General features: G+C 73.8%; 46 protein-coding genes and 1 pseudogene. 18 read left to right on the top strand and 29 right to left on the bottom strand.

Features of this window, described 5'->3' with window-relative positions; genetic code table 11:
* Positions 1–7: 7 nt before the first annotated feature.
* Both ABQ292_RS10430 and ABQ292_RS10425 read left to right on the top strand, forming a co-directional pair.
* Positions 8–127, top strand: coding sequence for an SDR family oxidoreductase (locus ABQ292_RS10430; RefSeq protein ID WP_369205967.1), 120 nt, complete (start codon positions 8–10; stop codon positions 125–127).
* 191 nt (positions 128–318) lie between these two features.
* The gene (locus ABQ292_RS10425) at positions 319–3,693 is read left to right on the top strand and encodes a pyruvate carboxylase (RefSeq protein ID WP_369205965.1); all 3,375 of its coding nucleotides are present in this window, start codon (positions 319–321) and stop codon (positions 3,691–3,693) included.
* A 151-nt stretch (positions 3,694–3,844) separates the two neighbouring features.
* On the opposite strand, the gene ABQ292_RS10420 is transcribed toward ABQ292_RS10425, so the two are convergent.
* The 6 genes from ABQ292_RS10420 to ABQ292_RS10395 form a co-directional block, all read right to left on the bottom strand.
* Complete coding sequence (locus ABQ292_RS10420) at positions 3,845–4,294, bottom strand: aldo/keto reductase (protein WP_369205963.1); 450 nt, start codon at positions 4,292–4,294, stop codon at positions 3,845–3,847.
* 430 nt (positions 4,295–4,724) lie between these two features.
* Entirely contained in the window at positions 4,725–4,907 is a 183-nt protein-coding gene (locus tag ABQ292_RS10415) for a hypothetical protein (RefSeq protein WP_369205961.1), read from the bottom strand.
* A 319-nt stretch (positions 4,908–5,226) separates the two neighbouring features.
* Positions 5,227–6,051 carry an alpha/beta fold hydrolase gene (locus tag ABQ292_RS10410; RefSeq protein WP_369205959.1) on the bottom strand — a complete coding sequence of 275 codons (825 nt, stop codon included), beginning with the start codon at positions 6,049–6,051 and terminating at the stop codon, positions 5,227–5,229.
* 143 nt (positions 6,052–6,194) lie between these two features.
* Positions 6,195–7,478 carry a M23 family metallopeptidase gene (locus ABQ292_RS10405; protein WP_369205957.1) on the bottom strand — a complete coding sequence of 428 codons (1,284 nt, stop codon included), beginning with the start codon at positions 7,476–7,478 and terminating at the stop codon, positions 6,195–6,197.
* Positions 7,479–9,188: 1,710 nt separating this feature from the next.
* Complete coding sequence (locus ABQ292_RS10400; protein ID WP_369205955.1) at positions 9,189–10,160, bottom strand: ferritin-like domain-containing protein; 972 nt, start codon at positions 10,158–10,160, stop codon at positions 9,189–9,191.
* 156 nt (positions 10,161–10,316) lie between these two features.
* Positions 10,317–11,372, bottom strand: coding sequence for a class I SAM-dependent methyltransferase (locus tag ABQ292_RS10395; RefSeq protein ID WP_369205953.1), 1,056 nt, complete (start codon positions 11,370–11,372; stop codon positions 10,317–10,319).
* Positions 11,373–12,215: 843 nt separating this feature from the next.
* Between ABQ292_RS10395 and mobF the strand changes: the two genes are divergently transcribed.
* The 3 genes from mobF (at position 12,216) to ABQ292_RS10380 (ending at position 17,335) form a co-directional block, all read left to right on the top strand.
* On the top strand, positions 12,216–15,872 hold the full coding sequence (gene mobF, locus ABQ292_RS10390; protein ID WP_369205951.1) for a MobF family relaxase: 3,657 nt from the start codon (positions 12,216–12,218) through the stop codon (positions 15,870–15,872).
* Positions 15,873–16,106: 234 nt separating this feature from the next.
* Positions 16,107–16,322 (top strand): helix-turn-helix domain-containing protein, encoded by a 216-nt coding sequence (locus ABQ292_RS10385; protein ID WP_369205949.1) that lies wholly within the window; start codon positions 16,107–16,109, stop codon positions 16,320–16,322.
* Positions 16,323–16,741: 419 nt separating this feature from the next.
* Positions 16,742–17,335: a hypothetical protein gene (locus tag ABQ292_RS10380; protein WP_369205947.1), complete on the top strand. Its 594-nt coding sequence runs from the start codon at positions 16,742–16,744 to the stop codon at positions 17,333–17,335.
* Between the two features lie 1,059 nt (positions 17,336–18,394).
* Here ABQ292_RS10380 and ABQ292_RS10375 read toward each other — a convergent pair.
* The 8 genes from ABQ292_RS10375 to ABQ292_RS10340 all read right to left on the bottom strand — a co-directional run bounded on the left by ABQ292_RS10375 (position 18,395) and on the right by ABQ292_RS10340 (position 25,167).
* On the bottom strand, positions 18,395–18,760 hold the full coding sequence (locus ABQ292_RS10375; RefSeq protein ID WP_369205945.1) for a DUF5955 family protein: 366 nt from the start codon (positions 18,758–18,760) through the stop codon (positions 18,395–18,397).
* Positions 18,757–20,226, bottom strand: coding sequence for an AbeC-like domain-containing protein (locus ABQ292_RS10370; protein ID WP_369205943.1), 1,470 nt, complete (start codon positions 20,224–20,226; stop codon positions 18,757–18,759). Before ABQ292_RS10370 ends, ABQ292_RS10375 begins: the two co-directional genes overlap by 4 nt.
* 5 nt (positions 20,227–20,231) lie before the next feature.
* Positions 20,232–20,981 (bottom strand): NADase-type glycan-binding domain-containing protein, encoded by a 750-nt coding sequence (locus ABQ292_RS10365; RefSeq protein ID WP_369205941.1) that lies wholly within the window; start codon positions 20,979–20,981, stop codon positions 20,232–20,234.
* A 551-nt stretch (positions 20,982–21,532) separates the two neighbouring features.
* Complete coding sequence (locus ABQ292_RS10360) at positions 21,533–21,943, bottom strand: VOC family protein (RefSeq protein ID WP_369205939.1); 411 nt, start codon at positions 21,941–21,943, stop codon at positions 21,533–21,535.
* Positions 21,944–21,948: 5 nt separating this feature from the next.
* Positions 21,949–22,398, bottom strand: coding sequence for a helix-turn-helix transcriptional regulator (locus ABQ292_RS10355; RefSeq protein WP_369205937.1), 450 nt, complete (start codon positions 22,396–22,398; stop codon positions 21,949–21,951).
* A gap of 13 nt (positions 22,399–22,411) precedes the next feature.
* Positions 22,412–23,143 (bottom strand): uridine kinase family protein, encoded by a 732-nt coding sequence (locus ABQ292_RS10350; protein ID WP_369205935.1) that lies wholly within the window; start codon positions 23,141–23,143, stop codon positions 22,412–22,414.
* Positions 23,144–23,177: 34 nt separating this feature from the next.
* Positions 23,178–24,467: an MFS transporter gene (locus ABQ292_RS10345; protein WP_369205933.1), complete on the bottom strand. Its 1,290-nt coding sequence runs from the start codon at positions 24,465–24,467 to the stop codon at positions 23,178–23,180.
* 202 nt (positions 24,468–24,669) lie between these two features.
* Positions 24,670–25,167 (bottom strand): VOC family protein, encoded by a 498-nt coding sequence (locus ABQ292_RS10340; RefSeq protein WP_369205931.1) that lies wholly within the window; start codon positions 25,165–25,167, stop codon positions 24,670–24,672.
* 136 nt (positions 25,168–25,303) lie between these two features.
* Between ABQ292_RS10340 and ABQ292_RS10335 the strand changes: the two genes are divergently transcribed.
* The 3 genes from ABQ292_RS10335 to ABQ292_RS10325 are packed head-to-tail and all read left to right on the top strand — an operon-like array spanning position 25,304 to position 27,209.
* Entirely contained in the window at positions 25,304–25,783 is a 480-nt protein-coding gene (locus ABQ292_RS10335) for a DUF2975 domain-containing protein (protein ID WP_369205929.1), read from the top strand.
* Positions 25,783–26,028, top strand: a complete 246-nt coding sequence (locus ABQ292_RS10330) for a helix-turn-helix domain-containing protein (protein WP_369205927.1) — start codon at positions 25,783–25,785, stop codon at positions 26,026–26,028. The genes ABQ292_RS10335 and ABQ292_RS10330 overlap by 1 nt, the downstream gene beginning before the upstream one ends.
* On the top strand, positions 26,025–27,209 hold the full coding sequence (locus ABQ292_RS10325; RefSeq protein ID WP_369205925.1) for an NAD(P)/FAD-dependent oxidoreductase: 1,185 nt from the start codon (positions 26,025–26,027) through the stop codon (positions 27,207–27,209). The genes ABQ292_RS10330 and ABQ292_RS10325 overlap by 4 nt, the downstream gene beginning before the upstream one ends.
* A 25-nt stretch (positions 27,210–27,234) precedes the next feature.
* Here ABQ292_RS10325 and ABQ292_RS10320 read toward each other — a convergent pair whose 3' ends face one another.
* Genes ABQ292_RS10320 through ABQ292_RS10310 form a run of 3 tightly spaced genes read right to left on the bottom strand, consistent with a single transcriptional unit; the run spans position 27,235 to position 28,939 of the window.
* Positions 27,235–27,663 carry an arsenate reductase ArsC gene (locus tag ABQ292_RS10320; RefSeq protein ID WP_369205923.1) on the bottom strand — a complete coding sequence of 143 codons (429 nt, stop codon included), beginning with the start codon at positions 27,661–27,663 and terminating at the stop codon, positions 27,235–27,237.
* The gene (locus ABQ292_RS10315) at positions 27,660–28,592 is read right to left on the bottom strand and encodes an arsenic resistance protein (RefSeq protein ID WP_438940580.1); all 933 of its coding nucleotides are present in this window, start codon (positions 28,590–28,592) and stop codon (positions 27,660–27,662) included. The genes ABQ292_RS10320 and ABQ292_RS10315 overlap by 4 nt, the downstream gene beginning before the upstream one ends.
* Entirely contained in the window at positions 28,589–28,939 is a 351-nt protein-coding gene (locus ABQ292_RS10310; protein WP_369205921.1) for a metalloregulator ArsR/SmtB family transcription factor, read from the bottom strand. The genes ABQ292_RS10315 and ABQ292_RS10310 overlap by 4 nt, the downstream gene beginning before the upstream one ends.
* A gap of 387 nt (positions 28,940–29,326) precedes the next feature.
* Here ABQ292_RS10310 and ABQ292_RS10305 point away from each other — a divergent pair, with 387 nt between their 5' ends.
* The 5 genes from ABQ292_RS10305 to ABQ292_RS10285 all read left to right on the top strand — a co-directional run bounded on the left by ABQ292_RS10305 (position 29,327) and on the right by ABQ292_RS10285 (position 35,414).
* Positions 29,327–29,956 (top strand): hypothetical protein, encoded by a 630-nt coding sequence (locus tag ABQ292_RS10305; protein ID WP_369205919.1) that lies wholly within the window; start codon positions 29,327–29,329, stop codon positions 29,954–29,956.
* Between the two features lie 26 nt (positions 29,957–29,982).
* The gene (locus ABQ292_RS10300; protein WP_369205917.1) at positions 29,983–30,195 is read left to right on the top strand and encodes a hypothetical protein; all 213 of its coding nucleotides are present in this window, start codon (positions 29,983–29,985) and stop codon (positions 30,193–30,195) included.
* A complete protein-coding gene (locus ABQ292_RS10295) occupies positions 30,192–31,133 on the top strand; it encodes a hypothetical protein (RefSeq protein ID WP_369205915.1) in 942 nt (313 codons plus the stop codon). Before ABQ292_RS10300 ends, ABQ292_RS10295 begins: the two co-directional genes overlap by 4 nt.
* A gap of 130 nt (positions 31,134–31,263) precedes the next feature.
* A complete protein-coding gene (locus ABQ292_RS10290; protein WP_369205913.1) occupies positions 31,264–33,927 on the top strand; it encodes a putative bifunctional diguanylate cyclase/phosphodiesterase in 2,664 nt (887 codons plus the stop codon).
* A gap of 104 nt (positions 33,928–34,031) precedes the next feature.
* The gene (locus ABQ292_RS10285) at positions 34,032–35,414 is read left to right on the top strand and encodes a neutral zinc metallopeptidase (protein WP_369205911.1); all 1,383 of its coding nucleotides are present in this window, start codon (positions 34,032–34,034) and stop codon (positions 35,412–35,414) included.
* 6 nt (positions 35,415–35,420) lie between these two features.
* On the opposite strand, the gene phaZ is transcribed toward ABQ292_RS10285, so the two are convergent.
* From phaZ to ABQ292_RS10250, 7 genes are all read right to left on the bottom strand, one after another.
* Positions 35,421–36,209 carry a poly(3-hydroxyalkanoate) depolymerase gene (phaZ, locus tag ABQ292_RS10280; RefSeq protein WP_369205909.1) on the bottom strand — a complete coding sequence of 263 codons (789 nt, stop codon included), beginning with the start codon at positions 36,207–36,209 and terminating at the stop codon, positions 35,421–35,423.
* Between the two features lie 85 nt (positions 36,210–36,294).
* Positions 36,295–38,052, bottom strand: a complete 1,758-nt coding sequence (locus tag ABQ292_RS10275; protein ID WP_369205907.1) for a PHA/PHB synthase family protein — start codon at positions 38,050–38,052, stop codon at positions 36,295–36,297.
* Between the two features lie 169 nt (positions 38,053–38,221).
* Complete coding sequence (locus tag ABQ292_RS10270) at positions 38,222–38,872, bottom strand: phosphatase PAP2 family protein (protein WP_369205905.1); 651 nt, start codon at positions 38,870–38,872, stop codon at positions 38,222–38,224.
* Complete coding sequence (locus ABQ292_RS10265; RefSeq protein ID WP_369205903.1) at positions 38,872–39,495, bottom strand: phosphatase PAP2 family protein; 624 nt, start codon at positions 39,493–39,495, stop codon at positions 38,872–38,874. Before ABQ292_RS10265 ends, ABQ292_RS10270 begins: the two co-directional genes overlap by 1 nt.
* Positions 39,492–40,595 (bottom strand): lysylphosphatidylglycerol synthase transmembrane domain-containing protein, encoded by a 1,104-nt coding sequence (locus tag ABQ292_RS10260; protein ID WP_369205901.1) that lies wholly within the window; start codon positions 40,593–40,595, stop codon positions 39,492–39,494. Before ABQ292_RS10260 ends, ABQ292_RS10265 begins: the two co-directional genes overlap by 4 nt.
* On the bottom strand, positions 40,592–41,191 hold the full coding sequence (locus ABQ292_RS10255; RefSeq protein ID WP_369205899.1) for a hypothetical protein: 600 nt from the start codon (positions 41,189–41,191) through the stop codon (positions 40,592–40,594). Before ABQ292_RS10255 ends, ABQ292_RS10260 begins: the two co-directional genes overlap by 4 nt.
* Complete coding sequence (locus ABQ292_RS10250) at positions 41,188–42,936, bottom strand: phosphatase PAP2 family protein (RefSeq protein WP_369205897.1); 1,749 nt, start codon at positions 42,934–42,936, stop codon at positions 41,188–41,190. Before ABQ292_RS10250 ends, ABQ292_RS10255 begins: the two co-directional genes overlap by 4 nt.
* Before the next feature lie 118 nt (positions 42,937–43,054).
* On the opposite strand from ABQ292_RS10250, the gene ABQ292_RS10245 reads away from it, so the two are divergent.
* Positions 43,055–43,954 (top strand): ABC transporter substrate-binding protein, encoded by a 900-nt coding sequence (locus ABQ292_RS10245; protein ID WP_369205895.1) that lies wholly within the window; start codon positions 43,055–43,057, stop codon positions 43,952–43,954.
* A gap of 61 nt (positions 43,955–44,015) precedes the next feature.
* Here the strand turns inward: ABQ292_RS10245 and ABQ292_RS10240 are convergent, their stop codons facing one another.
* Positions 44,016–45,197: an acyl-CoA dehydrogenase family protein gene (locus ABQ292_RS10240; RefSeq protein WP_369205893.1), complete on the bottom strand. Its 1,182-nt coding sequence runs from the start codon at positions 45,195–45,197 to the stop codon at positions 44,016–44,018.
* 148 nt (positions 45,198–45,345) lie between these two features.
* On the opposite strand from ABQ292_RS10240, the gene ABQ292_RS10235 reads away from it, so the two are divergent.
* Complete coding sequence (locus ABQ292_RS10235; protein ID WP_369205891.1) at positions 45,346–46,053, top strand: hemerythrin domain-containing protein; 708 nt, start codon at positions 45,346–45,348, stop codon at positions 46,051–46,053.
* Positions 46,054–46,134: 81 nt separating this feature from the next.
* Here ABQ292_RS10235 and ABQ292_RS10230 read toward each other — a convergent pair whose 3' ends face one another.
* Both ABQ292_RS10230 and ABQ292_RS10225 read right to left on the bottom strand, forming a co-directional pair.
* The gene (locus ABQ292_RS10230) at positions 46,135–47,175 is read right to left on the bottom strand and encodes a YihY/virulence factor BrkB family protein (protein ID WP_369205889.1); all 1,041 of its coding nucleotides are present in this window, start codon (positions 47,173–47,175) and stop codon (positions 46,135–46,137) included.
* A gap of 102 nt (positions 47,176–47,277) precedes the next feature.
* Positions 47,278–48,759 (bottom strand): MFS transporter, encoded by a 1,482-nt coding sequence (locus tag ABQ292_RS10225; protein ID WP_369205887.1) that lies wholly within the window; start codon positions 48,757–48,759, stop codon positions 47,278–47,280.
* 237 nt (positions 48,760–48,996) lie between these two features.
* On the opposite strand from ABQ292_RS10225, the gene ABQ292_RS10220 reads away from it, so the two are divergent.
* Positions 48,997–49,161, top strand: coding sequence for a hypothetical protein (locus tag ABQ292_RS10220; protein WP_369205885.1), 165 nt, complete (start codon positions 48,997–48,999; stop codon positions 49,159–49,161).
* Between the two features lie 183 nt (positions 49,162–49,344).
* On the opposite strand, the gene ABQ292_RS10215 is transcribed toward ABQ292_RS10220, so the two are convergent.
* Positions 49,345–51,138: an acyl-CoA dehydrogenase gene (locus ABQ292_RS10215; RefSeq protein WP_369205883.1), complete on the bottom strand. Its 1,794-nt coding sequence runs from the start codon at positions 51,136–51,138 to the stop codon at positions 49,345–49,347.
* Between the two features lie 154 nt (positions 51,139–51,292).
* On the opposite strand from ABQ292_RS10215, the gene ABQ292_RS10210 reads away from it, so the two are divergent.
* Positions 51,293–51,769 (top strand): hypothetical protein, encoded by a 477-nt coding sequence (locus ABQ292_RS10210; RefSeq protein ID WP_369205881.1) that lies wholly within the window; start codon positions 51,293–51,295, stop codon positions 51,767–51,769.
* The gene (locus ABQ292_RS10205) at positions 51,766–52,935 is read left to right on the top strand and encodes a zinc-dependent alcohol dehydrogenase (protein WP_369205879.1); all 1,170 of its coding nucleotides are present in this window, start codon (positions 51,766–51,768) and stop codon (positions 52,933–52,935) included. The genes ABQ292_RS10210 and ABQ292_RS10205 overlap by 4 nt, the downstream gene beginning before the upstream one ends.
* Positions 52,936–53,017: 82 nt before the next feature.
* Here ABQ292_RS10205 and ABQ292_RS10200 read toward each other — a convergent pair.
* Positions 53,018–53,306 (bottom strand): annotated as a pseudogene (locus ABQ292_RS10200) (hypothetical protein); the annotation flags it as partial.

Below are 53,306 nucleotides of genomic sequence, written 5' to 3'. Positions count from 1 at the left end.
GATCCCCGTGGGGCGCAACGGCAACGTCAACGACGTCGCCGACCTGATCACCTACCTGTGCCGGGAGGAGACCGGCTACGTCACCGGCGTCACCTACGACGTCAACGGCGGCTCGCACATCCACTGACCCGCCGCGGCTCGGGCCGCTCTCCCGCCCCCGCGGGGTAGCGGCCCGAGCTCGCCGACCGTGCCTCGGAAGGGGACCTCCTGAGGTGACCGTCGGCCGTCTCTCGTCGGCACACCAGCTTGATTCAGCACTGTCCCGTCGTCGCACCGTAGCGGCGCGACGACGAACGACGACAACTGTGGGGGTTAGACATGTTCGCCAAGGTCCTGGTGGCCAACCGGGGTGAGATCGCGGTGCGGGCGTTCCGCGCGGCGTACGAGCTGGGGGCTCAGACGGTGGCCGTCTTCCCGTGGGAGGACCGCAACTCGGTGCACCGGCTCAAGGCCGACGAGAGCTACCAGATCGGCGAGGTGGGCCATCCGGTCCGGGCCTACCTGTCGGTGGATGAGGTGGTCGGCGCGGCCCGGCGGGCGGGGGCAGATGCGGTGTATCCCGGGTACGGGTTCCTGTCGGAGAACCCGGACCTCGCAGCGGCCTGCGAGCGAGAGGGGATCACCTTCGTGGGCCCGCCGGCGTCGGTGCTGGAGCTGACCGGCAACAAGGCGCGGGCGATCGCCGCGGCGCGGGACGCCGGCCTGCCGGTGCTCGCTTCGACCGCCCCGAGCGACGACCTGGACACCGTCCTGGCCTCCACCGCCGACATGCCGTTCCCGGTGTTCGTCAAGGCCGTCGCCGGTGGCGGCGGGCGCGGCATGCGGCGGGTGGCGGACCCCGCGGAGCTGCCCGCCGCGGTGCAGGCGGCGATGCGCGAGGCGGAGGCCGCGTTCGGCGACGCGACCGTCTTCGTCGAGCAGGCCGTGGTGGAGCCGCAGCACATCGAGGTGCAGATCCTGGCCGACGGCGCCGGGAACGTCGTGCACCTCTTCGAGCGGGACTGCTCGGTGCAGCGCCGCCACCAGAAGGTGGTGGAGCTGGCCCCGGCGCCGAACCTGAACCCGGCGCTGCGGGAGCGGATCTGCGCCGACGCGGTCGCCTTCGCCAAGGCCATCGGCTACGTCAACGCCGGCACGGTGGAGTTCCTGCTCGACCGCGAGGGCCGGCACGTGTTCATCGAGATGAACCCGCGCATCCAGGTCGAGCACACGGTCACCGAGGAGGTCACCGACGTCGACCTGGTGCAGTCGCAGCTGCGGATCGCGGCGGGCGAGACCTTCGAGGACCTCGGCCTGTCCCAGGAGTCGATCGTGCTGCGGGGGGCGGCGCTGCAGTGCCGGATCACCACCGAGGACCCGGCCAACGGCTTCCGTCCCGACACCGGCCGGATCACCGCCTACCGCTCGCCCGGCGGCGCCGGCATTCGGCTGGACGGCGGCGCCTCGCTGGGTGCCGAGGTGGAGGCGCACTTCGACTCGCTGCTGGTGAAGCTGACCTGCCGGGGGCGCACCTTCGACATCGCGGTGGCCCGGGCGCGGCGCGCGGTGGCGGAGTTCCGGATCCGCGGGGTGGCCACCAACATCCCGTTCCTGGCCGCGGTGCTCGACGATCCGGACTTCGCCGCCGGGCGGGTCACCACGTCCTTCATCGAGGAACGGCCCGAGCTGCTCACGGCGCGCTCGTCGGCCGACCGAGGCACCCGGCTGCTCACCTACCTGGCCGACGTGACGGTGAACCGGCCGCACGGGGAGCGGCCGCACCTGGTCGACCCGGTCAGCAAGCTGCCGGCCGTCGACCTCACCGTCCCCCCGCCGGCGGGCTCCCGGGACCGGCTTCAGGAGCTGGGGCCCGAGCGGTTCGCCGCCCAGCTGCGGGCGCAGGCGGCGCTGGCGGTCACCGACACCACCTTCCGCGACGCGCACCAGTCGCTGCTGGCCACCCGGGTCCGCACCCGCGACCTGCTCGCCGTCGCTCCCGCCCTGGCGCGGACGGTCTCGCAGCTGTTCAGCCTCGAGTGCTGGGGCGGGGCCACCTACGACGTCGCGCTGCGCTTCCTGCACGAGGACCCCTGGGACCGGCTGGCCGCGCTGCGCGAGGCGGTGCCCAACCTCTGCCTGCAGATGCTCCTGCGGGGGCGCAACACCGTCGGTTACACCCCCTACCCCGCGCAGGTCACGACGACGTTCGTCGAGGAGGCCGCGCGCACTGGCATCGACGTGTTCCGGGTGTTTGACGCGCTCAACGACGTCACCCAGATGCGCCCGGCCATCGACGCCGTCCGGGAGACCGGGACGGCGCTGGCCGAGGTGGCGCTGTGCTACACCGGCGACCTGTCCGACCCCGGGGAGACGCTCTACACCCTCGACTACTACCTCCGCCTCGCCGAGCAGATCGCCGACGCCGGCGCCCACATCCTGGCGATCAAGGACATGGCCGGCCTGCTCCGCCCGCCCGCGGCCGCCCGGCTGGTGACCGCGCTGCGCGAGCGCTTCGACCTCCCCGTGCACCTGCACACCCACGACACCGCCGGCGGCCAGCTGGCCACCCTGCTGGCGGCCTGGTCGGCCGGCGTGGACGCCGTCGACGGCGCGGTCGCCTCCATGGCCGGCACCACCAGCCAGCCGCCGCTGTCGGCGATCGTGGCCGCCACCGACGCCACCGAGCGGGCCACCGGCCTGGACCTGGCCGCGGTCAACGACCTGGAGCCCTACTGGGAGGCCGTCCGGCGGGTGTACGCGCCGTTCGAGTCCGGGCTGGCCGCCCCGACCGGGCGGGTGTACCGGCACGAGATCCCCGGCGGGCAGCTGTCCAACCTGCGCCAGCAGGCGATCGCGCTGGGGCTGGGGCAGCGGTTCGAGGAGGTCGAGGACGCCTACGCCGCCGCCGACCGCCTGCTGGGCCGGCTGGTCAAGGTGACGCCGTCGTCGAAGGTGGTCGGCGACCTGGCGCTGCAGCTGGTCGGCTCCGGCGTCTCGGTCGACGACTTCGCCGCCGAGCCGAGCACGTACGACCTGCCCGACTCGGTCATCGGGTTCCTGCGCGGCGAACTCGGCGACCCGCCCGGCGGCTGGCCCGAGCCGTTCCGCAGCCGCGCGCTGGAGGGCCGGCGTCCCGCCGAGCCGCCGGCCGAGCTCTCCGACGACGACGTCCTGGGCCTCGCGCAGCAGCCGCGGGAGACGCTCAACCGGCTGCTGTTCCCCGGACCCACGCGCGAGTACGAGGCCCACGTCGACGCCTACGGCGACGTCTCGGTGCTGCCGACCAAGGAGTTCCTCTACGGCCTGCGCTCCGGTGTCGAGCACCCCGTCGATCTCGAGCCGGGCGTGCAATTGCTGATCGGCGTCGAGGCCGTGTCCGACCCCGACGAGCGGGGCATGCGCACCGTCATGTGCAGCCTCAACGGGCAGCTGCGCCCGGTGTCGGTGCGCGACCGCTCCGTCGACGCCCAGGTCAAGGCCGCCGAGAAGGCCGACCGCAGCGACCCCGGCCAGGTCGCCGCACCCTTCGCCGGCGTGGTCACCCTCCAGGTGAAGGAGGGCGACCCGGTGGAGTCCGGCCAGGCGGTCGCCACGATCGAGGCGATGAAGATGGAGGCCGCGATCACCGCCCCGGTCGCCGGCACCGTCAATCGCGCCGCCATCGGCGCGGTTCAGCAGGTCGAAGGTGGAGACCTCCTGCTGGTTGTGCGCTGATCCCGCCCGGGCACGACCTGCTGCCTGCCACTGGAGGTGAGCTCCGGACGGACCACCAGTGTGTTCGGCGTGGTGCCTGGGCCCCATGGCAGGCGTTATACGACGCGGCGATAGGACGTGTCCGGCGGATCATGGGAGCCAGATCAGGAGGTCAACGGTTGTAGGCAGGCATCGGGCCGCGCAGCGAGGTCCCGACTTCATTGCAGGCGGCGACGACGTCCACCGGGAGGGGCCCCGCTGCGGCCGCGGCGATGTTCTGCTGCAACTGCTCGACCCGCGAGCCACCGAGCAGAACCGCACCGACGTCGGGCGAGCTCAGCAGCCAGCGCAGGGACAGTTCAGGCAGGGCCACACTGGCGTCGTCGGCGATCTTGGCAAGCCGCTCGATGGCCGCGAAGAGTTCCGGGGTCCAGTAGCGGTCGCGGTACATCCGGGCGAGCTGTGAGTCGCCGAAGCGGCCGGTGCCGGCAGCGGTGAACGAGTGCTTCCCGGTGAGCAGGCCTCCACCGAGGGGGTTGTAGACCATCGTGAGGAACCCGCTGACGCGGGCGAACTCGAGGTACTCCTCCTCGATCCGGCGGGCGACGAGGTTGTGCTTCATGATTGGGCGTTGTTGGCCGACGACGACCGATGCTGGCTGAGTTGCGGACTTTCTGCGGACTCTGCGGACTGTGTGCGGACTGAGATGGCGTGACCTGCGGGCCCATCCGAGCCGTCCGGGGGGCACCGGCGGCGGTGACCGGAAGCGTTGCTCGCCGGCCGAGGATCATCGGGAGCATCTCCGGATCGACGTGCAGCTGGTAGGTGGTCAGGAGGTGGTTGGCCACCCGCACGCGCGTCTTCGGGTCCACCCCCCGCTCGACCTGCCGTGCGATGTGGTTCATCGCCAGTGCCAGGACAGCCAGCAACACCGCCGCCGCCGCTGCGGCGAGGCCGAGGAGCACCCAGAACTCCGCCCAGCTATAGGATGCTGCGGCAGTCACCCGCGCCGGGTCGTCGGCGCGGCCGGCGGACTTGTCTAGGCCCCCGGCTCACAGGAATCCGCCGAAGGCGGCCAGTGGAACCAGGCCCACCGCGGCGAAGGCGGTGTACCCGGCAACCTCGTCCAGCCGGATCCGCGCGGGCCACCGCAGGGTCGGCGGCGGCGAGGACAGCGTAGGTGGCGCTGCCGCGGCGGGTGCGGGAGCACACCGGAAGCCTTCGGTCAGGTGCATGCCCGGGACCGTCCGCGCCGGACGGCACGGCGCACGAGCTCCCGAGGATCCGGCGGAGTGGCACGGTGTCCGAGGACGGGTGCTCGCCGGACGCCAACCTTTCGGTGTCGTCCGCCGGACCGGCCATGAACTGTCGCTGGTCGGGAAAGGCGCAGGTGTTGCGGCGACACCCTCGCCGGATTTCGGGGGCGGATCGACATGTCGAACCGCTCGACCTGCTGATCGCGGTCAACCGCGGCATCCCCGGGCTGTGCAGCCTTCATGCGAACAGCGCCGATGACGCCCACTACGTCGAGAAGCGTGCTCGGCTCCGGTCCGGTCAACCGTCGGGGGTACCGGCGGCGCGCGACATGACGAGGCGAGCGGCGGAGGTGACCAGGTCGGGCTCAGTGACCTGGATGTAATGGATGCTGCCCGTGGCAATCTGGTGCGGCGTGTTGGGGAGCAGGTCCACGAGGGTCTCCTGCGCGACGGGCCAGACGGCCTCGAGGTCGGCGGTGGTCATCCCGGCGTCCGAGGGGAAGTCGGGGAACGGCGCGGTCTTCGACATCACGACCAGAGGGATGTCGGGAAGCGGCGGTGCCCCCAGGACCTGGTCCACGCTGGCGTCGATGTCGAACTTCTCGTAGTCCTCCTGCGCGCTGAGCGTCTCGCCCGGCGGATCGTTCACCACCTCGATGTAGGCCTCCCACTTGTCGGCGAGCAGGTCACGCAGGGCGGGGGCGAAGGCGTCGACGAGGACGAGGCCGGCCACCTCCTCGGGATGGGTCCGTGCGTACAGCTGGCCGATCATCCCGCCCCACGAGTGCGCGACGATGACGTACGGGCCGGGCACCTCGGCCGCCTGGAGCAGCGCGTGCAGGTCGGCCACCGAGTCGCCCGCCGTGCGCGGCATGGGCACGGGCGTCGACCGGTCGGTGATGGCTCGGGGCTCGCCGGGTACCACCGTGCCGGGACGGTCGTACCGGCAGACGCGGTTCGTCTTGGCCAGAGCCTGCATCACGGGTGGTCCGACGGCCGGCGTCAGCAACTGGCTGACAGTCCAGTACTCGCTGGAGTCGTGGATCCCGGACTCCAGGATGACCGTGGGGGCGCCCTCACCCATGCACTCGAGGAAGAGCTCTCGGCCGCCCCCGATGTCCACCGACCGGGACTGCACTTCACCGGGCCCGGCCTCATCGGCCCGGTCCTCGGACGCGTTCGCACCTGTGCAGGCCGCCAGAGCGAGTGTCGACATCGCGAGCATGGCCGCCAGGCGGGCAGGGACGCGCGGCCGAGGCTTCACGGTCACGTCGCGGGCCGCAGGTCGGTGACGTCCAGCATCAGCGGCATCTGGTCCTCCCTCTCACCCGAGGGGCCCGCGGGCGTCAGCTGCAGCGGTTCACCCTCAAGCGCGGCCTCCAGGGCGTCCTCCCCGGCGGCGGTCCCCACCAGTTTCTGGGACTCGAGGACGAAGGGCAGCCCGTTGCTCGCGAGCGGATTGTGACTGTCCATCACGTGGAAGTGCAGGTGTGGGGAGTCGGTGTTGCCCGAGTTCCCCAGCCGGCCGACCTGATCGCCGGCGTCCACCTCCTGGCCCACCTCGACGTACTCGTTGGCGCTGCCTGGCGCAAGGTGGGCGTAGAAGGCGTAGTAGGTGTGCCCGTTCTGCTCGAAGCGCTGCACGACGTGGTTGCCGCCGAACTCGGTGACCTGCAGGGTCCCGGGCGCCGGGTTGGAGCCGGGCGGCTGATCCTGGATGTGGTCCACCACCGCCACGATCGTGCCGTCAGCCACGGCGTGAACGGGTGCGTCGTAGTAGGCGTAGCTGGACATCTCGGTCGGCTCGCCGTCGAAGATCTGCATGTCCTCGTCGAGTTGGACCCAGTCGATGGCAAAGCGCTCGGCGAAGAAGTACTGCCCGTTGATGGGATTGGCGGCACCGCGATGTGGGCTGACCTCTGCGCAGCAGCCGTTGCCGGTCAACCAGTTCGACCCGTCCAGCGGCGAGGCGATGACCGGCGCCGGGGTGTCGCTGACAGGCGTCTGGGCCACGGTCTCCGTCAGCTGAGCGGGCAGCAACGGATTGGGTGCCTCGGTGAACGTCACCGCGATCTCGTGACGCAGCACTTCCGGCAGCGCTTCGCGGTTTCCCACCGTGACGTCGAGCCAGACGAAGGCAGCCTGTCCACCCCGCAGCTCGACCGTCGTCCCGGTGTCCTGCTCGCCGACGACACGGGAATGGGAGAGCAGGTCGTCGCCGGCGTACTCCTCCAGCACCTCATCGGTCTCGCCGCCGACCGCCTGGACGGAGTCGATGGTCGCCTCCGTCGTCGTGGCATTGATCAGCAGCAGCTCGTATGCCAGGTGCATCCGGCCGTCTGTGCCGGTCACGGGTGTCGGTTCGGTGCTGACCGACGCAACGATCGGCGTCAGCACCTCCTCGACCACGGCGGCTTCTTCCCCGCCGTCGACCTCCCCACCGCCGATTCCCCCGCCGTCCTGCCCTGTCCACGCCGCCAGTACTATCCCGAGTGCTCCGGCCGCTGCCGCGACACGACGCCCCGGCATCCTGACCCTGGTCGCGCTCATGGAGTACCTGCCGTCACCTCGGTCCCGCACGTCGCTGGCGCGCGACACTACTGCGGTCAGCGGCACCGCGGCCCGGTTCCGCGGCCCACTGATGCGAGGCGCACATGACTTCGACACGCGCAGGTCGAGCGCAGCCGGTCACGTCGCCCTGCTCGGGGACTCGGCGCTGGTCATCGGGGCCTGCGTCCCGGGCGAGCCGGATGCGGTGGTCCAGTTCAGGGCGCGGCCGGAACCCCCTGGTCCGCGACGCTCCTAGCCGTGGGCGGGAGGAGACGGGCGCACCGCCCGCCAGGGGCGCGGCCTGCCGGCCGGCACGACGCACGTGGTGGTCAGCGTGGGCGGCAACGACGCCCTGGGTATCGCGCACCTGCTCAGGAGCAGCGTCCGCTCGGTCGCGCGGGAGGTCGAGGGAGTTGGATCAACGGGCCCGCGAGGATGTTCTGCGCCCGGGGGGAGCTCCCCTTGGGTGCTGACCGATGCCGAGGTCACCGACCTGCTCGAGCGGATGCTGCAGTGTGGTGTGGGCGCCGTGTCGACCTGTTGACACCGTCGTGGACGCGGGGACTTAAGCGGCGTACGGCCAGGTCAACCGGGGCTTTCAGGTTGGGAAGTCCTCGTCGGACCCTGGATAAGACTCGGTCGCGGCTGCACGAGGTGATCCCCAACATAATTCGGAAGGTCTTGCTGACCTGCGCGGACTTCCGAATCTCCGACGTTGACCTGCACGAATAGCATCGGCGGTGGTTGATCACCACCGGCCGAAACGGACCTCTTGCGGACTTTGTGCGGACTGGAGGCCGGGTCGGGCAGTGGCCATGCCCGAGGCCAGCAAGAGCAAAGGCATGCCGGCCTCTGGCCGTGAGACCCTGAACGCCGCGGTGCGCGTCGACTCGATGGACACGTCCCCGCCGTCCTTCGCAACGGCGGGCGACCACTCCCCGGCCATCAGCGTGCCGGCTGCCGCGGGTCGCTGGAAGGGCGCTATCGCGTCCCTGCGGGATCCGCTTGCGGACATTACTGCCGGCTACGTCGGACGGACCGGTGTCGTGCCGGTCGCCGTGTTCTTGCGATACCAAGGGCCGACCCACGCTGCAGGCCCGGGACCGCGTCGAGGCGGTGCTCCGGGCACGCGAGTCGGGAAGGTAGGGACGGTCAGCGGACGGGGCGGGCGCCGGCCAGGTCGCAGGCTGCGGCTGCGGCGTCCAGTCGCTCGGCGATGGCCTCGTTGAAGCATCTTCTCGCAAAGTTCGGGGGATGCCGAGGGCCTCGGCGATCTGCTCGCAGCTCGCGCCGCCGCGCAGGGCCGCGCGGATGCCAATCGGCTGGCTGTCGTGCGCCTTCCAGGAGACCACCTCTCGCCCAGGGTGAGCAGCTCGAGCGCCTCGTAGGTGTCCAGCGAGGTGTCGGGGGACGATGCCCAACCGTGCTCGTCGGCACTGATCCGTGTTGAGGGCGGTGTTGCCGTTGTCGCGGCGACTGAGCAAGTCAAGCGGGTGGTGGCAGTGGAAAGCGAGACCTCCACTGCCAGGGCCTCGGGGGTGATGCTCATGGTCGAAGCCTTCCCTGCCCGAGACGCCGGGCCAAACTCTCGCACCGGTGACGCCTGCAACGAGGTCGTGACCGGGCACGGCCTACGGAACGGGCACGCGGACGCACGAAGGGCCCACACCCCGACGAGCGGGACGTGGACCCTCCGAGCGTTCTGCGGGATCAGGCGTCGACGCCCACGGCCTCCTTGGCGAGCGAGGCGAGCTGGGTCTGCGCGGCGCTGACCACGTTCGCCCGGCTCTTGTGGGTCTCCTCGTAGCGGATGATCACGCGGATGTCGTGCGACTCCTTGAGGTCCTTGATGGCCTTCACGGCGTCGCCGACCGAGAGCTGGTCGAAGTTCTTGATCGGCAGCTCGTCGGCGGAGACGTCACCGAGCTCCTCGCGGGCGGTCCGGGCGGCCTTGGCGGCGTCCTTGTTGCCCTCGCGGCGGGCGATCTGCTCGGCGCGACGCAGCGAGGCACTGCGGCCGGCGGTGAGCGTCTCGCGGACGGCGTCGGTGAGCTGCTGCGTCCGGTCGGTGACGGCGGAGACCCGGTCGGAGGTCTTCTCACCGGCGTGCTTGACGGTCTCGACGGCGTTGTTGACCCGGTTCGTCCAGAAACGGGCCGGGGCGTTGACCGCGCGGGCCACGCCTCCGGCGACCTTCTGGACGGGGGTCGCGACGAGCGCCGCGGGGCCACCGAGGGCCTCCTCGGCGAGCACGATGGTCAGCCACTCGACGGTGGCCTGGTGGGCGCCGATGAGCTTCTCAGCCAGCCGGCGCACCCGGGTCGCCTCGGCCTGCTCGGCCAGGACCTTGACGTAGGTGGCGCGGTCGAGCAGCTGGTGCTCCAGCGACAGGTCGCTCAGCAGCGCCTCCTCAAGGGGGGTCGCCTGCTCGAAGGTGGCCTTGAGGACGGCGCTGAGCCGGCCGAGGGCCGGGGTGACGACGTCGGGGACACCGCCGAGAGAACGGAGCGCCTCGGTGATCTCGATGGTGCGCGCCCCGGCGTTGTCGGCGTTCTGGGTCAGCTCGCGGCGGACGGCGTCGGTCCGGGCCTGCGAGATACGGGTCCGCGCGACCTGCTCCTCGGTCTTTGTGAGGAGCACAAGGGCGCGAAGCTGATTAACAATCTTGTTGTTGTTGGCCATGTCTGCACTATGCCCCAGAACCCCGGGTGCTAACTGTTGCAAGCAGATTGCTAGCAGTGAGTCCTGTCACGTCCACTCGGCTGACGTAGCCCCAATTCCTCCTCCGCTCCGATAAACCCATCCCCTACAGGGACACGTGCAAACCGCCATTGCTTATCAGGGGCGCGCCTCGAGCACCATGTTGAAGGGGGTCTCAGCTGCCCGCCGGACGCGGCCGAACCCGGCGTCGTGGAGCAGGTCGGTGAGCCGCGCTTCCCCGGCCTGGGCACCGAGCGCCGTCCGGGGTTCCTCGGTCATCGAGTGCGCCACGCACCCCACGGTGGAGGCCCCGTAGTACAGCCGTCCGACCGGGTTGAGGTTGTCCTCGAGCCGGTCGTTGGCGTACGGCTCGACCAGCAGGAAGGTGCCATCCTCGGCGAGGGTCTCGCGGATGTGCCGTGCCGCCGTGAGGGGGTCTGGCATGTCGTGCAGCGCGTCGAAGACCGCCACGAGGTCGTAGCCCTCGCCCGGGAAGCCCGCGGCGCTGGCCACCTCGAACGAGACCCGGTCGGCGAGCCCTCCGTCGACGGCGCGCTCGCGTGCCTGTCGCACCGACAGTTCGTGATAATCGAAGCCGACGACCTGGGACCTGGGGTAGGACGCGGCCAGCAGCAACGTCGAGGCGCCGTGGCCGCAGCCGACGTCGGCGACCCGGGCGCCCGCACGCAGCTTGTCCTCCACGCCGTCCAGCGCCGGGATCCACGAGGAGACGAGGTTCGCGACGTAGCCGGGCCGGAAGAACCGCTCCGTCCCCTCGAAGACCTGCGGGTCGTGGGCGTGCCAGGGAAAGCCCCCGCCCGTGCGGACGGCTTCGGCGATCCGGTCGATGTTGCGCCCCGCGCCGAGCGGGATGAGGAAGGCCGCGGCCGCCTGCATGCCGTCGGGGTCGGCGAGCACGAACGCCTGCTCCTCGGTGAGGGAGAACCGCTCGCTCTCCGGGTCGTAGCTGACGTAGCCGCCCGCGGCCTGCGCGGCCAGCCACTCGCGCACGTACCGCTCGTCGACGCCCGCTTCCCGGGCGACGTCGCCCGGTAGGGCCGGCATCACGGCCAGCAGAGCCCGGTAGAGCCCGAGCCGGTCCCCGAGGACCGCACCCAGTGCCTGGAAGCTCGCCCCCACATCGACGACCAACCGCCCGAGCAGGTTGTTCAGCTCGGCCTCGTCCACAGACATGGCAATCCCCTCATGGAGTCCCCCGTGGGCGGCCCACTGTCTCGTCGCCCACAGGCCGCTGCCAGGGACAGAGGTCCCGTTCACCCTCAGGCGAGGCCTTGCGCTGCTGGGTCTGCTAGCGGATCTCGAACACCCCCCTCACGGCCCGCTTACGCAGCTCGTCGCGGTACTTCTTCGGTGCTGGCGCTGCTCCACCCTTCCGTGGCTTGAAGGCCTCCATCAATCCCGGGGCGGTTCGGCCCCGCTCGAGTGCAGGCCGACGCGGCCAGTCGTCCAATCCAACGCCTTCTCGAGCACCGCGTCCTGGTCCTCTCCCACATGCGTCAGCCAGGGGCGCGAGGAGCACAGGTTCACCACACTGGCCACGGTCGTCTCGCAAGCGGAACCCCGGTCGGGAACACCGCAGGACAGAGCGGGTGCCCTCGGCCGCCGTCCCGGAAAACCCGCCCGGTGAACCTTCCCGCACGGGGAGGACAACCGGGACGCCCTGCGAGCCGGTCGCAGTCTCGTCGTCCGGCTGCCGTCCAAAGTCCACGCCACCGGGTCGCAGGAGGTCGGTGACGGGAGCCGAGGCACCCGGAGCTGATCGTCATCCGCACCTGCACCTCGTTGGAAAGTGACCTGTTCTCAGTCGACAATTGCCGCAAACAACCAACGGCATGACGCTTGAGGCGCCTTTGCGGCCGCCACCCCAGCCTTTCACAGGCAAGCTCAGGTCTTCACCGAAGAACGGCACGCATGCTACCAATAGAGGTAGTCCGAGCCCCGCTTCGCGGGGTCCATCGCCGTTTCTAGGGGTGACCTGTTGGTCATTGTTGGGTGGCGTTGGGAATGCGCGGTGGAATGAAGGTCTACGCTGGCCCGCCGGCGGCCGCCCGGGCGTATCTGGAGGCCGACCGGGGCCGGGCCGATGACTACTACCTCACCGAGGGCGCCGGGATCGCCCGCCGCTTCGTGGCCCGCGCCGGGCGCATGGAGGAGCTCGCGTCGCTCACGGGGGAGACCTACGAGGTCTGGGTGGCTGGCCGCGACCCGGAGACCGGTGACCCGAGGGGGCGGCTGCGCACTGACGAGCGCGCGGTGCGGTTCGTCGAGGTGGTGGTCAACGGCCCGAAGTCCTGGTCGCTGGCCGCCGCGGTGCACCCGGACGTCGCCGCGGCGTACGACGCCGCCCAAGACCGCGCCGCCGCCGAGATCATCGGCTGGGTCGCCGCTCATGCAACCACCCGGGTCGGGCCGCGCGGCGGGCAGATGCAGGTGCCGCTCGAGGTCCTGGAGGCGGTGACGGTGCGGCACTACACCTCCCGCGCCGGAGATCCGCACCGGCATCAGCACCTGCAGATCAGCGCGAGAGTGTTCGCCGCCGGAAAGTGGCGCGGACTGCACACCGTCGGCGTCCGCGACTTCCTCGCCGCCATTAACGGAATCGGGCACGCCGCGGTCGCCTGCGACCCCCAGTTCCGCGCCGCGCTGGCCGCCCACGGCTACACGCTCGATGAGACCGGAGAAATACTGGAGCTCGCCGAGTACGTCGGTCCGTTCAGCGCCCGGGCGGCGCAGATCGGGCGCAACCTGGACCGCTACGAACGCGACTGGACCGCCGCGCACCCCGGCGAATCCCCGGGGCCGGCGCTGCGGCGGACCTGGGACGCCCGCGCGTGGGCCGACGGCCGCCCAGACAAGGTCACCCCCCAGCCCGGTGCCGACCTCACCGCCCGCTGGGTGGGCGAGCTGGCCGCCCTCGGCTACAGCGACCCGGACACCCCGGTGCAGCTGAGCCCCACCCCTGTCGGCGCCCTGGACCGCGACCGCGCCGCCAACCAGATCCTCACCCGGCTCGCCGCCGGCCGCTCGGCCTGGAACGCCGCCGACCTCCGCGGCGAGGCCGAACGGCTCATCGCCGGAGCCGGGATCGTCGCCGGCACCGCGGTCCGTAGCGAGCTGGCCGAGGACCTCACCGCCCGCGCCCTGGCCCGCTGCCTTCCGCTACTGCAGCGCGACGGGGTACCCGAGCACGTTCGGGCCTGGACCTCTCCGGCGGTGCTCGAGGTCGAGGCTGACCTGGCCGCCCGCCTCGCCGCCCGCGGCGGCCACCGCGATGCAGATGCCGACCTCCGGCCGGAGCGGGTGGCCCACCTGGAGCTGCTGTTGGATCCCGGTCAGACCACCACCGCGGCCGCGCTCGCCGGGAACCGACCCCTTATCGTGGTGGAGGGCGCGGCCGGCGTCGGCAAGACCACCACGCTGGCCGCCATCCGCCGCCTCCTCGCGCAGCAGGGGCGCGGGCTGCTGGTGGTCACCCCGACGCTCAAGGCGGCCCGGGTCGCCACCGCCGAGGTCGGCACCGCGGCCGGGTCGGCGGCCTGGCTGGCCTTCCAGCACGGCTGGCGCTGGACCGACGACGGCGCCTGGACCAGGTTGACCCCCGGTGAGGTCGACCCGGTCACCGGCCGGCGCTACGGCGGACCCGAGGAGAACGCGCGGCTGCGGCCCGGGGACGTGCTGGTGGTGGACGAGGCCGGCATGCTCGACCAGGACACCGCCCGCGCCCTGCTGGTGGTCGCGGATGAGTGCCAGGTGCGGGTGGCGCTGCTCGGCGACCGGCGGCAGCTGGCCGCGGTCGGGCGCGGCGGCGTCCTCGACCTCGCCGCCCGCCACGTCGACCCGACCGCCCACCTGACCCTGGCCGAGGTGCACCGGTTTACCGCCACCACCGACGGGGTGCCCGTGCCGGACAGCGGCTACGCCGAGCTGACCCTGGCCATGCGCGGCGGGACCGATCCGGGTGCGGTGTTCGACGCGCTGGCCGCCCGCGGCCAGATTCGCCTGCACCCCGATCAGGCGGCCCTGTCCGAGGCGTTGGCCGCCCTCGCCGCCGAGCAGCACCGCCAGGGCGAGCAGACAGGGATCGTGGTGGACACCCGCGAGCAGGCCGCCACACTTAACGCCGCGATCCGGCACCAATTGGTCGCCGATGGCCGGGTCGACGACCGTGCCGTGGTGACGACCCGGGCGGGGGAGCGGATCGGCGCCGGGGACCGGATCGCCACCCGGCGCAACGACCGAACCCTGGGCGTGGCCAACCGCGACACCTGGACCGTCATCTCCGTCCGGACCACTGGCGACCTGGTTGTCACCCCGGCCGATGCGCCGCGGGACCACGTCACCCCCAGCCGTGTCACCCCGGGCGACCCTGGTCGCGATGGGGTCATCCCGGGCGCCGTGGGGGAGCGGGTGCTGCCGACGGACTACGTCACCGAGCACGTGGAGCTGACCAACGCCAGCACCGCGCACGGCGTGCAGGGCGACACCGTCCCGACCGCGCACGTGATCATCGGCGAGCACACCGGCGCGGCGTCTGCCTACGTCGGGATGACCCGCGGCCGCTGCGCGAACACCGCCCACCTCGTCGCGGTCGACCTCGCCGACGCCCGTGAGCAATGGATCGCGGTGTTCGCCCGCGACCGCGCCGATCTCGGTCCCGCCCACGCCGCCCAACAGGCCGCCGCCGAGGCCGCCCGCTACGCCACCCCTCGACCGCTGAACCAGGTGCTCGCCGAGCTGCGCCAGGCGTGGACGGCGGAGCAGAACTGCCTGGACCGGCTGGCCTTCTGGCAGCGCCAGCGCGACACCCTGCGACAGGTTGCGGCGCTGGAGGCCGCCCACGCCGCCGAACTCACCGGGCGCGACGCCGACGTCGGGCAGACGGCCCTCGCCGCCGAGCGGGCGACACACCGGGCGGCGGCCAGCGGCGCGGCGATCGCGGCCGAAGCCGGCCGGATCCGCCAGAGCCTGCTGGCCCGATGGGACGGCGAACGCGACGCCGCCCGCGCCGCTGCCAGGGTCGTGCTCGCCGGCCCGGGCCGCCTCGGCCTGCGGCGGACCGCGGTCGCCCGCGCCGCCGAGCAGCTGACCAGCTGGGCTGGCCGGTGGCGTCCGCCCCTGCCCGACCTGCCCACCGAAGCGACGGAGCTCGCCCAAGTCGCCGGCTGGTTCGACGACCGACCCGCGCTGTGGCGGGCGTTCGACACCGCCGCTGGCCGCAGCGCGGAACGGGACCATCCCGGGCACGCCGGGCTGCGCGCCGCCGCCGACGCCGCCGGGCACGCCCACGACGACGCGCGGCGGGCGCTGGCCGAGGCCCGGCGCCGGCGTGACGAGCGGCTCGCCTCCTGCGGACCGATCGCCTGGGCACCCGAGCCCGGAGCGCGGCTGGCCGACCTCGAGCGCGACATCGCCGCCATTGGACAGCAGTTGACCGACGCCCGGGTGCGCATCACCGGGCTCACCGCCGAGCCAGCCCTCCTCGCCCAGCCGGCCGACCGGCTCGCCCGCGAGCACGACGCCTGGCGTGCCCGCCACGACGTCGACCGCCGAGCCGCACGGACGACAGTGCCCGGGCCGCAGCCGGGACCGACCCGGGCCGTGCGCCCTCCGCGCCCAGAGGACCTGCGCGCCCTCGACCCCCAGCGCGGTCCGGACCGGAGCGTGCCGCGGTGACCGGATGGCGTTCCGGCGCCCGGCTGCCGGCCGGGGCGAGGGCCGAGGTCTGCCGGCTGGCGGGCGGTCGGTCCAGTGGGCCCAGGCCAGCACGGGCTGCAGGCACCGGAGGAGTACAGGAGGCGTACCGGAGGTCCGCCGGAGAAGTTGGCGGTGAGGTGTCACCAAACGGCCCGAAACGGCGCCTTCTCCAGGCGTATCGCCCACGACACCCGACCCGCCCAGGAGGCAGCCATGCCCGCCCCCACCGCCGACCAACCAGCCGACCTCCTCACCATCGGTGAGGCCGCGGAGCTGCTGCGCGCTCCCGTGGCCACCCTCCGGTACTGGCGGCACCTCGGCAGCGGCCCGCACAGCTTCCGCCTCGGCCGCCGCGTCCTCTACCGCCGCGACGACCTCCATGTCTGGATCGCCGCTCAGCGCGACGGCAGTGGACCCCACCGACGGTGATCCACGGACCGCTCCTCGGCGGCGGCGGAACCGGAGAGGAACTCGTTCCGGGTGACGCTCCTCCGGGCTCACGGCCCCCGAGTCCCCAACAGACCTCCGCCGGTAGCGCCGAAGTTGTGGATCAGTAGCACCGCAATCTTCCATCAGCGACGAGGGAGCCCCTGTCCAGCCTGGGGGCTTCGCCGGCGGGGTGACCGTCCACAACGTCCTGATCGACGGGTACGCCCACCACCCGGCGCTGGCCGACCTGGTCCGAGTCGCTCGGTCTCGTGTCAGTCCCCGGCGGAGCGGCCCGCCCTTCATGCCTCGAGGGGCAGCTGCCGTCTTGAGGCCCCCTCCACCCTGAGGGCGCGACGCTATCGGAACCGATCGGCAGACTGCTCCCGTGGCACATCCGGCCGGTGACACAACGTCTCCCCATGGACGGTGAGCCGTTGGCCCTGCACGCCTGGGTCGACGAGCGCATGGACGTCGATCCTGTCCAGGACAGGGGCAGCTACATCCTGGCCAGCGTCGTATCCGACCCGGACGGCTGCGGCCCGGTCCGCGACGCCTTGCGGGCACTGCTGCAGGGGCGGCAGCGGCGGCTGCACTGGCGCGACGAGACCGCTCCCCGGCGAACGAAGATCGCTGCGGCCATCAGCGCGATGGGCGTGACCGCGGTGGTCGTCGTCGGTGTGCCGATGGCCAACCGGCGGCAGGAACGGGCCCGGCGCATCTGCATGGAGACGCTGTTGCCGACCCTGGAACGGGACTACCAGGTGTCGCGGGTGCTCATGGAGGCCCGCACCCAGAACCTGATCCGCAAGGACCGGGAGCAGGTCGCGAACCTGGTCGGCAAGAAGCTGATCACCCCGGCGTTGCGGGTGGGCAGCGCCCGGCCGCTGGAGGAGCCGATGTTGTGGATCCCCGATGCGGTCGCCGGAGCGGTCGGCGCCGCCCGGCTCGGCAACCCCGAGTGGCTCGGCATCATCCGACACACGGTGACCGAAATCGAGGTCGCCCTCCGCTGAGCCGGGGCGTCCGGTCGGGACAACCCTGCCCAGACAGCGCGAACGCCGGGTCCCGTCGTCCGGCGGGGGTCCCGGCGTCACTTCCCACAACCCGTAGGAGGTGGGCTACGTCCTCAGTATGCCAGGCACGGCATCGATGGCAACCACGGCCGACTTCTGCCCCGAACGGTGACCCCGATCGGCACCTTGCCCGGCACCGGTCTCAACGCCACGACACTCGACCCTCTTCCGGCGCCGGCACTGCCGGGCCGATCCCACCGGCGCGTGGTGGTGGAGGCTGACGAGAAGCGTGGTCGTGAACGCCGCACACCTCGACCGGTGCACCGTCGGCTGTGCGGGCGCCTCTGGGGAGGTCGCTAACCGCGGATGCCCCATATCCGCTCCCCTCCCGACTCGAACGGGCACCCACCTGAAGGCCCTCCGAAGTACTCGGCGCCCACACCGCGCCCACACGGCGCCCACAGAAGGGCCGTTTTCGGCCATCGCCAGCCGATCACAGCAAACGGTATTTGCGCTGGTCGAAGGCGAGTTCGACGCAGAAGACGCTGGTCAGAAGAGTGTCTCGGGGGAACTTTTAATCCGCGGGTTGTGGGTTCGATCCCCACGGGGCCCACTCGACGGCCACTGGACGCACGGCCCGACCCGGCGCTGTCCGTGCGCGTCGGCACAACGGTGATCCCCTCGGCCTGCAGCAGGGCCGTCGTCCGCTGCGCGAGGTCGAACGTGATCTCGCGCTCCGCGCATCCGGCGTGCGTCATCGTGCCCATCGCGTCGCACGGCTCGCCGGAGCCACCGGCCGACGAGAGGCGGCTCCGATCGGTGGGTGCGGCGCGGTCGCCGCCATCCTGGCTCGGGTCGAGGACGGCGGTCGTCGCGGTCTTCGCGGGTGCGGGGCTCCTCGGCGTGGAGCAGGTGGTCGGTGGGTCCTGCTGCGCCGAGAGCTTCGCTGCGTCCACCCCGGGGAGGTCGGACACCGCTCAGCTCGGCAGCGCGACCGCCGTCAGATCCATGACAGCCGCCGATCGCGTATCACCGGGGCCACCTGGAGGCGGTGGTCCGTCAGAAGGCCCGGATCGCATCGAGGAGGGCGTTGGTCGCCTGGGTCAGGCTGGACACGGACCCCACCGAGTCACTGATGCGCGACAGGATGCGCTCGAGCCTGCCCCTGTCCGGCTGGTCCTTCGCCAGCTCTTCGGTCACTGTCTGCGCGTCGTCACGCACCTGCTCCGCTCCGGGCACCTGGTCGGCATGGGCCTCCAGCTGGCGCACCAGTTCCTCCAGGCGCCGAGCCACGTCGACCTGCCCGCGTGCCGTCAGGTCGGCCGCGACGTTGTGTGCCGTGGCCCCGCTGCCGGCGGCCATCGCGCCGGCGTTGACGGTTCCGCCACGGACGATGATCCCTTCGTTGCGTCCCTCGACCATCATCTGCTCCCTGGTGTGGATGGTGGCGCCCCCGGGGCTCCGGAGCCCGCCGATCTGAACATCTGCCCGGCCATCGCGCGGGCACCGGATCCGACGGCGAGGCTCTGGGCGTTGATCTCCCCGCCGGTGATGATGACGCCGTTGTTGAGCACCGAGTTCTGCCGCTCGCGCAGCTCGCTGGTGTCGATGCCGCGAGCGTCCAGGAAGCCGACGATGGACTCGAAGACCTGCTTCTGGATGAGCTTCTCGAACATCAGCACGTCGAGCTTCTGGAAGTAGTGCCGATAGTTCGGCGACATGCCCGCCTGGCGGATGGTGGTCTGCGCGCCGTAGTCGAACATCGGCCGGTTCCGGATCAGGCGCCGTGTCGCCCGGTCCTCCAGCCACGACATCCAGCGACCGGACAGCCGCTGCAGGACGAGGAACGGCGCCGCCACGAGCAGGAACGGTGCCGTGAGGGCGCCCAGGCCCATCTGTACGAGGACCGCCCGGACGTCCGGGACCGCGTTGACGTCGTCGACCTCGTGGTACTTCTCCTTGACCGGTGGCAGGAGGAAGTAGTTGCCCTCGCAGAAGAGGCTGCCCCCCACCTTGTTGAAGCGGAGGAAGAGGGACAGCACCAGCTCTCCCTGCCAGTCGACCAGTTGCACGGCGAGGTAGTGCCGAACGCGGTGGGTGGGCGCCTGCACGTACCGGTGCACCACGGCGGGATCCACCCACGGCAGCGGCCGGGCGAAGGCGTCCGGCAGGATCCACTCCTGGCCGCGGACGTCGCGACCGTTCATGAACAGCCGGTCCTCGGCGTGCAGTCGCGGTATGTGCAGGGAACGGACGGTCTCGAGCAGTGCCGCGTACAGCTCGTCCACCTCGAACGGGACAGGCTCCTGCGAGTCGCCCACCGGTCCCTCCTTGCCCTTGCGGACGTCGACGACGAAGGACCAGCCGCCCCGGTCGAGCCCGCAGCCCACGAACGGGGAGAAGCCGCTGTACACGGTCACGTTGGCGAGCTGGTGTCGCTCGAGCTCGCCGATCAGCCGCTCGGTGCGGGACGACGCCCGAGGAGCCGCCCGCACCCGGAAGCGGTCCCTGAGCAGGCTGCCGGCGAGGACTTCGTACCGGTCGAGGCAGCGACCGGTGAACACGACGGCCCACGCGAGCACGAGCACTCGCAGGATCGAGCCCAGCAGCGGCACCCCCCACCAGAGGAAGGCGGGCAGGACCACGATCAGCAACGCGGTCAGGACCAGGGACCGCACGACCTTGCGGCGGCGTGCCGCGATGCAGTGCCGGACGACGGCGTGGAGGTCCACCCCGTAGGAGGGTGCGACCGCCCGGTGCTGCTCGTGCAGCACCCGCTCGACGACCTCGTCGGCGAACTTCTCGTCCAGGTACGCAGCAGCGCACAGGTAGCGCGTCGACTCGGTCGCCGGACGGGGAACGGGGGGAGCCGGGAGCCCGGAGGCGGTCACGGTCATCACCCGAGCACCCAGCCGGTGACCTCGACGTCCGCGACAGCGGTGAAATCCCGCTCGCCCGAGGTCGTCGAGGTGATCTCCATGACCACCTGTTCTGTCGCCACCCGCGCGGTCACCGTCTGCCACTGCGGGGCGTCGGCGTAGGAGACCTGCAGTTCCTCGCCGCCCGAGAAGTGGAAGACCGCCGAGGAGACCCGCCGGTTCTGCCGGAAGCGGTCGGTGCCATCGGTCGGGTCGACCTTCGCATACCCCGGGACGACCGCTATGGAGTCGACGTACACCGGGACGTCGAAGGTCAGTTCCAGGTACTGACCCACACCATCGCCCGGGACCCGCCAGGTCGTCTCCGGGTCACCGTCCGCGACGTTCCACGGGACGAACGTGACGAGGTCACCGGCGCCGTCGCGGCTCGGATCGGCGGTGGCGGATGCCTGCACGTCGGCCGGGCGGAGTGCGACCGGCTCCCCGACGGGGGCGGGGCTCGGGATCGGCTCGACGGTGGGCTCGCTCCACGGCAGGACGGGACCGAGGTCCCCTCCGTCATCCCCGAGGATCTCGGCGTCGATCCCGAGGCGTGGAAGAGCAGCGGACGTCGCGACGAGCAGCAGGCCGACGACGGCCGTGACGAGTCCCGCGACCGCGTGCCCGATGCCCAGGCTGCCCCGCGTCAGTGCGATCCCGAGCGCGCCGAGAGCGAGGAGCGCCGCGCCCGCCGTCACGAGGACGGCCATGAGAGGCGGCAGTGTCATCACGCCGACCAGGGCCGCGAAGCCCGCGCCGGAGGCGAGCCACCAGGCACCTCCACGGTCCCGTGGAGCCGCTGGCGGGCGGGTGTCGACGGCGCCCTCCTGCATCGCGGGCGCGCCCGACATCGGTCGGCCCGGGGAGCCGAGCGGGGGATCACCGGGTCCCTCCGAACGGAACCCGCTCCGCACGTCCGCCATGACCGACCTCCCGGCACGACGATCCGGTCGTGCACCTAGCCGCCACCCACACCGTCGAACTCGCATGGAGTGTCGTGCGTGGGCGTCACGAGTCCGTCACGGGCGGCCTCGCCGCTGGGGCGTCACTGGTTCGAGGGGCGTGTTCTGTTCGGACGGACGGTGGGCGGCCGCGGAGGCGGGGTCCGGAGTCCTCGGACGGCAGGCAGCCGGCGGAAGTGCGGACGGTGAGCGCGGTGCCCTTCCGCCCCGGCCGTGAGGGGGCCGAGGCCGCGGACGGGGTGGTGCGCCCGAGCCCGGCTGAGCGCCCCGGCGTCCGCCGACCGCCTCGACGGCGTCCGCGCCCGGTACCGGACGGGTCAGCGCAGCTCGTTGATGCGGATCATGTTGCCGGCGGGGTCGCGGAGGGCGCAGTCGCGGATCCCGTACGGCTGCTCGGTCGGCTCCTGGACGATCTCGGCGCCGCTGGCCTGCAGGTGCTGGAAGACGCCGTCGAGGTCCTTGGTGCCCAGCAGGATGCTCGCGTAGGTGCCCTTGGCCATCATCTCGGAGATGACGCGGCGCTCGTCGTCGGTGATGCCGGGGTCGGCCCCCGGAGGGTGCAGGACGATCGAGGTGCCGGGCTGGTCGGGAGGGCCGACCGTGAGCCAGCGCATCCCCTCGTAGCCCACGTCCAGTCGGAGCTCGAACCCGAGGACGTCGCGGTAGAAGGCCAGGGCGGCGTCCGGGTCGTCGTGCGGGAGGAAGGTGGAGTGGATGGTGAGGTCCATGGCGGTCACGCTAGGGACGACCCGGCGGCCCGGGCTTCTCGATTCCTGACCGGTCTGGTCACCTGCTTGGCCACGCACGGCGGCATCCCCGCCGTCGCCCCCGCCGCGAGGCGCCGGTAGGTGCCGGGCGGCACGCCGACCAGCTCGGTGAAGCGGGTGCTGAAGGTGCCCAGGGACGAGCAGCCCACCGCGAAGCAGATCTCGGTGACGCTGAGGTCGCCACGACGCAGCAGGGTCATCGCCCGCTCGATGCGCCGCGTCATCACGTAGGAGTACGGCGACTCGCCGTAGGCGAGCCGGAACGCGCGGCTGAGGTGCCCCGCCGACACGTGCGCGCCCCGCGCGAGCGCCTCGACGTCCAGCGGCTGGGCGTACTCGCGGTCGATCCGGTCGCGGACGCGGCGCAGCCGGGCGAGGTCGCGCAGGTGCTGCGCCGCGGCGGGCCTGCTGGTCACCTGCCAGATCGTGTCACGGCGCGCCGGTGCCACCGGCCTCCCGCCGCACGCCGTGTCCGGCCTCGTCACCAGCAGCAGCAGTCGGGGGAGGCGCGATCTCGACGTGGTCGGTGCCGAGCCGCCCACGGGGCGTGCCGTTGACCACGACGCAGGCCCGCCGCCACGGTCGCTGACGGGCGAGGAAGGCGAGCTCCTCGCGCATCCACTCGTGCCAGAACGCGGCGGCCCGGTCGGGGTCGCCGTTCTCGCCGGCGGCGACGTCGCGGGCGATGCCGCGCTGCTCCGCCTCGGCGGAGTCCGACGGCACCCACACGGTGGCGTCGATCAGGTCCCCGTGCTCGCGGTGGCTCGCGCCGGTCCCCTCGACGATGACGACGTCCGACCCCGCGGGGACGGCGATGACCCCGTCCCGCCCGCGCCGCTCCCACTGCGGTGGCCGGTAGGACAGGGTCCGACCCTCGTGCAGCGGGCGGAGCACGTCGTCGGCCAGGAGGTGGCCCCACGCGAACAGCGGCTCGTGCCAGGCCAGGTCGTCGGTGTGGACCACCGCGGACGCGGGGGCCAGTGCGCAGAGGCGGGCCGCGAGCGTCGACTTGCCCGCGGCGCCGCGGTCGTCGACGGCGATGACGCGGGGCCGCCCGCGCGGGTCACCCGCCGCTGTGAGGACCAGCTCCAGCAGCGCGGTCAGCGGCACGCGACGCCAGGGCCCGGCCTCCGGCTCGCCGGGCGGCAGCGTCATGGGCACGCGGCCCACCTCCTCGTCGTCGGGTCGGTCGAGGTCACGGCCGCGTCGTCGCCGGGCCCGTCGCCGGGGTGCCCGGGGCGGTCACGGTGGCCGTGCTGCCCTCGGGCGTCGGCGGGGGCGCGCTGACGAGGACCCGTCCGAGCAGCAGGACGCCGAGCCCGGCGAGCACGACGCTGACCAGCGCCACCCGCAGGCTGGTCGCGTCCGCGACCAGCCCGACGACGGCCGGGGAGACGAGGAACCCGACGCGCAGCAGCCAGCTGACGACGGTGAGGCCGACGCCGTGCGGCAGTCCGGGCAGCTCGTCGGCGGTGTGCATCACCGCGGGGACGAGCGTCGCGACGCCGAGCCCGGCCAGCGCGAAGCCGGCCAGCGTGGTGCCGACCGACGGGACCGCGAGGGCGAGGCCCATGCCGAGCGCGATGGCGGCCCCGCCGAGGCGCGCGACGCGGCGCTGCCCGAACCGGTCCACCACCCGGTCCCCGGTGAGCCGGCCGACGGTCATCGCCACCTGCAGCGCGACGAAGGCGAGACCGCCCACGGCGGCACCGGCGCCGACCTCCCCGCGCAGGTAGAGCGCGCCCCAGGACGAGCCGGCGTCCTCGACGAACGCGCCGCACGCGGCCAGGGCGCCCAGCGCGGCCAGCAGCAGCACGGTGTGGCCGGGCAGGTGGCCGAGGCGTCGGCGTCCGCCGGCGGACGCCTGCCCGGCGGCGTCGGCCGGAGCGCGTTCGGCGTCCTCCGGCCCCCGGAGCAGGAAGCGGTAGGCGACGAGGGCAGCGACGCCGAAGACGGCAGCCGAGGCGCTGAGGTGCACGGCCAGCGGCACCGACAGCCCCGCCGCGGCGGACCCGAGGAGCCCGCCCACGACCGCGCCGATGCTCCACAGGCCGTGGAAGGCGTTGACGATCGAGCGGCCGTAGGCCCGCTGCACCCGGAACCCGTGCGCGTTCTGCGCGACGTCCACGACCGCGTCCAGCGCGCCGACGACGAGCATGACCAGAGCGAGGACGACCCAGGTGCCGGCCAGCGGCACACCGGCCACGGCCACGGCGAGGACGACCAGTCCGAGCGCGGCGACCCTCGCCGACCCCAGTCGCTGGATGAACGCGGGAGCGAGCAGCCCGGCCAGGAGCGCTCCGACCGGCATGGCGGCGATCGCGCTGCCGAGCGCGGTGTTGCTCAGCTCCAGGCTGTCCTTGATGTCCGGCAGGCGCGGCACGAGGTTGGCGTAGAGCACCGCGTTGACGAAGAACACCACGGACACCGCGGCGCGTGCGCGGCGCAGGTGAGGGTCGACAGCGGCAGGTGACACGGACGGCATGGGAGGGCTCCGGGGCGTTCGGGGTGCGTCACGCGGGACGGCGGCGCGGCCGGGTCGGCGGGTGGTGCGGAGGGGGTGTGACACACCGTCCACATGGCCGCGAGGTGTCGTCCGCGGGGTCCGCGGTGGGCGTCCGCCGTCCCGCCCGGTGCGGGACCCGGTCCCCGGCCGAGCGCGACGGTGTGCCGGCCGGCGACCGGCGTCAGAGGACCTGGTGGCCGTACATCTCGCCGAGCGGGTCGGCGATGAGCTCGATGCGGGCGCCGTCGGGGTCGCGGAAGTACACCGAGACGCCACTGTGCACCTCGTGCGGGATCCCCGCGTCGGTGAGCCGCTGCACCAGGTCGGCCCACCGGTCGGGCTCGACGCTGATCGCCATGTGGTGCAGCCCGCCGAGCACCTCGGCGTAGGGACCGACGTCCAGGCCGGGGAAGTCGAAGAAGGCGACGAGGTTGCCGTTGCCGATGTCGAAGAAGAAGTGCGAGGAGCCGGGGTAGTCGCGGTTCTCGATCAGCTCGGTCAACGGGAAGCCCAGCACGTCCTGGTAGAAGCGCACCGTCCGCTCGACGTCGCTGCTGATGAGCGCGGTGTGGTGCAGGCCGCGGGCGGTGGACGCCGGCCGCTCGCCGGCGGGCCTCAGGTGCACCTCGCGGATGCGGGCGCGCTCGGCCTCCAGCGTGGCGAGGTCGGGGGTGGTCATCGCGGACGTCCTCTCGGGTCGGGTCCCCGATCGTGCCGTGCCGGCCGCGTCCGTGCGCCGCCCGGTGCCGACCTGGTCCCGCGACGGCGGGCGAGCCCCTGTTGACAGTCGATAGGTAGACGGCGAGATTCGATGCATGCCGTCGATGCGCCGGGTGCTGCTCCCGCTCCGGATCCTGCTCGCCCTGCTGTTCGCCGCGCTGGTGGCCGCTCAGGTCGGCGTCCTGCCCGCGGCGCTGCGGTACCTGGCCGAGCAGTCGCCGGAGCTGGCCACCCTGCGGTGGCCGCTGCTGACCTTCGGCGTGCTGGAACTGGTGTGCGCCCAGGTGGTGGTCGCCTGTACCTGGCGACTGCTGGCCATGGTCGAGGACGACCGCATCTTCCGTGCGGAGTCGTCGGTCTGGGTGGACGCGATCCTGCGGGCGATCGTCGTCGCCGGGCTGCTGCTCTCGGGCGCGCTGGTCTACACCGTCGTCGGCCGGGTCCCCGCCGGGGTGCCGGCGCTGCTGCTGGTGCTGCTGCTGGTCGTGGCCGCGGTGGGACTGCTCGTGGTGGTCATGCGCGGGCTGCTGCGGCGGGCGACGACGCTGCAGGCCGACATGGAGGCGGTCATCTGATGCCCATCGTCGTCCGCATCGACGTCGAACTGGCCCGGCGCAAGATGAGCGTGGGGGAGTTCGCCGAGCGCGTGGGGCTCACGCCGGCCAACGTGGCCGTGCTGAAGAACGGCCGGGCCAAGGCCGTCCGCTTCAGCACCCTGGAGGCCATGTGCCGCGTGCTCGGCTGCCAGCCCGGTGACCTGCTCGAGTGGGTGCCGGACGAGCGCGAGGCGCCGCAGGCCCCGCACGAGGCCCGCAGGTGAGCGGCGGGCGCGTCCCCGAGGCCGTCGACGTCCTGGTCGTCGGGGCCGGGCTGGCCGGCCTGCACACCGCCACGCTGCTCGCCGGACGCGGACACGACGTCCTGCTGGTCGACCGGCGCCCTGGCCTCACCGGCGCGATCCGTACCACGGGGATCTTCGTCCGGAGGACGCTCGACGACTTCGCCGTCCCACCCGAGCACCTCGGCCCGCCGATCCGGCGGGTGGTGCTCCACCCGCCGGGGCTGCGTCGCCCGGTGCAGCTGACCAGTGGGCGCGACGAGTTCCGGGTGGGCGACATGGCGCCGCTCTACGCCGCAGCGGCCGCTGCCGCGGTCGACGCCGGCGTGCGGATCGCGCTGGGCACCCGCTACGCCGGCCGGCGCCGCGGCAGCTCCCTGCTCGTCGGCCGGGAGGGATCGACCCGGGTGCGGGCCCGCTTCGTCGTCGGCGCCGACGGCGCCCGCTCGCGGGTCGCCCGCGATCTCGGTCTGGACCGCAACACCCACCTGCTCATCGGAGCCGAGGAGGTCTTCGAGGTCCCCCGCGGTCAGGGACCCCCGACGTTCCACTGCGTGCTCGACCCCTCGCTCGCCCCGGGCTACCTGGCGTGGGTGGTGGACGACGGGCGGCACGCCCACGTCGGCGTCGCCGGGTACGCCCACCGGTTCCCCGACGGGCTCCGCCGGGCGCTGGAGCGGTTCGGCGCCTCGGCGCCCGGACTGGCCGGCGTCGAGCGCCCCGCAGAGGTCGAGCGGCGCGGCGGCCCCATCCCCGTCGGCGGCCTGCTGCGCCGGATCGGCTGCGCCGACGGGCTCCTCGTGGGGGACGCCGCGGGTGCGGTGTCCCCGCTCACCGCCGGCGGCCTCGATCCGTGCCTGCGGCTGTCGGTGCACGCGGCCGCCGTCCTCGACGAGGCCCTCCGAACGGGGCGGCCGGACGCGCTGGCCGCCTACGACGGAGCCGCACTCCGGACCCGCTTCCGGGGCAGGCTGCTGCTGCGCCACGGGCTGGCCCAGGTGCGCACGCCCGCCGTCGCGACGGCGGCCTTCGCCCTGCTCCGCACCCCGCTCGGGCAGGCCGCCGCCCGCCGGGTCCTCTTCGGTGACCGGTCCTTCCCGTCCCCCGGGGTGCCCTCGCGTGCGCCCGCCGGGCCGTCGGCACGACCGGCGCGCCGGGCCTGACGGGCAGACGCCTCCTGCGTCGCGGTCACCGGCCGGGGCGCGACCCCGACGACGCCGGCACGCCCAGCTCGGCCAGCAGCCCGCGGACGCGGCGCTCGATCTCGTCCCGGATCGGCCGGACGGCGTCGACGCCCCTGCCGGCCGGGTCCTCGAGCGCCCAGTCGAGGTAGCGCTTCCCCGGGAAGACCGGGCAGGCGTCGCCGCAGCCCATGGTGATGACGACGTCGGAGGCCTCGACCGCCTCCGTCGTGAGCACCTTCGGCTGCTGGCCGGTGAGGTCGATGCCGACCTCGGCCATGGCCTCGACCGCGGCGGGGTTGACCCGGTCGCCCGGCAGCGAGCCGGCCGAGCGGACCTCGACGGCGTCGCCGGCGAGGGTGCGCAGCCAGCCGGCGGCCATCTGGGACCGGCCGGCGTTGTGGACGCACACGAACAGGACGCTGGGCCGGGTCATCGGGCGCTCCGGAGGGCAGTGGGGACGGTCGGGTCACCGGGGAACCACCGGGTGGCCCACAGCGAGACGTACACGAGGGCGACGAGCACCGGCACCTCGATGAGCGGCCCGACCACGCCGGCCAGGGCCTGCCCGGAGGTCACGCCGAAGGTGCCGATGGCGACGGCGATCGCCAGCTCGAAGAGCACGACTATCGTGAACAGCAGCCCGTGGAGGGCGACCGGTCCGACCCGCGGCAGGAACCGGTCCTCGTACCAGGTGCGGCCGCGGGCCCGCTCGCCCAGCGTCCGGGTGAGGAACCCGGCGAGCAGCGGGATGCCGAGGAAGACCAGCACCGACCCGACGATGGCCCACACGCTGAACTCCGCCGACGTCGTCGGCAGGCCGAGCCAGCCGGGCAGCAGTTGCAGGTAGAACCAGCCCAGCGCGCCGAAGGCCACGATCTGGAACACCGAGTTGACCGCGACCGGGACGGCCGCGGCCTCGCGGTCGCCGCAGGACAGGTCGTTCCAGATCAGCACCATGGCGATGCAGCGGGCCAGCCCCACGACCACCAGGCCGGTGCGGTACTCGGGCAGGTCGGGCAGCAGCAGCCAGGCCAGCGCGAACATGACGGCGGGCCCCACCAGCCAGTTGAGCACCAGGCTGGCCACCAGCAGCCGCCGGTCACCCGGTCGAGCTCGGAGTACCGCACCTCGGCCAGCACCGGGTACATCATCAGCAGCAGTCCGACGGCGATCGGCAGGCTCACGCCGCCGACCTCGACCGCCGACAGCGTCGTCCAGTCCCGGGACGAGCCGGCCGAGCAGCAGCCCGGTGACCATCGCGGCCACGATCCACACCGGCAGCAGCCGGTCGAGGGTCGACAGCCGCTGCAGGACCGGCGCCTCGGTGCCGGCGCGGGCGGTCTCGCCGACGACGTCGCTCACGCGCCCGTCCCCGCGAGGGCGGGGGAGCCGAAGAGCGTGGCCACGGCCGACAGCGCCTCCGGGCGGAGGGCGTAGTAGGCCCACACGCCGCGCTTCTCGCGCCGCAGCACCCCGGCCGAGTGCAGCACCTTGAGGTGGTGGCTGACCGTCGCCTGCGTCAGGTCGAACGCGGCGTTGAGGTCGCAGACGCACGCCTCGCCGCTCTCGGTGGCCGCGATGAGGCTGACCAGGCGCAGCCGCACCGGGTCGGCCAGGGCCTTGAGCAGCGGTGCCACCTGCTCGGCCTGCTCGGCGCTCATCGCGGTACCGGTCAGCGGGGTGCAGCAGGCGAAGCCCGGCTCGCTCACGTCGCCGTCCCTCCCGTCGTCGTCCCGCCTCTCGCGCGAGCGCGGGTGGGGACAGCGTACAGACGAACGTCGATGTGACGGAGGTCGATGTCCGGGTGGCGGGGCGCGCCGTCCCCGCGGGTGTCGTCCGAGGTCACCGACCTCCCCGGGCCGGTCCCCACGCTCGTCCCCGCGTGCTCCGGTCGACATGTGGGCGCCCCCGGAGCCGGGTCGCCGAACCGGTGGAACGGATCGACAACGATCCGGGAACGCCGCGTCCCAGCGTGCCTCGCCACGCGTCCCCCGGATGCCGCGGGACCCCACACTTCCCCTGTCCGCGCCGCCCTCACCGGCAGCTGCGGACGCCGTCGCACTTCCCCTGCGGCGGCCCCATGGACGGGATGAACGGTGGATCACGTGGACCTCCGCAGTACTGGACTGCGCCTCGACAGCGAGGCACGCCTGGGTTGGTGGCTGGTCGTCGAGGGCCAGGACGGCCCCGACCGCCTCGTCGCCGGCCCCTACGACGACCGCACCGGCGCCGGCTGGGCCGCCGCGGAGCGCGGGGAGGACGACGAGCCGGTGCGGGCCGTGTACGGCGTCCGGCACCCCGACGGCGGGCTGCACCGCCGCCCCTCGCCGCAGGAGCTGGCGTGGCTCACCCACCTCGGCGACCAGCTCGACCGGCTGCCGGGGGACTGGGACGCCGACCTGGCCGACGACGACCCGCTGGCGACCCTGCTGGTCGAGGTCGCCGCCGTGCTGGCCGAGGCCGGCCTGCCGCTGTGGGACGCCACCGGCGCCGGCGGTGCGCTCGGCGGTGTCTGCCTGAGCGCCGAGCCCGGTCTCGACGGCGTCGTCGTCGGATGGCGCCAGCACGACCGGATGAGCGTCGAGCAGCTGCACGGCGCCGACACCGACACCGCGGTGCAGCAGGTGGTCAACAGCGCCCTGGCCGACGTGCTGTGGCTGCGCGGCTTCGAGGTCGACGACCTCGGCGGCGACGCCAGCGGCTCCGTCGTCCGCCGCGCCGCCTGACCGCCGTGAGTGCGTCCGCAGCACCCGTGGCACACCGGCCGCCCACGGGCACCGCCCCCTCCGCCGAGGACGACCTCGGTCTGGCCGCCCTGCTCGACATGCTCGCCGTCGACCCCTCGGACGACGCGCCGGCGCCCTCCGGCCGGCGCCCCGCCGACCTGCTCGCGCGGGTGCGCGGCTGGCTCCACCGGGCGGCCGACTGGGGTGCCGGCCCGCAGCGCTCCTGGTGCGCGTGGTGACCCCGCCGGTCCCGGCGGGCAGCGCCGAGCTGATCGTGTGGCCGGTGGTCGCCGTCGTGGGGTTCCTCGCGCTGGCCGGGCTGGTCGTGGTCCTGGGCCGCAGCTCGACGGCCCGCTACGAGTTCGAGCGCAACGCCGTGCGGCAGCAGCGGCCGCCCGCCGCCGACCACCGGCCCGGGACCGGGACCGGGACCGGGGCCGGGGCCGGAACCACCGTGCCGGCCGGGCCCGCGGGCCCGGCGGGCCCCGGCGCCGCGGCGGTCCCGTCGGCGGGCGGGACCCAGGGCCGTCCCGCGGGCCGGACCGCGGTGGGTCTGGCCGCCCACCCGGCCGGACGGCGGATCGCCGGCGGGAACGGGACGACGGCGTGGTGGCTGGTCGACGGGTCGGAGGACCGGCCCGGGCAGCACGCGGTGGCCGGGCCCTTCGCCGGCCGGACGGACGCCGTGTGGACCGGGCTGGCCGCCGGGCTCGACGGGTCCGTCCGCGCCCTCCACGGCACCCTGCGCGCCGACGGCACGGTGGTCCGGCGGATGTCGGCGCAGGACTCCGCCTGGCTGGCGCACCTCGGCGAGCAGCTCGACCGGCTGCCCGGGGACTGGGACGCCGACCTGGCCGACGACGACCCGCTGGTCACCCTGCTCGTCGACGTCACCGCCGTGCTCGCCGAGAGCGGCCTGCCGCTGTGGGACGCCACCGGCCCCGGCGGCGCGCTCGGCGGTGTCTGCCTGAGCGCCGAGCCCGGTCTCGACGGCGTCGTCGTCGGCTGGCGCCAGCACGACCGGATGAGCGCCGACCAGGTGCACGGTGCCGACGTGGACGTCGACGTCCAGCAGGTGCTGAACGCCGCGCTCGCCGACGTCCTCTGTGTGCGCGGCTTCGACGTCGCGTTCCTCGGCGGCGCCGCGAGCGGCTGCGTCGTCCGCCCGCTCGGCTGAGCCCGGCCCGTCGCAACCACCGGCCACGGGGCCGGCGCGCCGTACGAGGTCACGATCACGGGCCGGTCCGCCTCACCCTTCAGCGGGGGAGCGGGTCGAGTCCGTCCGCAATCCTGCCGAAGGACGAGGCATGGCACTGATGCCGACCGACCGCACGCGGCACCGGGGGACCGCCCTCTGGTGCTACCTCGCCGCCCTGGTGGCCGTCCCGCTCATCGGTGTGGGCGTCCTCACGACGCTGATCGCGGTCCACGCGAGTGGCGACGTGGACAGCGCGCGGCGCGCCGAGGCCGCCGTGCGGGCCGTCGCCCGGCTCGACGCCGTCCGGACGGCCGCGGAGCAGGAGATCCTGCCGACGCTCGCCGTGGCCGTGATCGACGACCCGTCCGCCGCCACCGCCCTGGGGGTGTCGCCGTGGATGCTGGCGAGCGCCCGCGGCCTGGCGGTCGACGGGGCCGTCCAGGCGCGGGCGGTCACCGACGCGGCGCTGGCCGCCGTGCCGGCCGGCTCGTCCGGGGCCGCGGTCGCCGAGCACGTGAGCGCCGACCTGGCCGAGCTGCGGGCCGGCGTCGACCGGGGGCAGGTGCGCCTCGAGCAGCTCTACCTCGGCTACCTCGACGTGTCGAACGACCTGATGACCGCCGAGTGCGCCGCCGCCGCGGCCGCCGTCTCCGAGGGCGTGCCGGCCCGGACGGCGCGCGCCGTCCAGGACGTGGAGACCATCGCCACGCTCGCCCAGGACGCCAGCCGGCAGACGCCCCTGTACCTCGGCTCGCTCTTCGCCCCGGACACCGCCCTCATCGGCTCGCGTCTGGCGTGGGAGACCGGGTGGCTGTCCTACACCGACGCGCAGCGGCAGATGGAGGAGCTGTCGCAGGAGTCGCTGCGGGCCGCGTGGGTGCAGCTGCGGGAGTCGGAGCTGATGACCGGGCTCGACGCGCTGCTCACGCCCGCGACCACGCCCTCCGCCCTCACCACGGACGTCGGCCGCCTGACCGAGCTGCTCTACCGGAGCGGCGACCGCGACGCCGCGCTGGCCCAGCTCGTCGGGACCGCCGTCGACGAGGCCCTCGCGCTGGCCGCCGCGGACCGCGAGGACGCCGCCGCGGTCCTGCGGCGGACGATCGAGCTCGGCATCGGCCTGCTGCTGGTGTCGACCGTCGGTGCCGTCTGGCTCGGCCGGACCGTGTCGCGGTCGCTGGGGCTGCTCGCCGGCCAGGCCACCCGGATCAGCGAGGGCGAGCTGGTCGAGGTCGAGGCGCGCGGACCGCGGGAGGTGCGCACCGTGTCGGCCGCCCTCGGCGCCGCCGTCGCCGGTCTGCGCCGCATCCAGGACCAGGCCCGGGCCGTCGCCCGCGGCGACCTCGACGACGCGTTGCTCGACCAGCCGCTGCCCGGCCCGCTGGGTGAGGTCGTGCACGCCTCCATCCAGCAGATCGTGACCTCGGTGCGCCAGCGCGAGGAGCTGCAGTTCGCCCTCGCCCACCGGGCCACCCACGACCCGCTCACCGAGCTGCCCAACCGCGCCCAGGCGCTGACCCTGGTGACCTCCGCGCTGCACCGCGCCCGCCGCTCGGGGGAGATGACCGGCCTGCTGTTCGTCGACCTCGACGGGTTCAAGGCGGTCAACGACAGCCGCGGCCACGCCGCCGGCGACGCGGTGCTGCGCGAGGTGGCCCGCCGGATGAGGGCGGCGGTCCGCGCCGGCGACGTCGTCTGCCGCCTCGGCGGCGACGAGTTCGTCGTCCTGGTCGAGCCGGTCGAGACCGAGCGCGACCTCATGGACCTCGCCGAGCGCCTCGTCGCCGCCGTCGGCGAGCCCGTCGACGTCGGTGGCCTGGTGCAGGTCGGCGCCAGCATCGGCGTCGCGGTCAGCCGCGACGGTGGCGCGGACGCCGACGCGCTCTTCGCCGAGGCCGGCACCGCCGCCGAGCGCGCCAAGCGGCACGGCCGCGGCCGGGCGGAGATCTTCGACGACGCCCTGCGCCAGCAGCTGGCCTCCCGCGCGGCGACCGAGGCGGCGATCGCCGCGGCGCTCACCAACGGCGAGATGCGGCTGGTCTACCAGCCCGTGCTCGACGTCGCCGAGCAGCGGCTGCGCGGCTTCGAGGCGCTGGTGCGCTGGGTGCGCCAGGACGGCGTCGTCGTCCCGCCCGACGAGTTCATCCCCGTCGCCGAGAGCTCCAGCCTCGTCTGCGACCTCGACCGCTGGGTGCTGCACGAGGCCACCCGCCAGCTGGCCGCCTGGCGGGCGGGGGCGCCGGCCGTGCCGGGCGCCGCCGAGCCGACCGTCGCGGTCAACGTGTCCGGCCGGCACCTGACCGACCGGCGCGTCGTGGCCGACGTGGCCGACGCGCTGGCCGCCTCCGGCCTGCCGCCGCGGCTGCTGGTCCTGGAGGTCACCGAGACCGTCCTCGTCGACGACCCGGTCGCCATGACCCACCTGTCGGAGCTGCGGGCGATGGGCGTGGCCATCGCGATCGACGACTTCGGCACCGGCTACACCTCGATCGGGCAGCTGCGGCACATGCCGGTGGACACGCTGAAGATCGACCGCAGCTTCGTGGCCTCGCCCGACCCGGGCCAGCAGGAGCTCGTGGGCCTGGTCATCAGCGCGGCGCACACCTTCGGCCTCGACGTCGTGGCCGAGGGCGTCGAGGAGCCGGCCCAGCTCGAGCGGCTGCGCGCGCAGGGGTGCGACCTCGCCCAGGGCTACCTGCTGCACCGCCCGCTGCCGCCCGAGGCCGCCGGCGCGCTGATCCGCCCGATGGCGGGGGCCGTCCCGGCGTCCTGACCCCGCCCCGCCGTCCTGCCGCCCGGGAGCGTCCCCGTTGACCGGGCCGGCGGGGCGCGGCAGCCTCCTGTCCCCGAGCCGTCCGCCCGAGCCGAGGTGGCCCCGTGCGCGTCCGCACCCCCGCGGGGGTCCTCCTCGCCGCCGGCCTCGTGCTGTCCGGCTGCGCCACCGTGGTGACCGGGGTCGCCGGCCCGCCCGGGGGCCCGCGCACCGACGCCACCGACGCCGACCTGAGGGTGCACCTGGCCGAGGAGGGCGACGAGACCGACCGGGTCGCGCGCAACGCCCTCGCCGACGTCCTCGCGTACTGGGAGCAGACCTACCCGGAGGTCTACGGCGGGCGGTTCGGCCCGGTCGACGGCGGGTTCTGGTCGATCGACCCGGCCGAGACCGACCCCGCCGACCTGCCCGGCGGCGCGTGCTTCTCCGACGACGTCGCCGACCTCGCGGGCAACGCCTACTACTGCAGCGACGACGACGTCGTCGTGTACGACCGCGCGTGGCTGGCGGAGCTGGCCGAGGACTACGGACCGTTCGTCGTCGCCGAGATCATGGCGCACGAGATCGGCCACGCCGTCCAGGTCCGCGCGGGGCTCGACCAGTCCTCGATCGTCGCCGAGACCCAGGCCGAGTGCTTCGCCGGCGGCTGGACGCGGTGGGTGGTGGAGGGCGGCTCCGCGCACTTCTCCGCCCGCCCGAAGGAGCTCGACCCCTACCTGCTCGGCTACCTGTACTTCGGGGACGCCGTCGGCTCCTCACCGGACGCCGAGGACGCGCACGGCTCGCTGTTCGACCAGCTCTCGGCCTTCCAGGAGGGGTACGCCGAGGGGCCGCCGGCCTGCGCCGCCTTCGACGCCTCGCGGGTCTACACCGAGGAGGAGTTCGATGCCGAGGAGGAGGCCACCGGCGGCGACCTGTCCTACCGCGACGTCGTGGCCGGCACCGACGACCTGCTCGCGACCTTCTGGGACCAGGCGCTGACCCGCGGCTTCCCCGGCACCGGCCCGCTCGGTGGGCGGCTCGACCTCCCCGACGTCCGCGCCGCCGACGGCTCGGGCACGGTCTGCAGCGGCGAGGGCGCGGAACTGGACCTGCAGTACTGCACCGAGGACGACTCGGTCCGCTACGACGCCGCGGACCTGCTCGAGCCGGCCTACGAGGACGTCGGCGACTTCGCCGTGACGACGCTGCTGGGCCTGCCCTACGCCATGGCCGTGCGCGGGCAGCGCGGGCTGTCGGTCGACGACGCGGCCGCGGTCACCGGCGCGGTGTGCGCCGTGGGCTGGCTGGTGCGGGAGGTGCACCTCGGCCACGTCGACGAGCCGGCGCTGGCCATCTCCCCGGGCGACGTCGACGAGGCCGCGGTGGTGCTGCTGCGGTACGCCACCGAGCCCACCGTCGTCCCGGAGTCGGGGCTGTCCGGGTTCGAGCTGGTCGACCACTTCCGCCGGGGGTTCGTCGACGGCGGGCGCGCCTGCGGGCTGTGACCGGGCTCAGTCCGCGTCGAGGAAGCGCTCCACCACCGGCGCCAGCTCGTCGGCCTCGGTGATCAGCGCCAGGTGCCCGCCGGAGTACAGGTGCAGCCGGGCGCGGGGGATGCCGCGGGCCAGGATGCGGGCGTTGACCACCGGGATGATCGGGTCGTCGTCGCCGGCGACCACCAGCGTCGGCTGCCGGATCAGCGGCAGGAACGGCAGGCTGCTCCACGACGCGCTCGCCGCCAGCTGGTAGTAGTAGCCGCGCCGCGGCCCCAGCCGGCTGGCCGAGTGCAGCACCCGGGCCGCCATCGCCGGGTCGGTGCGCACCGTGCCGCCGTAGAGCATGGCGGCGACCTCCTCGGCGTACCGGGCGTCGCGGTGCCGCCGCGGCGTCAGCATCCGGGCCAGCACGCGCGGGTGCGCGGGCACCATCAGGCTGCCGGTGCCGGTGGCCGCCAGCACCAGCCGGCGGCAGCGCCGGCGGTGCTGGACGGCGAAGTGCTGCGCCAGCCCTCCACCCCAGGAGAGCCCCAGGACGTCGACCGGCTCGTCGTGGCCGAGGTCGCAGAGCATCCCGGCCAGCACCGGGGTGAACGTGGCCAGCACGTACGGGACGACGGGTCGCGGGGAGCCGCCGACGCCGGGGACGTCGAACCGGATCACCGTCCGCCGCGGGTCGAGGGCGTCGACGAACGGCTGCAGGACCTCGAGGCTCGCCCCGATGCCGTTCATCAGCAGCAGCGGCGGGGCCGACCCGTCCCCCCGGCGCACCGACACCCGGAGGGTGCGGCCGGAGACGGTCATCGTGCGGACGACCTCACCGGTGCCCGCCCCGCCCGCCGTCGCGCGGGACGTCCGGCGCGACGGCGGGACGTGTTCCCCCGGCTCCTCACTTGTCGAAGACATACGTCCCCGGTGCGTCGGTGAGCGGCGGCAGCTCCTCGCTACCCAGCGACGTCGGGGCAGGGACCTCGTCGCCGGCCCGCTCGCCCAGCCACGCCATGAAGTCCGGCCACCAGGAGCCCTTCTCCTTCTGCGCCGAGGCCAGCCACTGCTCCGGGTCGGCCGGGGTCTCCGGGGCCACCTGGAAGGACGCCTTCGGGTTGCTGGGCGGGTTGACCAGCGAGGCGATGTGGCCGGCGGTGGACAGGACGAACCGGCTGCGCCCGCCGAGCAGCTGCGTCGTCCGGTAGCAGGACTGCCAGGGGCACAGGTGGTCGGCGATGCCGGCGGTGACGTAGGCGTCGACGTCGATGGCCGAGAGGTCCACCGGCGAGCCCAGCATGGTCGCCGCGCCCGGCTTCGTCAGCAGGTTGCCGATCGAGACGTCGATGAAGTCGCGGTGCAGGCCCGCGGCCATCCGGGTCGTGTCGGCGTTCCAGAAGAGGATGTCGAAGGCCGGCGGCGGCTTGCCCTGCAGGTAGTTGTTGACCCAGTAGTTCCAGATCAGGTCGTTGGGCCGCAGCCAGGCGAACACCTCGGCCAGCGTCGCGCCGTCCAGGTAACCCTTCTGCCGCGACTTCTCCGTCGCCTCGCGGACGGCCTCCTCGTCCATCAGCGCGCCGATCGTGCCGGCGTGCGACCAGTCGAGGACGGTGACGGCGTAGCTCGACGCGGCCACCCGGTCCTGCGCGCCGGTGGCCGCGAGGTGGGCGAGCACCATCGCCTGGATGATGCCGCCGGAGCAGAAGCCCTGCAGGGCCACCCGGTCGCTGCCGGTGATGCGCTCCGCGGCGTCCATCGCGTCGAGGACGGCCTGCCCGTAGGCGTCCAGGCCCCAGTCGGCGTGCCGCTCGTCGGGGTTGCGCCAGCTGATCATGAAGACCTGCTGGCCGGCGGACACGTAGTGCTCCACGATGCTGCGGCCCGGCGCGAGGTCGGTGACGTAGTACTTGTTGATCGTCGGCGGCACGACCACCAGCGGCACGCTGCGCACCCGCTCGGTGGTCGGCCGGTACTGGATCAGCTCGAACACCGGCGTCCGCAGGACCACCGCGCCCGGTGTGACGGCGAGGTCCTCTCCCACGGTGAAGGCGTCCGGCTCCACCATCGAGGGCACCCGCGGCGCGGACGCGAGGTCGCTGACCAGCCGGCGCACGCCGCTGACCGCGTTGCGGCCGCCGGTGTCGATGACCGCCTTCCACAGCAGCGGGTTCAGCAGCGAGTTGCTCGGCGCCAGGGCGTCGACGACGTTGGTCAGGGTGAAGCGGATGCGCTCGTCGTCCTGCCAGTCGAGGTCGGCCTCCTCGACCAGCGCGGCCGCGGTCTGGGCCGCGGCGATGTGCGCCTGCATGGCCCGCTTGAGCAGCGGGTTGCCCGCCCACGCGGGGTCGGCGAACCGCCGGTCCTTGGGGTTGGGCGCGATCTCCGAGCGGCCGGTGACGATGCCGCCCAGCTCGCGCGCCAGCTCCCCGGAGCGGCGGGCCACGACGTCGGGCTTGCGGGCCAGCGCGGCCCCCAGCCGGGCGACGGTCCGGGCCGGCGGGATCATCCGCCGCAGCGGGCCGCGGGCGCCGTCGACGAGCACCATGTCCAGGCCCATCACGGCATCCGACGCCTCCGGTGCCTCGGCCGGGCCGCTGTCGCCGACGGGGGCGGGACGCGGGCGCTGGGAGTCGGGAGACGGGCGGGGAGCAGTGGTGGTCATCCCGGACTCCTGGTGTCGCTGCAGGTCTGTGACCCGGCTGACTCAACCACAGGAGGGTTCCTGCGGCAGGGGCGGCTGCCCCAGAGGGGGCACTACCCGCTGAGGCCGACCGGGCACACCCGTGACCGGGCGCAGACCCTGCCGGTCACGGAGGAGGCCCCGCCGAGCGTCACGGAGACGGGCGGGCGATCCGTTCGCGCCGGTCGCGCACCGCCGTCACCACCGCGGGCCAGCCCAGGGCGAGACCGGCGCCCAGCAGGGCTCCGGCGACGGTGTCGGACAGCCAGTGCGCGCGCAGGTAGACCCGCGACAGCGCCATGACCGCGGAGAAGACCACCGCCCACACCTCCCAGCGCAGGCGGGCGCGGCCGGGTGGGGCCAGCACCAGCACCAGCCCGACCGCGGTCACCGCGCCGGCGATGGCGTGCCCGGAGGGGAAGGCGGCCGCCGACGTCTCGATCAGGGCCCCCGGGGGACGCGGGCGGTCGAAGGCCGCCTTGACCGGGCCGATCGCGGCCTCGCTGGTGACCACCGCCAGCCCGAACGCGAGCAGGCGGGCCCAGTGCCGGCGCCAGGCGAGCAGCAGCATCGCCGCGGCCCGCAGCGGCCAGTTCACCCAGACGCTCCCGAGCCACGAGAGCGCGACCGACACCCCGGTGGCGGGCTCGCTGCGGACCGCGCCGACCCACTCCCACACCGCGTCGTCCACCGCCTGCACCGCCGGGCGGGTGGCCGGCAGGGCCACCAGCACGCCCACGACGACGGCACCGGCCAGCAGCAGCGCGCTGGCCCGCAGGCCGCGGCGGGAGTCGACCAGCATCAACCGGGTCGCCCGAGCAGGAGCAGGACCAGGCCCCCCACGAGCAGGCCGAGTCCCACGCCGCCGACGACGTCCAGCGGCAGGTGCGCCGCGACGTGCACCCGCGCCAGGCAGACCGCCGCCGCGAGCACGACCCCGGCGATCCGCCCGCGGCGTCCCAGCCAGGGCCAGGCCACCGTCAGCACGGTGACCACGACGGCGGCGTGCCCGGAGAGGAAGCCGCGGCCCTGCGCCGCGTCCCCGCGCACGACGACGTCGTCCAGCAGCCCGTCGGGCCGGCCCCGCACCACCACGTCCTTGATCCCCTTCGCGGCGAGGTAGGTGCCGGTACCGGCCAGGAGGAGCCCCGCCGCGAGCCGCCAGCGGCGCAGCGCGGCGGCGACCAGCGCGCTCACGGGCACCACCAGGACGTTGCCCAGCTGCATGACCGGCCAGACGAGCACGAACGGCAGCACGTCGACGCCGTTGAGCGCCCGGAACACCGCCGCCTCGGCCTCGGGCACCGACGTCCGCTCGACCGGCAGCGCGGCGAGCACGAGGACGAGCACGCCGACCGCGACCAGGACGACGTCGCGGCCCCGCCGCACGGGCGCGCGCGGGCGGGTGGCTGCGGCCCTGCTCACGCCGTCTCCGGCACCAGCTCCGTGCGCGGTGCGGAGTTCGGCTCCCGCCGCCACGAGCGGTTGTGCCGCCAGAACAGGTACGTGGCCACGCCCAGCGGGATGGGCAGGACGTAGGTCAGCCCGCGGAACACCAGGACCGCGGCCGCGACCAGCGGCCGGTCCCCGCCGGCCGCCGCCAGGCCCGTGATGAGCGCCAGCTCGATGACGCCCAGCCCGCCCGGGGTGAAGGGGATGGCGGTGAGGAGCCGGGCGAAGGCGAAGACCGCCAGCGCCTCCACGACGCCGACCTGCTGCGCGGTCACGCCGACGGAGCGCAGCGCCAGCAGCAGGACGACGAACAGGGAGAGGTGGCTGACCAGGGTGGCCAGGGTCAGCCAGTGCCAGCGGGCGCGCAGCAGCAGCACCGTCCGGTCGCGGAACTTCGTCGTCGCCAGGTCCCAGCCCCGTACGGGGGGCCGGCCGAACGGCCGCAGCAGGGCGGAGGCCACCCGCGCGGCGCCGGTGCCGATCCGGGCCGCGCTCGCCCGGCTGCGCAGCAGCAGGCCGAGCAGGACCAGGGCCGCGACCAGCCCGGCGATCCCGGCCAGCCCGGCGAGCAGCCGGCCGGTGGTCGGCGCGGAGGTGAGGGCCAGCAGGGCGAGGGCGAGCACCGGGAGCCCGAGCTTGGCGAAGTTGTTCCAGAGCCCCGACAGCAGCAGCGAGACCGACGTCCGGGAGCGGGAGAAGCCCCACGAGGAGTTCATCCCGTAGGTCAGCCCGAGGGACAGGGCCGCCCCGCCGATGACGGTGTTGGACACCGCGGTGGTGGTCAGGGTCGAGACCGTGGCCTCCCGCAGCCGCAGCCCGGGCATGGTCGCGACCATCACGAACTGGTAGGTCGCGAGGTTCCACAGCGCGGCCAGCCCGAGCAGCGCCAGCGACGTCCAGGACATGGCCGCCACCGCCGACCACACGTCGGACAGGCTGGTGAACTGGGGCAGGAACCAGAAGAAGACGGCGGCCACCAGTGCCAGGGAGAGCAGCGGTGTCAGCACCCGGCGCCAGAGGGGGGTCGTCCTCGGGGGCCCGGCCGGTGGGGCCTGCGGTGCGACGGCGGTCATGATCCGCCTCCCTCGTCGTCGGGCGGGTCGAGGTGCAGCCGCCGGCCGCTCTCCTCGTGGACCTGCGCCGCCAGGTCCTCGCGGCTGACGACGCCCAGGCTGTGGGTGGCCAGGGCGAGCGGCTCGCCCCGGTTCTCCCCGGCGAGGGTGAAGACGACGGTGAGGCAGCCGCCGTCGAAGACGTAGTAGCGCCGGCCGTGGTACTGCGGGGCCACCTGGGTCACCCGCTCGAACCGGCGCAGCTCCTCCCGGTCGCTGGGGATCTCGGTGGCACCGCTGGTGTCACAGTCCTCGGTGAGCACCACCTCGATGGCGTGCGCGCCGTCGCGGTTGGAGTCCAGCCAGAACCGGGACGAGCCCGAGCGCGCGTCCAGGCCGGCGAAGGTCCAGCCGACCGGCACGCTCTCCACGCACGGCAGCCAGGTCGCCGTCGGCACCGACTGCGCCATGAGGACCACGCCGTTGGCCGCGGTGGCGTCGTCCCCGGTCGCGCACCCCGGCAGCTCGTGGCTGATGCTCGTGCCGTTCCCCCCGCAGCCGGCGAGCAGCAGGGCCGTGGCGAGCAGCGCGGCCGCCGGAGGCCGGCTGGCGGTCACAGCGGGGACCCGAGCAGGCTGATGGTGATCCCGAGGGCGACCAGCGCGGCCAGGACGGTGACGATGCTGAACCCGACCCGGCGCAACGTCCACCGCTGGATCCGGACGGGCGGGAGCCGGTAGGGCAGCAGCCGCAGGAAGTCGGCGTGCAGGTCGCGGCCCTGGGCGCGCAGCATCCGGCGCAACTGGGAGGGCATGGTCAGGCCGCGGGTGGCCGCGAAGGCCTCGGCGATCTCCTCGTCGGAGAAGTGCTGCCGGGCCCGGGCGTACACCCGCGCGGCGTCGGTGCGCAGGGCCAGGACCAGCATCATGTTGGCCAGGTCCACGGCCTGCCGCCACGGGCTCGGGCGCACCTCGCCGAACGCGGAGTCGATGAGGAACAGCGTGCCGTTGCGCACCAGCACGTTGGCGGGCTTGATGTCGCGGTGGGCCATGCCGATCTCCCACATCCGGCGCACCACGGACAGCCCCTGGTCGATGATCGCGTCGTCGACCTCGGCCTCGCCGATCTCCTTCGCGCCCTGGATGAACTCGGTCACCAGCAGGTACTCGCGCTCCGGCGTGATCTCCACGATCCCCAGCGGGTGCGGGACGGGCAGGCCGGCGTCGGAGAGCAGGCGCAGCACGTAGTCCTCGTACTGCACCAGCCGGCGCACGCTGTGGTACGGCTTCTCGTCCTCGAGCCGGCCGTAGAGCAGCGTGCGGCCGAGCTTGAACCAGCGGTCGGACCGGACGTGCGTGGCGGCGTAGAGCTTGCCGAACACGCAGCTCTCGTCCTCCTCCGCGGCGTCGTCGGCCTTGACGGTGATCCTCAGCGGGGTGGAGCCGCCCGAGCCCGCCAGGCCGAAGGGCGTCACCGCGGTGGCCACCAGGCCGAGCTGGTCCTGCAGGGCGCGGATGATCGCCTCCCCGCGGGCGCCCGAGACGTCGAGGTGGGCCGGGCTGCCGCGCCGGTAGACGACCGGGTAGACCTCGTTGGGCGTCAGCATGCGGAACGCCGCCAGCGGGGCCGCGACCCCGAGGACGACCCCGGCGAGGACGTCGGTCGGGTGGTCCTGGGCCAGGTAGAGCCGCGCGGCGGCGGTGACGAGCAGCAGCCCGCACACCACCCACTTCCCGACGTCGCGGCGGCGCCCGGCGGGGACCAGGGAGTACAGGCAGCTGACCAGGAGGGTGGTCAGGACGGTCATCGGCACCGAGGGCATGGAGAAGCCCGACCACGTGCCGAGCACCTCCACCTCGTAGGGGCGCGGCCGCTGCAGGGAGGCCGCCACGGCACCGGCGATCTCCGTGACCAGGAGGCCGACGCCGAGCCAGACGAACAGGTGCCGCCAGCGCCGGAAGACGGCCAGGACGACCAGGCTGACGACCCACAGCACGTGGATGGCGCGGGTCGTCGCGAGGGCGCCGGCCACCTCGGCGACGCGGGTCAGGCCGGGGGAGCGGAGGGTGCTGATCGCCTGCAGCACCCGGGTGTCGACCAGGTCGAAGAACGCCACGCTCCGGGTGACGACCACGACGACCCACGAGACCAGCACGGCGCCGCTGAGGCCCAGCCACCACTTGCCCGAGGCGTTGAGGTGCCGCGGGAGGGGCGGCGGCTCACCGGAGGGCCGGCGTCGGCGGTGGACGCGCTGGATCGGCGGGGGGTCCGGTCGACGGACCGCTCCCACCGCCGGGGCCTGCGTCGCCGGGGCCCGCGGCGGGGGTACCTGCGCCGCCGGGGCCCGTGTCGTGGCCGCCATGCCCGCCGATGCTGCTCCTGATGCGTCCCCGAGACCATCGACCTTGGTCCCGTCCCGGGGCTAGCGTGGCGGTCCCGCGGGTCCCCCGGGGGGCGCCGCCTCCCCCGAGAGGTCCGCGATGCGTCGCCGCGTGCTCACCGCCGTGCTGCTCCTCACCCTGGCCGTGTGCGGCTGCGGGAGCTCCCCCGCCGACCCCGCCCCGGTGGCGGAGGGGGTGGTGCGCGTCGCCTCCTACGACTTCCCCGAGAACCAGACGCTGGCGGAGGTGTACGCCGAGGCGCTCCGGAGGGCCGGGCTGGAGGTGTCGGTCCAGCACGGCATCGGCACCCGGGAGGTGGTCCTCCCGGCACTGGAGCAGGGCGTGGTCGACGTCGTCGTCGACTACCTCGGCACCGCCTCGGACTTCTTCGAGCCCGGCGCGGGGTCGGTGCACTCCGACCCGGCCCTGCTCCAGGAGAGCCTGGCGCGGACCCTCGCGCCGCGGGGGATGACCGTGACGGCGGCCGCGGCGGCCGAGGACCAGAACGGGTTCGTCGTCCTGACCGAGCTCGCCGAGCAGCACGGGATGACCACGCTCTCGCAGCTCGCCGCGGTGGCTCCCGGACTGGTCTTCGGCGGCCCGCCCGAGTGCGTCGAGCGGCGCTTCTGCCTGCCCGGGCTGCGCGAGGTCTACGGCGTGGAGTTCGCCGCCGTCCACACCATGCCCTCACGGGCGGCCACGGTCGAGGCGCTGCTCACCGGGGAGGTCGACGTCGGCATGCTGGAGACGACCGACGGTCACCTCATCGACGCCTCCCTGTTGCTGCTGCGGGACGACCGGTCGCTGCAGCCGCGCGAGAACGTGGTGCCCATCGTGCGGACGGCGGTGGCCGAGGAGGCCGGTGCGCGGCTGCGCAGCGCGCTGGACGGCGTCAGCGCGCAGCTGACGACGATCGACCTGATCAGGCTGAACCGGGCCGTGGCCATCGACGACCGCACGCCGCGGGAGGCCGCGGCGCAGTGGTGGGACGGCCGCTAGCGGCCCCCCTGCAGGGGCCCGCCGCGAGCGGGCGAGTGGTGGGGGGCAGGGGGGTCCTTCCTCAGGCGATGGCGCTGGTCCCGGTGATCGCCCGGCCGACGATGAGGCTGTTGACCTCCCGGGTGCCCTCGTAGGAGTAGATGGCCTCGGCGTCGGCCACGAACCGGCCCACGTGGTTCTCCAGCAGGATCCCGTTGCCGCCCATGAGCTCGCGCGCCCAGCCGACGGTCTCGCGCATGCGCATCGTCGAGTAGCCCTTGGCCATCGAGGCGTGCTCGTCGCGGAGCATCCCGCAGTCCTGCAGCTGGGAGGCCCGGGCGCACAGGGCCGCGGAGGCGGTGATGTTGCCCAGCATCCGGAACAGCAGGTCCTGCACGAGCTGGAACGAGGTGATCGGCCGGCCGAACTGGTCACGCTCCAGGGCGTAGCGCAGTGCGTGCTCGTAGGCGCCGCGCGAGCAGCCCACCGCCGACCAGGCCACGCTGACCCGGGTCGCCCGCAGCACGTTGGCCGTGTCGCGGAAGCTGTTGGCGTTCTGCAGCCGGTTCTCCTCGGGCACCCGGACGCCGTCGAGGGTGATCAGCGCGTTCTGCACCGCGCGCAGCGCGATCTTGTCCTCGAGGTCGACCGCGCTGAACCCGGGAGCGGGCTGCTCGACGACGAAGCCGAGCACCCGGTCGGTGTCGACGTCGCGCGCCCAGATGATCACCAGGTCGGCGAAGCTGCCGTTGCCGATCCACTTCTTCTGCCCGTCGAGCACCCACTCGTCACCGTCCCGGCGGGCGGTGGTCTCGATGCCGCGGGCGACGTCGGAGCCGTGGTCGGGCTCGGTGAGCCCGAACGCGCCGATCAGCTCCATCCGGGCCATCGCCGGCAGCCAGCGCTCCTTCTGCTCCTCGGAGGCGCACAGGTGCATCGTGCCCATGGCCAGGCCGCCGTGGACGCCCATGAAGGTGGCCACGGACGGGTCGCCCCTGCCCAGCTCCATCGACACCATGCCGTCGAACAGCGACGAGCGGCCGGGGCAGCCGTACCCGGAGTACTGGGCGCCGGCGATGCCGAGCTCGGCGATCCCCGGGATCAGCTGACGCGGGAACTGGGCCCGCGTCCAGTACTCGTTGATGATCGGCTCCACCTGCTCGTCCATGAACGCCCGGACGCGCATGAGCGTCTCGCGGTCCTGCTCGTCGAGCAGGGCCTCCAGGTCGTAGAAGTCCGACGTGACGGTGCTCCGGTCACCCATGGCGCTGCCTCCTCCAGGGGGACCACGGCGTCCCCTGCGCCCGACCTACCCCGCTCCCCGCGGGGCAACCGGCCGGCGTGGCATGGCCGCGGACGGATCCGGGCAGGAACACCCCCGATCCATCCGAACCACCCCGGAGGAGGGCCCCGTGCCCCGATCGATCGCCGACCAGACCGACGAGGAACTGGGCGGCCCCGGCAGCGTCCTGGTCCGCCAGCGCGACGACCACGTCCGGCTCGACCGGCTCCTGCAGGAGCTCGACGGCACCACCGGCCGCGCGCAGGAGGACGTCCTCACCCGCATCGACCGGCTGGTGTTCAGCCACGCCTTCGCCGAGGAGACGGTCCTGTGGCCGGTGATCCGACGGGTGCTGCCCGACGGTGACGAGCTGACCCGGCGGGTGGAGACCGAGCACCAGGAGGTCAACGAGCTCGTCGCCGCCCTGGAGGAGGGCGGACCCGACCACCCACAGGGGCAGGCCCGGCTGGCGCGGCTGGTCGAGGTGCTGCAGGAGGACGTCCGCGACGAGGAGGACGTCCTGTTCCCGCGGCTCCAGGAGCGGCTGGACGCCGCCGAGCTGCGCCGCCTGGGCCGGCAGTGGCAGCTGGTCCGGCGGATCTCGCCCACCCGCCCCCACCCGACGGTGTCCCGCCGCCCGCCCGGCAACGCCCTGTCCGGTCTGCCGCTGTCGCTGCTCGACCGCAGCCGCGACCTCGTCGACGCCGTCGTCCGCCGGGTCCCGGCCCCGCTCGCGCCGGCCGGGACGGCGGTCAGCCGGGGGCTGGCCGCCGTCGCTGCCGTCGTCGAGCGCACCCCGCCGGCCCGCCGCGGCGACGGCCCGCCCACCAGCCGCTGAGCACACGGCAGCGGCCCCCTCCCGAGCCGGGAGGGGGCCGCCGTCGTGTGGTCCTGTGCCGGGCCCCTGCAGGAGGTCCTGCTAGTTCGTGTTGCGGTCCTTCGGCTCGGCGCGGGCGTCGAGCTGGATCTCCTTCTCGGCCGCCGGGACGCCCTCCTTCATCTCCTTCGTCCGCTCCATCTCGGCGTCGAACTCGATGCCGAACAGCAGCGCCAGGTTGATCAGCCAGAACCAGATCAGGAAGACGACGACGCCGGCCAGCGCGCCGTAGGTCTTGTTGTAGCTGCCGAAGTTGCCGACGTAGAAAGCGAACGCTGCGGAGGCGACGACGGCCACGAGGATCGCGACGGCCGCACCCGGGCTCACCCACTTGAAGCCGCGCAGCTTGACGTTCGGGGTCGAGTAGTAGAGAACGGCGATCATCAGCGCGAGGATCACGAGGATGACCGGCCACTTGGCCACGTTCCACACGGTCAGGACGGTGTCGTCCAGACCGATGGCCGAGCCGACGGCCTCGACGATCGGGCCGCTGAGCACCAGCATCAGGACGATCACGGCGGCGAACAGGATGCCGATCAGGGTGACCAGCAGCTGGAGCGGCTTGAGCTTCCAGATCTTGCGACCCTCGGGCGTCTCGTAGACGACGTTGGCCGCGCGGGTGAAGGCGCCGACGTAGCCCGAGGCCGACCAGACGGCACCGGCCAGACCGATGACCAGGCCGATCCCGGCGGTGCTGGTGTTGCCGGCGATCTGCTCGATGACCGGCTGCAGGGTGTTGGCCGCCTGCCCGGGCACCACGGTCGTCAGCGCGTCGGTCAGCTCCTGCGGGGTGGTCAGCAGGCCGACGATGGACACCAGCGCGATGAGCGCCGGGAAGAGCGCCAGGACGCCGTAGTAGGTCAGCGACGCCGCCCAGTCGGTGAGGTTGTCCTCGCTGAACTCCTTGAGCGTCCGCTTGACCGTGCCCATGGCCGTGGGCGTGCGGTCGTGGCCCTGTGGGGCGTTGTCGAAGCGGGTGGAGTTGACCTTGTCGTCGTTCGGCGCCGGGTCGCCGGCGGTGTTGCCGGAGGACTCAGCTGGCGGTTTGCCGCTGGCGGCGCGGGAGCCGGTGGGGCGGGCCATCGAGGTCCTCCGGGGCTGGGTGGTCAGGTGGATCGGCGTGATCAGTTCCCCGGACGGTCCCGTTCCATGCGCCGCGCGATCACCGGGCGCGTCGGGGAGGGGTCAGCGGATGCCCGACACCGGCGACCACTCACCGGCGCACGCCGTCGCGCGCTCGACGTCGGCCGGCCCGTCGGCGTCGCCCGGGCCGCGCCGCCGGGCCTGCACCATCCCGGCGACGCTGACCAGCGCGACCGCGGCGGCCGCCCCGGCGCCGAGCAGCGCCACCCCGGTGAACGCCGACGCCCGCGGGAGGCCGGTGGCCGGGTCGAGCCCGGCGCCGAGCAGCGCGACGGTGAGCGTGCTGCCCGCCGCCTGGCCGACCGCGCGGGCGATGGAGTTGACCGCGTTGGCCACACCGGTCTCGCTGCGCCGCACCGCCTGGACGACCAGGGTCGGCAGTGCCGCGTAGACCACGGTCACCCAGACCTGGGAGAGCAGGCCGGCCGTCACCACCTGCCAGGGCGCCGAGCGCGCCACGGCCAGCAGGACGAAGCCGGCGAGGCCCGCCGCCGACCCGGCGAGCAGGGTGGGCAGCGCGCCCAGCCGGTCGACCACCGTGCCGGCCACGGGCGCGAGCAGGATGCCGACCACGCCGCCGGGCAGGAGGTAGACGACCGCCGCCTCGAGCACCGAGGCGCCGAAGCCGTAGCCGGCGGCCGCGGGCGGCGTCTGCACGTACTGCATGACGACGAGGAAGGAGACGAACAGCCCGACGCCGGTCATCAGGCCGGCCAGGTTGGGTACGAGCATCCGCGGGTCGGTCAGCAGGGCCGGGCGGACCAGGGGCTCGGCCCGGCGACGCTGCAGCAGCACCCACCCGGCGAGGACGACGAGCGCGCCCGCCGCGCAGCCCAGCGTCAGCGGCGAGGTCCAGCCCCACGTGTTGCCCTGCGAGACGGGCAGGAGCAGCAGCACCAGCCCCACGCCGAGCACGACCGCGCCGGCCCAGTCGACGCGGCCGGCGGCCGTCGCGGGGCGGCGGGGGAGCAGGACGGCGGCCAGGACGAGGGACAGCAACGTCACGCCGAGGCCGATCAAGAAGGGCCGGCGGTAGTCGCCGCCGTCGCCGGTGAGCAGGCCCGCCGCGACCAGGCCCACCACCCCGCCGACGCCGAGGGTGCTGCTCACGACGGACATCGCCACGCTCAGCCGCTCCGGCGGGAGCTCACGGCGCAGCACGCTGATCGACAGGGGGAACAGACCGTACGAGGAGCCCTGCAGCACACGGGCCACCAGCAGCAGCGGCAGCGAACGGGTGACGATCGCCAGCAGGGTGCCCAGCGCGACGGCGACCAGGATGCCGAGGATCACCGGCCGCTCGCCCCGGGTGTCGCCGAGCCGGCCGAGCACGGGGGTGAGGACGGCGGCGGCCAGGAGGTTGGCGGTCAGCACCCACCCGGCGGCCGCGGGGGAGACGCCGAGCTGCTCGCCGATCGGGCCGAGGACCGGGACCACCAGGCTCTGCAGCAGCGACAGCGTCGTGACGCCGAGGGAGAGGGCCAGGACCAGCAGCGCCGGGCGCGCCGGGGTGGGGGGCGACACGACGCCGGTTCGGGCGGTTCCGGGACCGGCGGGCACGGTCCGATGACACCATGCGCCGGCGGGAGGGGCCGCAGCAGGTCGGACCCACCCCCACGGGGGGAGAACGGTGACCGCCTGTCAGGTGAACGACACGACACGACGATTGAGACGGCGTCGAACGGGGGACACAGTCATCGATGACGTGCTGCCGGGTCGTGCACCAGGCAGCAGCGAGACGAGAGCGGGGAGACGTTCCTGATGGTGTTGTGGCCGGCTGTCGCCCTGGTCGGGTTCTTCGTCCTGACCGGACTGGTGATCGCGATGGGCACCTCGACGACCGCGCGGTACGAGCGGGAGCGGGCTGCGGCCTCCTCGGTTCCCGCCCGCTCGGCCGCCGAGCCCGTGGGGGCGCGGGCCGCCTGACGTGAGGACCCCGTCCTCCCACCCCTGGCTGACGCTCGGGGCCGGACCCCGCACGGGGGCCGTTCCGCAGTGACCGATCGCGCCCCGCCGCTCCTGTCGCAGGAGCCGCGGGGCGCGCGTGCGTCCGGCCCCCTCCAGGGCACCACCCCCGAGCCTGCGAGGGGTGGGGAGGAGGGGCCCTCCTCAGAGCCAGGCGTCGGGGGTGTCGAGCACCGTCCGATCGAGGGACTCGAGCAGGTCCAGCCAGGTGTGCACCTTCGGCAGCTCCCACCGCTGGAAGTACCGTGCCGCGGCCCGCTTGCCCTCGTGGAAGTCGCTGGTCTCGTCGCGGGTGGCCAGCGCCTGCTCCAGCCACAGCCAGGCGACGACGGTGTGCCCGGCCGCCTCCAGGTAGGAGCTGGCGTTGGCCAGGGCCACCGCCGGGTCACCGGTGCCCCACAGCGTGGCGGTGACCTGCACGAGCCGGCCGACGGCGGCGTCGACGTCGGCGGCGAGGTCGGCGAACGGCGTCCCGGACGCCCGCGCCGTCGTCGCGCCGATCGTCGCGGCCAGCAGCGCCAGTCCCGCACCGCCGTGCACCGTCACCTTGCGGCCGAGCAGGTCGAGGGCCTGGATGCCGTTGGTGCCCTCGTGGATCGGGTTGAGCCGGTTGTCCCGGTAGAACTGCTCGACCGGGTAGTCGCGGGTGTAGCCCGCACCGCCGTGGACCTGGATGGCCAGGTCGTCGGCCACCGGGCCCCACTGCGAGGGCCACGCCTTGGCGATCGGGGTCAGGGTGTCGAGCAGCAGGTGCGCCCGCTCGCGCTCCTCCGCGCTCTCGGCCGTCCGCTCCTCGTCGACCAGGCGGGCGCAGTACAGCCCCAGGGCCAGGCCGCCCTGCGCGTAGCTCTTGGCCGCCAGCAGCATGCGGCGCACGTCGGCGTGGTCGACCAGCCGCACCTGCGGCGAGGACGGGTCCTTGCTGCTGGCCGACCGGCCCTGCGTGCGGGTGCGGGCGTACTCGAGCGCGTGCAGGTACCCGGTGTAACCGAGGACGGTCGCGCCCATCCCGACGCCGATCCGGGCTTCGTTCATCATGTGGAACATGTAGGGCAGGCCGCGGTGCGGCTCCCCGACCAGGTACCCGACCGCGCCGGCCCGGCCCCCGGGGGTGTGCACCCCCTCGCCGAAGTTGAGCAGCGTGTTCGTCGTCCCGCGGTAGCCCATCTTGTGGTTGAGCCCGGCCAGGACGACGTCGTTGCGCTCACCGACCGACCCGTCCTCGGTGACGAGGAACTTGGGGACGACGAACAGCGAGATGCCCTTCACCCCGGGCGGTCCGCCGGGGATCTTGGCCAGCACCAGGTGCACGATGTTCTCGGTCAGCTCGTGGTCGCCGGCCGAGATCCACATCTTGTTGCCGGTGAGCCGGTAGGTGCCGTCGTCCTGCGGCTCGGCCCGGGTGGTGATGTCGGCCAGCGAGGACCCGGCCTGCGGCTCGGACAGCGCCATGGTGCCGAACCAGCGGCCCTCGAGCATCGGGCGGACGTAGGTGTCCTTCTGCTCCTGCGAGCCGTGCGCCAGCAGCAGCCGGGCGTTGCCCATCGTCAGGAACGGGTAGCTCGACGTCCCCACGTTGGCCGCCTTGAACCAGGCGAAGGCCGCCTGGCCGACGGTCTGCGGCAGCTGCATGCCGCCGTACTCCTCGTCGAAGGTGCCGGACATGATCCCGGACTCGCGGAACACCGCCAGCGCCTGCGCCACCTCGGGGATCATCTCGACCCGGCCGTCGACGAACCGCGGCTCGTTCTCGTCGGCCGTGCGGTTGTGCGGCGCGAAGTGCTCGGTGGCGATCTGCTGGGCGAGGTCCATGACCGCGTCGAAGGTCTCGCGGGAGTGCTCGGCGTAGCGGGCCCGCTTGGTCAGCGTCTCGACCTCCAGCCACTCGTGGAGCAGGAAGTCCAGGTCGCGCCGGGACAGGATGAGCGAGGGGGACACGACAGGCCTCCACGGACGACGGTGGCGAGGAGTGCGGGCGCGGCGCCCGACCGGACCACGATAGGCCGGGGGACGGCGCCGTCCGGTTGGGGAGCAGCGCGCGCCGGGTAGCCGTCCCCCGAGGGCGCCGGAGGGTGCCCGAGGGAGGATCCCCATGGACCTGAACCAGGTGCTCGGCCGGGCGACCGGGCTGGCCTCCGGTGCCGGCGGGGCGCTGCTGCACCGGTTGCAGCACGTCCGCCTGCCCGGGGCCGGCCAGGCGTCGGCGACCGACGACCCCGAGCGCGCCGCCCGCCGCTGGCGGGCGGTGACCGTGCTGCGCGACCCGGCCGACGTCGACCCCGCGGCCGGCCTGCCCGCACCGCTGGCCGCGCTCGGTGACCGCGTCGAGGTGCGGGTCACCCCGGCGCCCGGGAACCGCGGCACCGAGCTGGCCGCCCGCTACCGCGGCACGCCCACCGAGGACGAGGTGGGCGACCTGCGTGCGGCGCTGCGCGAGGCCAAGGCGTTGCTCGAGGTCGGCCAGGTGCTGCGGATGGAGCCGCAGCCGCACGGGAGGCGCGCGGCCACCCCGCAGGGTGCCGCGCTCGAGGGTGCCGCGCAGGCGGCGCCGAAGGAGGGCGTGCTGTGAGGGCCGCGACCTGGACCGGCGTCAACGAGGTGTCGGTCGAGACCGTCCCCGACCCGCAGATCCTCAACGACCACGACGTCATCCTGCGGGTGCGGCGGACGACGACGTGCGGCTCGGACCTGCACCTGCTCGGCGGCTACATCCCGGCGATGCGGGTCGGCGACGTGCTCGGCCACGAGTTCATGGGCGAGGTCGTGGAGGTCGGCTCCGCCGTCCGCGAGCGCCGCGTCGGCGACCGCGTCGTCGTCAACTCCTTCATCGCCTGCGGGCACTGCTGGTACTGCCGGCAGGAGCTCTACTCGCTGTGCGACAACGGCAACCCGAACCCGGGGATCACCGAGGGCCTGTGGGGGCAGAGCCCCGGCGGCTGCTTCGGCTACTCGCACGCGATGGGCGGGTTCGCCGGCAGCCACGCGGAGTACATCCGGGTGCCCTACGCCGACGTCGGCAGCTTCGTCATCCCCGAGGAGGTCAGCGACGAGCGGGCGCTGTTCGCCTCCGACGCCGTCTCCACCGGCTGGATGGGCGCGGACCTGGCCGGCACGAAGCCGGGGGACACCGTGGCCGTGTGGGGCGCCGGCGGGGTCGGGCAGATGGCCGCCCGGGCGGCGATGCTGCTCGGTGCCGAGCAGGTGTACGTGATCGACCGGCTGCCCGAGCGGCTGGCGCAGGTGCAGCAGCACGTCGGCGCGGAGGTCGTCGACTACTCGACCACCGACGTGATGGCCGAGCTGCGCGAGCGCACCGGCGGCCGCGGGCCCGACGTCTGCATCGAGGCGGTCGGCATGGAGGCGCACAGCACCGGCGTCCAGGGCGTGTACGACCAGGTCAAGCAGCAGCTGCGGCTGCAGACCGACCGGCCCGGCGCCGTCCGCGAGGCGATCATGGCGTGCCGCAAGGGCGGCAGCGTCTTCGTCCTCGGGGTGTTCGCCGGCCCGGTGGACAAGTTCCCGCTCGGCGCGGCGATGAACAAGGGGCTCACCCTCCGCGGCGCCCAGGTGCACGGACAGCGCTACACCCCGCGGATCCTCGAGCACATGGCCCGCGGCGAGCTGGTCACCGAGCACCTGGCCACGCACGTCATGCCGCTGGAGGAGGCGCCGCGCGGCTACCGGATGTTCAAGGACAAGGAGGACGGCTGCGTGCGCGCCGTCTTCCTGCCCTGACCGCGTGCACGCCCGCGGAGGTGCACCGTGCACCTCCGCGGGCGTGCACGACCACCGCCTCGCGGCGCGGTCGCCCGACCGGTCAGTCCGGTCGTCGACCGGCGCCGTCCGCCAGGTGGTCGGCCGGGATGGAGGCCAGCCCGCTCGGCTGGTGACCGTGCGCCTCGTGCCGGCCGGCGTGCCGTCGGTGGGGCCGGCCGTCGCCGCCCGCGACGGACGCCGTCCCGTTCCCGGGAGCATCGTGGCCGGTGGCCGTGTCCCCGGGGCGCCCGGCCGGCGGTGGGGTGGACGTCGGGGCCGCGGCACCCACCGCCTGGGTGGCCTGCTCACTGGCGTCCCCGGCGTCGGGGTCCCCGGCGGTCTGGCTGGCC

The sequence above is a fragment of the Geodermatophilus maliterrae genome (assembly GCF_041018925.1).
Taxonomy (GTDB): Bacteria; Actinomycetota; Actinomycetes; order Mycobacteriales; family Geodermatophilaceae; genus Geodermatophilus; species Geodermatophilus maliterrae.
This window is presented reverse-complemented; position numbering and strand designations above follow the sequence as displayed.

Coding starts and splice junctions, on each gene's coding strand:
- ABQ292_RS10275 (WP_369205907.1), bottom strand. CDS start 38,052: ATGACCACCACTGCTCCCCGCCCGTCTCCCGACTCCCAGCGCCCGCGT.
- ABQ292_RS10340 (WP_369205931.1), bottom strand. CDS start 25,167: ATGACCACCCCCGACCTCGCCACGCTGGAGGCCGAGCGCGCCCGCATC.
- ABQ292_RS10405 (WP_369205957.1), bottom strand. CDS start 7,478: ATGAGCGCGACCAGGGTCAGGATGCCGGGGCGTCGTGTCGCGGCAGCG.
- ABQ292_RS10240 (WP_369205893.1), bottom strand. CDS start 45,197: ATGGGTGACCGGAGCACCGTCACGTCGGACTTCTACGACCTGGAGGCC.
- ABQ292_RS10425 (WP_369205965.1), top strand. CDS start 319: ATGTTCGCCAAGGTCCTGGTGGCCAACCGGGGTGAGATCGCGGTGCGG.
- ABQ292_RS10335 (WP_369205929.1), top strand. CDS start 25,304: ATGCCGTCGATGCGCCGGGTGCTGCTCCCGCTCCGGATCCTGCTCGCC.
- ABQ292_RS10380 (WP_369205947.1), top strand. CDS start 16,742: ATGGACGGTGAGCCGTTGGCCCTGCACGCCTGGGTCGACGAGCGCATG.
- mobF (WP_369205951.1), top strand. CDS start 12,216: ATGAAGGTCTACGCTGGCCCGCCGGCGGCCGCCCGGGCGTATCTGGAG.
- ABQ292_RS10245 (WP_369205895.1), top strand. CDS start 43,055: ATGCGTCGCCGCGTGCTCACCGCCGTGCTGCTCCTCACCCTGGCCGTG.
- ABQ292_RS10385 (WP_369205949.1), top strand. CDS start 16,107: ATGCCCGCCCCCACCGCCGACCAACCAGCCGACCTCCTCACCATCGGT.
- ABQ292_RS10330 (WP_369205927.1), top strand. CDS start 25,783: ATGCCCATCGTCGTCCGCATCGACGTCGAACTGGCCCGGCGCAAGATG.
- ABQ292_RS10375 (WP_369205945.1), bottom strand. CDS start 18,760: ATGATGGTCGAGGGACGCAACGAAGGGATCATCGTCCGTGGCGGAACC.
- ABQ292_RS10400 (WP_369205955.1), bottom strand. CDS start 10,160: ATGGCCAACAACAACAAGATTGTTAATCAGCTTCGCGCCCTTGTGCTC.
- ABQ292_RS10230 (WP_369205889.1), bottom strand. CDS start 47,175: ATGGCCCGCCCCACCGGCTCCCGCGCCGCCAGCGGCAAACCGCCAGCT.
- ABQ292_RS10395 (WP_369205953.1), bottom strand. CDS start 11,372: ATGTCTGTGGACGAGGCCGAGCTGAACAACCTGCTCGGGCGGTTGGTC.
- phaZ (WP_369205909.1), bottom strand. CDS start 36,209: ATGACCGTCTCCGGCCGCACCCTCCGGGTGTCGGTGCGCCGGGGGGAC.
- ABQ292_RS10345 (WP_369205933.1), bottom strand. CDS start 24,467: ATGCCGTCCGTGTCACCTGCCGCTGTCGACCCTCACCTGCGCCGCGCA.
- ABQ292_RS10365 (WP_369205941.1), bottom strand. CDS start 20,981: ATGACACTGCCGCCTCTCATGGCCGTCCTCGTGACGGCGGGCGCGGCG.
- ABQ292_RS10220 (WP_369205885.1), top strand. CDS start 48,997: ATGGTGTTGTGGCCGGCTGTCGCCCTGGTCGGGTTCTTCGTCCTGACC.
- ABQ292_RS10320 (WP_369205923.1), bottom strand. CDS start 27,663: ATGACCCGGCCCAGCGTCCTGTTCGTGTGCGTCCACAACGCCGGCCGG.
- ABQ292_RS10210 (WP_369205881.1), top strand. CDS start 51,293: ATGGACCTGAACCAGGTGCTCGGCCGGGCGACCGGGCTGGCCTCCGGT.
- ABQ292_RS10260 (WP_369205901.1), bottom strand. CDS start 40,595: ATGACCGCCGTCGCACCGCAGGCCCCACCGGCCGGGCCCCCGAGGACG.
- ABQ292_RS10420 (WP_369205963.1), bottom strand. CDS start 4,294: ATGAAGCACAACCTCGTCGCCCGCCGGATCGAGGAGGAGTACCTCGAG.
- ABQ292_RS10290 (WP_369205913.1), top strand. CDS start 31,264: ATGGCACTGATGCCGACCGACCGCACGCGGCACCGGGGGACCGCCCTC.
- ABQ292_RS10270 (WP_369205905.1), bottom strand. CDS start 38,872: ATGCTGGTCGACTCCCGCCGCGGCCTGCGGGCCAGCGCGCTGCTGCTG.
- ABQ292_RS10250 (WP_369205897.1), bottom strand. CDS start 42,936: ATGGCGGCCACGACACGGGCCCCGGCGGCGCAGGTACCCCCGCCGCGG.
- ABQ292_RS10360 (WP_369205939.1), bottom strand. CDS start 21,943: ATGGACCTCACCATCCACTCCACCTTCCTCCCGCACGACGACCCGGAC.
- ABQ292_RS10415 (WP_369205961.1), bottom strand. CDS start 4,907: ATGCACCTGACCGAAGGCTTCCGGTGTGCTCCCGCACCCGCCGCGGCA.